At 59.1% G+C, this 56377-nt stretch carries 56 protein-coding genes (2 of these 56 running past the window's edge); 34 read left to right on the top strand and 22 right to left on the bottom strand.

Going from position 1 to position 56377, the window contains the following annotated elements:
- From cheY to flhE, 5 genes are all read left to right on the top strand, one after another.
- Positions 1-166, top strand: partial view of a chemotaxis response regulator CheY gene (gene cheY, locus Q9R34_RS12285; RefSeq protein ID WP_033749727.1) — the end only. Its footprint begins 224 nt before the window's first position; the window shows 166 of its 390 coding nt (coding positions 225-390); its start codon lies beyond the left edge, outside the window; its stop codon occupies positions 164-166.
- A gap of 9 nt (positions 167-175) precedes the next feature.
- Positions 176-817, top strand: coding sequence for a protein phosphatase CheZ (cheZ, locus tag Q9R34_RS12280; RefSeq protein ID WP_434123121.1), 642 nt, complete (start codon positions 176-178; stop codon positions 815-817).
- A 184-nt stretch (positions 818-1001) separates the two neighbouring features.
- A complete protein-coding gene (flhB, locus tag Q9R34_RS12275; RefSeq protein ID WP_434123122.1) occupies positions 1002-2153 on the top strand; it encodes a flagellar biosynthesis protein FlhB in 1152 nt (383 codons plus the stop codon).
- Positions 2146-4239 carry a flagellar biosynthesis protein FlhA gene (flhA, locus tag Q9R34_RS12270; protein WP_485893996.1) on the top strand — a complete coding sequence of 698 codons (2094 nt, stop codon included), beginning with the start codon at positions 2146-2148 and terminating at the stop codon, positions 4237-4239. The genes flhB and flhA overlap by 8 nt, the downstream gene beginning before the upstream one ends.
- Positions 4239-4643 carry a flagellar protein FlhE gene (gene flhE / locus Q9R34_RS12265; protein WP_485893994.1) on the top strand — a complete coding sequence of 135 codons (405 nt, stop codon included), beginning with the start codon at positions 4239-4241 and terminating at the stop codon, positions 4641-4643. The genes flhA and flhE overlap by 1 nt, the downstream gene beginning before the upstream one ends.
- A gap of 277 nt (positions 4644-4920) precedes the next feature.
- On the opposite strand, the gene argS is transcribed toward flhE, so the two are convergent.
- Together argS and Q9R34_RS12255 are read right to left on the bottom strand one after the other, a co-directional pair.
- Entirely contained in the window at positions 4921-6651 is a 1731-nt protein-coding gene (gene argS / locus Q9R34_RS12260) for an arginine--tRNA ligase (RefSeq protein WP_434123125.1), read from the bottom strand.
- Positions 6652-6850: 199 nt separating this feature from the next.
- On the bottom strand, positions 6851-6973 hold the full coding sequence (locus tag Q9R34_RS12255) for a hypothetical protein (RefSeq protein ID WP_009089698.1): 123 nt from the start codon (positions 6971-6973) through the stop codon (positions 6851-6853).
- Between the two features lie 308 nt (positions 6974-7281).
- On the opposite strand from Q9R34_RS12255, the gene Q9R34_RS12250 reads away from it, so the two are divergent.
- A complete protein-coding gene (locus Q9R34_RS12250; protein ID WP_485893991.1) occupies positions 7282-7848 on the top strand; it encodes a VOC family protein in 567 nt (188 codons plus the stop codon).
- On the opposite strand, the gene Q9R34_RS12245 is transcribed toward Q9R34_RS12250, so the two are convergent.
- Complete coding sequence (locus tag Q9R34_RS12245; protein WP_485893989.1) at positions 7845-8990, bottom strand: MalY/PatB family protein; 1146 nt, start codon at positions 8988-8990, stop codon at positions 7845-7847. The two genes, Q9R34_RS12250 and Q9R34_RS12245, sit on opposite strands and share 4 nt — an antisense overlap.
- A gap of 84 nt (positions 8991-9074) precedes the next feature.
- On the opposite strand from Q9R34_RS12245, the gene cutC reads away from it, so the two are divergent.
- On the top strand, positions 9075-9827 hold the full coding sequence (gene cutC / locus Q9R34_RS12240) for a copper homeostasis protein CutC (protein ID WP_434123129.1): 753 nt from the start codon (positions 9075-9077) through the stop codon (positions 9825-9827).
- Positions 9828-9924: 97 nt separating this feature from the next.
- Here the strand turns inward: cutC and Q9R34_RS12235 are convergent, their stop codons facing one another.
- Positions 9925-10317 carry a hypothetical protein gene (locus Q9R34_RS12235; RefSeq protein WP_485893986.1) on the bottom strand — a complete coding sequence of 131 codons (393 nt, stop codon included), beginning with the start codon at positions 10315-10317 and terminating at the stop codon, positions 9925-9927.
- 283 nt (positions 10318-10600) lie between these two features.
- On the opposite strand from Q9R34_RS12235, the gene Q9R34_RS12230 reads away from it, so the two are divergent.
- The gene (locus Q9R34_RS12230; protein ID WP_434123131.1) at positions 10601-11446 is read left to right on the top strand and encodes a hypothetical protein; all 846 of its coding nucleotides are present in this window, start codon (positions 10601-10603) and stop codon (positions 11444-11446) included.
- A 68-nt stretch (positions 11447-11514) separates the two neighbouring features.
- Entirely contained in the window at positions 11515-12141 is a 627-nt protein-coding gene (locus Q9R34_RS12225) for a LysE family translocator (RefSeq protein WP_485893984.1), read from the top strand.
- Between the two features lie 3 nt (positions 12142-12144).
- On the opposite strand, the gene cmoB is transcribed toward Q9R34_RS12225, so the two are convergent.
- The 4 genes from cmoB to Q9R34_RS12205 all read right to left on the bottom strand — a co-directional run bounded on the left by cmoB (position 12145) and on the right by Q9R34_RS12205 (position 15158).
- Positions 12145-13113 (bottom strand): tRNA 5-methoxyuridine(34)/uridine 5-oxyacetic acid(34) synthase CmoB, encoded by a 969-nt coding sequence (cmoB, locus tag Q9R34_RS12220; protein WP_434123133.1) that lies wholly within the window; start codon positions 13111-13113, stop codon positions 12145-12147.
- On the bottom strand, positions 13110-13838 hold the full coding sequence (gene cmoA / locus Q9R34_RS12215) for a carboxy-S-adenosyl-L-methionine synthase CmoA (protein ID WP_485893982.1): 729 nt from the start codon (positions 13836-13838) through the stop codon (positions 13110-13112). Before cmoA ends, cmoB begins: the two co-directional genes overlap by 4 nt.
- A gap of 80 nt (positions 13839-13918) precedes the next feature.
- Positions 13919-14314, bottom strand: coding sequence for an MAPEG family protein (locus tag Q9R34_RS12210; protein ID WP_434123135.1), 396 nt, complete (start codon positions 14312-14314; stop codon positions 13919-13921).
- A gap of 22 nt (positions 14315-14336) precedes the next feature.
- Complete coding sequence (locus Q9R34_RS12205) at positions 14337-15158, bottom strand: DUF72 domain-containing protein (RefSeq protein WP_434123136.1); 822 nt, start codon at positions 15156-15158, stop codon at positions 14337-14339.
- A 209-nt stretch (positions 15159-15367) separates the two neighbouring features.
- On the opposite strand from Q9R34_RS12205, the gene aspS reads away from it, so the two are divergent.
- The 6 genes from aspS (at position 15368) to ruvB (ending at position 20838) form a co-directional block, all read left to right on the top strand.
- On the top strand, positions 15368-17149 hold the full coding sequence (aspS, locus tag Q9R34_RS12200) for an aspartate--tRNA ligase (protein ID WP_485893979.1): 1782 nt from the start codon (positions 15368-15370) through the stop codon (positions 17147-17149).
- Entirely contained in the window at positions 17149-17577 is a 429-nt protein-coding gene (nudB, locus tag Q9R34_RS12195; protein WP_434123138.1) for a dihydroneopterin triphosphate diphosphatase, read from the top strand. Before aspS ends, nudB begins: the two co-directional genes overlap by 1 nt.
- Positions 17578-17807: 230 nt before the next feature.
- Complete coding sequence (locus Q9R34_RS12190; RefSeq protein ID WP_033746507.1) at positions 17808-18551, top strand: YebC/PmpR family DNA-binding transcriptional regulator; 744 nt, start codon at positions 17808-17810, stop codon at positions 18549-18551.
- A 37-nt stretch (positions 18552-18588) separates the two neighbouring features.
- Complete coding sequence (ruvC, locus tag Q9R34_RS12185) at positions 18589-19116, top strand: crossover junction endodeoxyribonuclease RuvC (protein WP_434123140.1); 528 nt, start codon at positions 18589-18591, stop codon at positions 19114-19116.
- Between the two features lie 94 nt (positions 19117-19210).
- Positions 19211-19825, top strand: a complete 615-nt coding sequence (gene ruvA, locus Q9R34_RS12180; protein WP_033746510.1) for a Holliday junction branch migration protein RuvA — start codon at positions 19211-19213, stop codon at positions 19823-19825.
- A gap of 8 nt (positions 19826-19833) precedes the next feature.
- Complete coding sequence (gene ruvB / locus Q9R34_RS12175) at positions 19834-20838, top strand: Holliday junction branch migration DNA helicase RuvB (RefSeq protein WP_434123141.1); 1005 nt, start codon at positions 19834-19836, stop codon at positions 20836-20838.
- Here ruvB and znuB read toward each other — a convergent pair whose 3' ends face one another.
- Both znuB and znuC read right to left on the bottom strand, forming a co-directional pair.
- Positions 20839-21624: a zinc ABC transporter permease subunit ZnuB gene (gene znuB, locus Q9R34_RS12170; protein WP_434123142.1), complete on the bottom strand. Its 786-nt coding sequence runs from the start codon at positions 21622-21624 to the stop codon at positions 20839-20841.
- Positions 21621-22376 carry a zinc ABC transporter ATP-binding protein ZnuC gene (gene znuC, locus Q9R34_RS12165; protein WP_434123144.1) on the bottom strand — a complete coding sequence of 252 codons (756 nt, stop codon included), beginning with the start codon at positions 22374-22376 and terminating at the stop codon, positions 21621-21623. The genes znuB and znuC overlap by 4 nt, the downstream gene beginning before the upstream one ends.
- Before the next feature lie 77 nt (positions 22377-22453).
- Here znuC and znuA point away from each other — a divergent pair, with 77 nt between their 5' ends.
- The 3 genes from znuA to lpxM all read left to right on the top strand — a co-directional run bounded on the left by znuA (position 22454) and on the right by lpxM (position 25852).
- A complete protein-coding gene (znuA, locus tag Q9R34_RS12160) occupies positions 22454-23413 on the top strand; it encodes a zinc ABC transporter substrate-binding protein ZnuA (protein ID WP_485893974.1) in 960 nt (319 codons plus the stop codon).
- A 13-nt stretch (positions 23414-23426) separates the two neighbouring features.
- Positions 23427-24758: a murein DD-endopeptidase MepM gene (gene mepM / locus Q9R34_RS12155; protein WP_485893972.1), complete on the top strand. Its 1332-nt coding sequence runs from the start codon at positions 23427-23429 to the stop codon at positions 24756-24758.
- 119 nt (positions 24759-24877) lie between these two features.
- Entirely contained in the window at positions 24878-25852 is a 975-nt protein-coding gene (gene lpxM, locus Q9R34_RS12150) for a lauroyl-Kdo(2)-lipid IV(A) myristoyltransferase (RefSeq protein ID WP_485893970.1), read from the top strand.
- Positions 25853-26036: 184 nt separating this feature from the next.
- Here lpxM and Q9R34_RS12145 read toward each other — a convergent pair whose 3' ends face one another.
- The 3 genes from Q9R34_RS12145 to hexR form a co-directional block, all read right to left on the bottom strand.
- On the bottom strand, positions 26037-27272 hold the full coding sequence (locus tag Q9R34_RS12145; protein ID WP_434123148.1) for an MFS transporter: 1236 nt from the start codon (positions 27270-27272) through the stop codon (positions 26037-26039).
- 79 nt (positions 27273-27351) lie between these two features.
- On the bottom strand, positions 27352-28794 hold the full coding sequence (gene pyk, locus Q9R34_RS12140; protein WP_033791280.1) for a pyruvate kinase: 1443 nt from the start codon (positions 28792-28794) through the stop codon (positions 27352-27354).
- A 106-nt stretch (positions 28795-28900) separates the two neighbouring features.
- The gene (gene hexR, locus Q9R34_RS12135) at positions 28901-29779 is read right to left on the bottom strand and encodes a transcriptional regulator HexR (RefSeq protein WP_485893967.1); all 879 of its coding nucleotides are present in this window, start codon (positions 29777-29779) and stop codon (positions 28901-28903) included.
- Between the two features lie 361 nt (positions 29780-30140).
- On the opposite strand from hexR, the gene zwf reads away from it, so the two are divergent.
- Together zwf and Q9R34_RS12125 are read left to right on the top strand one after the other, a co-directional pair.
- Entirely contained in the window at positions 30141-31616 is a 1476-nt protein-coding gene (gene zwf, locus Q9R34_RS12130) for a glucose-6-phosphate dehydrogenase (RefSeq protein WP_434123151.1), read from the top strand.
- A 176-nt stretch (positions 31617-31792) separates the two neighbouring features.
- On the top strand, positions 31793-32431 hold the full coding sequence (locus Q9R34_RS12125; RefSeq protein WP_434123330.1) for a bifunctional 4-hydroxy-2-oxoglutarate aldolase/2-dehydro-3-deoxy-phosphogluconate aldolase: 639 nt from the start codon (positions 31793-31795) through the stop codon (positions 32429-32431).
- A 53-nt stretch (positions 32432-32484) separates the two neighbouring features.
- Here Q9R34_RS12125 and purT read toward each other — a convergent pair whose 3' ends face one another.
- A complete protein-coding gene (gene purT, locus Q9R34_RS12120) occupies positions 32485-33663 on the bottom strand; it encodes a formate-dependent phosphoribosylglycinamide formyltransferase (protein WP_434123152.1) in 1179 nt (392 codons plus the stop codon).
- A gap of 152 nt (positions 33664-33815) precedes the next feature.
- Between purT and Q9R34_RS12115 the strand changes: the two genes are divergently transcribed.
- Together Q9R34_RS12115 and Q9R34_RS12110 are read left to right on the top strand one after the other, a co-directional pair.
- A complete protein-coding gene (locus Q9R34_RS12115) occupies positions 33816-34469 on the top strand; it encodes a tellurite resistance TerB family protein (protein WP_485893965.1) in 654 nt (217 codons plus the stop codon).
- Positions 34470-34582: 113 nt separating this feature from the next.
- Complete coding sequence (locus Q9R34_RS12110; RefSeq protein ID WP_485893963.1) at positions 34583-36646, top strand: prolyl oligopeptidase family serine peptidase; 2064 nt, start codon at positions 34583-34585, stop codon at positions 36644-36646.
- Here Q9R34_RS12110 and exoX read toward each other — a convergent pair.
- Positions 36640-37308, bottom strand: a complete 669-nt coding sequence (gene exoX, locus Q9R34_RS12105; RefSeq protein ID WP_434123155.1) for an exodeoxyribonuclease X — start codon at positions 37306-37308, stop codon at positions 36640-36642. The two genes, Q9R34_RS12110 and exoX, sit on opposite strands and share 7 nt — an antisense overlap.
- 3 nt (positions 37309-37311) lie before the next feature.
- On the bottom strand, positions 37312-37542 hold the full coding sequence (locus tag Q9R34_RS12100) for a DNA polymerase III subunit theta (RefSeq protein WP_033791267.1): 231 nt from the start codon (positions 37540-37542) through the stop codon (positions 37312-37314).
- A gap of 151 nt (positions 37543-37693) precedes the next feature.
- Between Q9R34_RS12100 and copC the strand changes: the two genes are divergently transcribed.
- From copC to Q9R34_RS12075, 5 genes are all read left to right on the top strand, one after another.
- The gene (gene copC / locus Q9R34_RS12095; protein WP_485893960.1) at positions 37694-38059 is read left to right on the top strand and encodes a copper homeostasis periplasmic binding protein CopC; all 366 of its coding nucleotides are present in this window, start codon (positions 37694-37696) and stop codon (positions 38057-38059) included.
- A 3-nt stretch (positions 38060-38062) separates the two neighbouring features.
- Positions 38063-38938 (top strand): copper homeostasis membrane protein CopD, encoded by an 876-nt coding sequence (copD, locus tag Q9R34_RS12090; RefSeq protein ID WP_485893958.1) that lies wholly within the window; start codon positions 38063-38065, stop codon positions 38936-38938.
- A 35-nt stretch (positions 38939-38973) separates the two neighbouring features.
- A complete protein-coding gene (locus tag Q9R34_RS12085; RefSeq protein ID WP_434123331.1) occupies positions 38974-39321 on the top strand; it encodes a YebY family protein in 348 nt (115 codons plus the stop codon).
- Between the two features lie 475 nt (positions 39322-39796).
- The gene (locus Q9R34_RS12080; protein WP_485893956.1) at positions 39797-40375 is read left to right on the top strand and encodes a serine O-acetyltransferase; all 579 of its coding nucleotides are present in this window, start codon (positions 39797-39799) and stop codon (positions 40373-40375) included.
- Positions 40376-40904: 529 nt separating this feature from the next.
- Positions 40905-41762, top strand: coding sequence for a manganese catalase family protein (locus Q9R34_RS12075; protein WP_485893954.1), 858 nt, complete (start codon positions 40905-40907; stop codon positions 41760-41762).
- 222 nt (positions 41763-41984) lie between these two features.
- Here the strand turns inward: Q9R34_RS12075 and Q9R34_RS12070 are convergent, their stop codons facing one another.
- The gene (locus Q9R34_RS12070; RefSeq protein ID WP_033746561.1) at positions 41985-42191 is read right to left on the bottom strand and encodes a hypothetical protein; all 207 of its coding nucleotides are present in this window, start codon (positions 42189-42191) and stop codon (positions 41985-41987) included.
- Between the two features lie 396 nt (positions 42192-42587).
- Between Q9R34_RS12070 and Q9R34_RS12065 the strand changes: the two genes are divergently transcribed.
- Positions 42588-43235, top strand: a complete 648-nt coding sequence (locus tag Q9R34_RS12065) for a metallophosphoesterase (protein ID WP_485893952.1) — start codon at positions 42588-42590, stop codon at positions 43233-43235.
- Positions 43236-43238: 3 nt separating this feature from the next.
- Here the strand turns inward: Q9R34_RS12065 and rsmF are convergent, their stop codons facing one another.
- The 3 genes from rsmF to yebS all read right to left on the bottom strand — a co-directional run bounded on the left by rsmF (position 43239) and on the right by yebS (position 48670).
- Positions 43239-44657 carry a 16S rRNA (cytosine(1407)-C(5))-methyltransferase RsmF gene (gene rsmF / locus Q9R34_RS12060; protein WP_485893950.1) on the bottom strand — a complete coding sequence of 473 codons (1419 nt, stop codon included), beginning with the start codon at positions 44655-44657 and terminating at the stop codon, positions 43239-43241.
- A 166-nt stretch (positions 44658-44823) separates the two neighbouring features.
- Positions 44824-47457: a PqiB family protein gene (locus Q9R34_RS12055; protein ID WP_485893948.1), complete on the bottom strand. Its 2634-nt coding sequence runs from the start codon at positions 47455-47457 to the stop codon at positions 44824-44826.
- Positions 47429-48670 (bottom strand): membrane integrity lipid transport subunit YebS, encoded by a 1242-nt coding sequence (yebS, locus tag Q9R34_RS12050; protein WP_485893946.1) that lies wholly within the window; start codon positions 48668-48670, stop codon positions 47429-47431. The genes Q9R34_RS12055 and yebS overlap by 29 nt, the downstream gene beginning before the upstream one ends.
- A 232-nt stretch (positions 48671-48902) precedes the next feature.
- Between yebS and Q9R34_RS12045 the strand changes: the two genes are divergently transcribed.
- The 4 genes from Q9R34_RS12045 (at position 48903) to htpX (ending at position 53351) form a co-directional block, all read left to right on the top strand.
- On the top strand, positions 48903-49403 hold the full coding sequence (locus Q9R34_RS12045) for a GAF domain-containing protein (protein WP_216493963.1): 501 nt from the start codon (positions 48903-48905) through the stop codon (positions 49401-49403).
- Between the two features lie 96 nt (positions 49404-49499).
- Positions 49500-50186 carry an RNA chaperone ProQ gene (proQ, locus tag Q9R34_RS12040; protein WP_434123167.1) on the top strand — a complete coding sequence of 229 codons (687 nt, stop codon included), beginning with the start codon at positions 49500-49502 and terminating at the stop codon, positions 50184-50186.
- Between the two features lie 19 nt (positions 50187-50205).
- The gene (prc, locus tag Q9R34_RS12035) at positions 50206-52251 is read left to right on the top strand and encodes a carboxy terminal-processing peptidase (protein ID WP_485893943.1); all 2046 of its coding nucleotides are present in this window, start codon (positions 50206-50208) and stop codon (positions 52249-52251) included.
- Positions 52252-52469: 218 nt separating this feature from the next.
- Entirely contained in the window at positions 52470-53351 is an 882-nt protein-coding gene (gene htpX / locus Q9R34_RS12030; RefSeq protein ID WP_485893941.1) for a protease HtpX, read from the top strand.
- Positions 53352-53402: 51 nt separating this feature from the next.
- Here htpX and Q9R34_RS12025 read toward each other — a convergent pair whose 3' ends face one another.
- A complete protein-coding gene (locus Q9R34_RS12025; protein ID WP_485894194.1) occupies positions 53403-54782 on the bottom strand; it encodes an MFS transporter in 1380 nt (459 codons plus the stop codon).
- A 178-nt stretch (positions 54783-54960) separates the two neighbouring features.
- Between Q9R34_RS12025 and kdgR the strand changes: the two genes are divergently transcribed.
- Positions 54961-55752, top strand: coding sequence for a DNA-binding transcriptional regulator KdgR (kdgR, locus tag Q9R34_RS12020; protein ID WP_434123170.1), 792 nt, complete (start codon positions 54961-54963; stop codon positions 55750-55752).
- A gap of 72 nt (positions 55753-55824) precedes the next feature.
- Here kdgR and Q9R34_RS12015 read toward each other — a convergent pair whose 3' ends face one another.
- Positions 55825-56061: a YobH family protein gene (locus tag Q9R34_RS12015; RefSeq protein WP_434123171.1), complete on the bottom strand. Its 237-nt coding sequence runs from the start codon at positions 56059-56061 to the stop codon at positions 55825-55827.
- A gap of 208 nt (positions 56062-56269) precedes the next feature.
- Between Q9R34_RS12015 and Q9R34_RS12010 the strand changes: the two genes are divergently transcribed.
- Positions 56270-56377, top strand: the start of a protein-coding gene (locus Q9R34_RS12010) for a YebO family protein (RefSeq protein WP_434123172.1). Its footprint extends 159 nt past the window's final position; only the first 108 of its 267 coding nucleotides appear in the window; the start codon lies at positions 56270-56272; the stop codon falls past the right edge of the window.

Raw genomic sequence — 56377 nt, 5'->3', positions numbered from 1 at the left:
CGCGGCGCTGGGCAAGCTGCCGGTGCTGATGGTGACCGCAGAAGCGAAGAAAGAGAACATTATCGCGGCCGCGCAGGCTGGCGCCAGCGGCTACGTGGTGAAGCCGTTCACCGCCGCCACGCTGGAAGAGAAGTTAGGCAAGATCTTCGAAAAACTGGGCATGTAAGGAGATGTGATGAGCGACCTTCCGAAACCAACTGAGGATGTCTCGGCACACGATATCATTGCTCGCATTGGCTCTCTGACGCGCATGCTGCGCGACAGCCTGCGCGAGCTGGGTCTGGACAAAGCCATCGCCGATGCGGCTGAAGCCATTCCCGATGCCCGCGACCGTCTGGATTACGTCGTGCAGATGACGGCGCAGGCCGCCGACCGCGCGCTGAACTGCGTCGAGGCGGCGCAGCCGCATCAGGATAAAATGGAAGCCGGGGCAACCCAGCTGAAAGGGCGCTGGGACCAGTGGTTTGAAAACCCGATTGAACTGGCCGACGCGCGGGAGTTGGTGACGGATACGCGCGCATTCCTCAGCGAAGTGCCAGATCATACCGCCTTTACCAACAAGCAGCTGCTTGAAATCATGATGGCGCAGGATTTCCAGGACCTGACCGGTCAGGTGATCAAGCGCATGATGGATGTGATCCAGGAGATTGAGCGCCAGCTGTTGATGGTGCTGCTGGAGAACATGCCGGAAGTCAGCGCCGAGAAGCGTCAGGAGGGCACCAGCCTGCTGAACGGTCCGCAGATCCACGCCGATGCGCCAGGCGTGGTGGCGAACCAGGATCAGGTCGATGACCTGCTGGATAGCTTAGGGTTTTAACCCTGTGTGACCAGCCCTCAGGCTGGCCACAACCTGCCATAAGCGGGACCGCTTTCCAGCGGTCCCGTTCCTCATTGCCAGACTCATCCGCCAAAGAACGCCTCTTTTCCCCGTTTTATCTTCGCTTTAACCAAAGCCAAATTTGGCATCCTGTGTTCAAGATCCCTACCCACAGAGGTTTGTCGTGGCTGAAGAGAGCGACGAGGACAAAACAGAATCGCCCACACCCCACCGACTTGAAAAAGCGCGTGAAGAGGGGCAGATTCCGCGTTCGCGCGAGCTGACGTCGGTGCTGATGCTGCTGGTGGGCCTGATGATCCTCTGGCTGGGCGGCACGCTGATGGCGCGCCAGCTGGCGGCGATGGTCGCCTCCGGGCTGCGCTTCGACCACAGCATGGTGAGCGACAGTAAGCTGATTATTGGCCATATCAGCAACCTGATTGGCCTGGCGGTGATGGCGCTTCTGCCACTCATGGGCGGGCTGGTGCTGGTGGCGATCGCTGCGCCGATGCTGCTGGGCGGCATCGTGCTCAGCGGCAAATCGATCAAGATGGATTTCAAAAAGCTCAACCCGCTGCCCGGCTTCGCCCGCATGTTTGCCGCTCAGGCCTGGACCGAACTCTTTAAGGGCATCCTCAAGGCGATTCTGGTGGGCAGCGTCGGCGGCTGGTACATCTGGTCGCACTGGCCGGAGATGCTGCGGCTGATCAGCCAGTCCCCTACCAATGCATTGATGCACGGGCTGGGGATGATCGCCGCCTGCTGCGCGCTGGTGATCCTTGGCCTTATCCCGATGGTGGGCTACGACGTTTTCTGGCAGCTCTACAGCTACTACAAAAAGCTGCGTATGTCGCGTCAGGAGATCCGCGACGAATTCAAACAGCAGGAGGGCGACCCGCACGTTAAAGGACGCATTCGCCAGGCGATGCGCGCCGCCGCGCGCCGCCGCATGATGTCCGATGTGCCTAAGGCGGACGTGATCGTGACCAACCCGACGCACTACTCGGTGGCGCTGCAGTACAACGAGAACAAGATGAGCGCGCCGAAAGTGGTGGCGAAAGGCGCGGGCGAGGTGGCGTTGAAGATCCGTGAAATCGCCGCGGAGCACCGCATTCCGCTGCTGGAGGCGCCGCCGCTGGCGCGCGCCCTCTACCGGCATACTGAAATCGGCCAGCAGATCCCCGGCGCGCTTTACGCGGCGGTGGCGGAAGTGCTGGCCTGGGTCTGGCAGCTGCGCCGCTGGAAGCGTGAAGGCGGCCTGATCCCAAACAAACCGAAAAACCTGCCGGTCCCGGCAGAGATGGACTTTGCAGGAGAGAAGCGAAACGATGGCTAACCTGGCCGCAAAACTGCGTTTACCGAGCAACCTGAAAGATACACAGTGGCAGGTGCTTGCCGGTCCCGTGTTGATCATGATGATCCTGTCGATGATGGTGCTGCCGCTGCCCGCCTTCATCCTCGATCTGCTGTTCACCTTTAACATCGCGCTCTCAATTATGGTGCTGCTGGTGGCCATGTTCACCCAGCGCACGCTGGAGTTCGCCGCCTTCCCAACCGTTCTGCTCTTCTCAACGCTGCTGCGTCTGGCGCTGAACGTCGCCTCGACGCGTATCATTCTGATGGAAGGCCACACCGGCGCGGGCGCTGCGGGGCGGGTCGTTGAGGCGTTCGGCCACTTCCTTGTCGGCGGCAACTTCGCCATCGGCATTGTGGTGTTCGTTATCCTGGTGGTGATTAACTTTATGGTTATCACCAAGGGTGCGGGGCGTATCGCGGAAGTCGGCGCGCGCTTCGTGCTTGATGGCATGCCGGGCAAACAGATGGCGATCGACGCTGACCTGAACGCCGGGCTGATCGGCGAACAGGAGGCGAAAACGCGCCGCAGCGAAGTGACGCAGGAAGCGGACTTCTACGGCTCCATGGACGGTGCCAGTAAGTTTGTACGCGGCGACGCCATCGCCGGCATTATCATTATGGTGATCAACGTCATCGGCGGACTGATGGTTGGCGTCGTGCAGCACGGTATGGACGTGGGCCACGCCGCCGAAACCTATACGCTGCTGACCATCGGCGACGGTCTGGTGGCGCAGATCCCGGCGCTGGTGATCTCAACCGCGGCGGGCGTCATTGTCACCCGCGTCGGCACCGATCAGGATGTCGGCGAGCAGATGGTGGGGCAGCTCTTCAATAACCCGCGCGTGATGCTGCTCAGCGCCGGCGTGCTCGGCCTGCTTGGCATGGTGCCCGGCATGCCCAACTTCGTGTTTCTGCTGTTTACCGGCGCGCTGCTCGGCCTGGCCTGGTGGATGCGCGGCCGCGAGATGGAGGCGAAGAAGAATCCGGAAGCCGCCAGCAGCGCGGTAATGAAAGCGTCCGATACGCCAGCCAATACCGAAGCCTCCTGGACCGACGTGCAGCTGGAGGATACGCTGGGCATGGAGGTCGGCTATCGGCTGATCCCGATGGTGGACAGCACCCAGAACGGCGAGCTGCTGGGCCGTATCCGCAGCATCCGTAAAAAGGTGGCGCAGGATGTCGGCTTTCTGCCGCCGGTGGTGCATATTCGCGACAATATGGAGCTGCCGCCTGCGCGCTACCGCATTCTGATGAAAGGGGTGGAGATCGGCAGCGGCGATGCCTATCCTGGCCGCTGGATGGCGATTAACCCAGGCACGGCGGCGGGCACGCTGCCGGGCGAGGCGACGGTCGATCCTGCGTTCGGCCTGGCGGCCATCTGGATCGACAGCGCGCTGAAAGAGCAGGCGCAGATCCAGGGCTTTACCGTGGTTGAGGCGAGCACCGTGGTGGCGACCCACCTTAACCACCTGATTGGCCAGTACGCCAGCGAGCTGTTTGGTCGTCAGGAGGCGCAGCAGCTGCTCGATCGCGTCAGTCAGGAGATGCCGAAGCTGACGGAAGATCTGGTGCCGGGCGTCATCACCCTGACGACGCTGCACAAGGTGCTGCAAAATCTGCTGGTCGAGCGCGTCTCGATTCGCGACATGCGCACCATTATCGAAACGCTGGCGGAGCATGCGCCGGTGCAGAACGATCCGCAGGAGTTGACCAGCGTGGTGCGTGTGGCGCTGGGCCGCGCCATTACCCAGCAGTGGTTCCCGGGCAATGATGAAGTGCAGGTGATCGGCCTCGATACTACGCTTGAACGTCTGCTGCTGCAGGCGCTGCAGGGCGGCGGCGGGCTGGAGCCGGGCCTGGCCGACCGACTGCTGGAGCAGGCGCAGGCCGCGCTGCAGCGTCAGGAGATGCTGGGCGCGCCGCCGGTGCTGCTGGTCAATCATCCGCTGCGCGCGCTGCTGGCGCGTTTCCTGCGCCGCAATCTGTCGCAGCTGGTGGTGCTCTCCAATATGGAGCTGACCGACAATCGCAATATCCGTATGACCGCCACCATCGGAGGCAAGTAATGCGTTATGGATTTTGGGGGCTGGCGCTGCTGTCGCTGACGGCGCTGCCGCTTTACGCCGCGTCGGGCGCGTGGCACGCCAGCGTGAGCGGTCCGCCGCTAAGCAATCGCGGCGCGTGGGTGAAATCGAAGCCGCTGCGTGCGCCGCCGGGCGTTTCCGGCACGGTCAATCTGATTAACTGGCGCTATCAGCTTACCGGCGCGGCCCCCTCGGGATTGCAGGTGAAGCTTTGCGGCGCGCAGCGCTGCGCCTCGCTGGAGGGCGGCAGCGGCGCGACGCGCGAGCTGGCCTCGCTGGATGCCAGCGAAACGCTCTATATGGTGTTCGGCGTGGCGGGCAGGGGCGCATTGCCGCCGGGGCTGCAGGTGCTGAGCAGCGAAGTGATGGTGAATTACCAGAATTAAAGGCGCGGGAAGGGCAACCTAAAGCGCGCACAGAAGTGAGCTGTACGGAGAGTCTGGACCGAAGAGCAAAGCGTCCCGCGGCAGGGACAAAAACGCCGGGAGCGTTTTTGAACGGCGCAGAGCGCTGGCCCGTTACGGGCGCACCTCAGGGATGAGGTGCGTATCCCCGCGGGCCGAGCGCGCATGGATGCCTCGAGCGACTTTGCGATCGGGCCAGACTATCCGTACCTGCACCACGCCTTAACAAAAAACCCCGCAAAGCGGGATTTTTTGTTTGTTACATACGCTCGACGGTCTTAATGCCGAGGGTGTCCAGACCCTGCTTCAGCGTCTTCGCCGTCAGCGCGGCCAGCTGCAGGCGGCTCTGGCGCGTCGCCTCATCCTCTGCGCTGAGGATCGGGCAGTGCTCGTAAAAGCCGGAGAACAGACCCGCCAGATCGTAGAGATAGGCGCACATCACGTGCGGCGTGCCGTCGCGCGCCACCTGGGTAATGGTCTCTTCGAACTGCAGCAGGCGCGTCGCCAGCTGCGCTTCGCGATCCTCGGTAATCGCCAGCGGTGCGTCGATGCTGTCGACGTCGACGCCCGCTTTACGGAACACGGAGAGCACGCGGGTGTAGGCGTACTGCATATAGGGCGCCGTGTTGCCCTCGAACGCCAGCATATTGTCCCAGTCGAAAATGTAATCGGTGGTGCGGCTCTTCGACAGATCGGCATACTTCACCGCGCCGATGCCGACCACTTCCGCCAGCTGCTGCAGCTCCGCTTCGCTCATCTCCGGGTTCTTCTCGCGCACCAGCGCCAGCGCGCGATCGTGCGCCTCGTCCAGCAGATCGGCGAGCTTGATGGTGCCGCCGCTGCGGGTTTTAAACGGACGGCCGTCTTTGCCCAGCATCATACCGAAGGCGTGATGCTCCAGCGGAACGGATGCCGGCACGTAGCCCGCTTTGCGCACGATAGTCCACGCCTGCTGCAGATGCTGATGCTGGCGCGAATCGATGTAGTAGAGCACACGATCGGCCTTAAGCGTCTCATAACGGTATTTGGCGCAGGCGATATCGGTGGTTGTGTAGAGGTAGCCGCCATCTTTCTTTTGAATGATGACCCCCATCGGTTCGCCTTCTTTATTTTTGAACTCGTCGAGAAACACCACGGTCGCGCCTTCGCTGGTGACCGCCAGCCCTTTGGCGCGCAGATCCTCGACGATGCCCGGCAGCATGTCGTTATAGAGGCTTTCGCCCATCACATCTTTACGCGTCAACGTCACGTTAAGACGGTCATAAATCAGCTGGTTCTGGCCCATGGTGATATCGACCAGCTTCTTCCACATGGTGCGGCAATATTCGTCGCCGCCCTGCAGCTTAACCACATAGGCGCGTGCGCGCTCGGCGAAGGCTTCGTCCTCGTCGTAGGTGCGCTTCGCTTCACGATAGAAGGCTTCGAGGTCGGCGAGCGCTATCGCTTCATGATGCTCGTTCTGTTGCTTTTCCAGATAGGCGATCAGCATGCCGAACTGCGTGCCCCAGTCGCCCACATGGTTAGCGCGGATCACGTTATGACCCAGAAAAGACAGGGTGCGCACGGCGGCGTCGCCGATGATGGTGGAGCGAACGTGGCCAACATGCATCTCTTTCGCCACGTTCGGCGCGGAGTAGTCCACGACGATGGTTTGCGGCTCAACGGCGGCGACGCCCAGGCGCGGCTGCGTCAGCGCCAGCTTCGCCTGCGCGGCCAGCCAGTCGCGGTCGAGAAAAATATTGATGAAGCCTGGCCCGGCGATCTCCACCTTGCTGGCGATGCCGTTGAGATCAAGATGCGCAATCACGCTTTCAGCCAGCTGTCGCGGCGCCTGACCCAGCTTTTTCGCAACGGCCATAATGCCATTTGCCTGATAATCCCCAAACTGAACCTTGGCGGACTGGCGAACCTGGGGTTCACAGTCGGCCGGCGCACCGGCTAAAATCATCGCCTGACTGACTTTTTCGGAAAGAAGAGCCTGAATATTCACCGCATTACCTTCATGTGCTAAAAGGCTCGTCTGCCGCGCAGAGAGCCGTTGTCCTCACTCTGCCGACGCGCCCAAAGGCCGCGCAGAATGGAAAAAAGAAGAGGGGAAGTATACGTGAAATGTCACCTTGCGTCAGCAGCCGCCGCGCAAGAGAGCATGCGGGGAAACGGCGTCAGGCCGGTTTCCCGAAACAGAGAGATTAGCGACGGCGAAGATGGCGACGAGGATTTTTGACGCTTTTGTCTTCACGCACCTTCCAGTGGCGGGAAATTGCAAATCCCATCAGTGCGATCAGGACTGCGACAACAATGAGCATAGACATAGAGCCATTCCTTGTAGTTGTGTTAGGTCAAATTTATAAGAAAGGGGGGTTGGCTGCAATTGTTTGCCGGGAAAATGGGATTTATCTTATTGTACAAATGAAAGCTATTTTTTTCATTGAGTTAGGTTAATTTCATCCAGCAATGGCTGGCCCTGAAGAGGGGATAAATCCGAATTAAAAGGGTAATTTACATGGTTTTACGGCAAAATTACGGCCAAATCGGATGATTCCTAACATTTAATCGCGCCTGAAGCAGTGCTGGCGCGACTTTCCATTTATTAGAAAACTTAAACTAGCTGAGACATTTTATGACTTTTGCCCCGGTGTTTCCCTGTGAATTACAGGACTTAGAGACAGATCTGGCGCGCTTCAGCGCCTCGCTGCAACAATTTGCCGATCGCCTCGGATTAAACTTAGCGGCGCTTGAGGCTGACCATATCGCAGTGCGCTGTCATCAGAACACCACGGCGGAGCGCTGGAAGCTGGGACTGATGAAAATGGGTACGCTGTTCTCGGAAGCGATCATCAACGGACGGCCCATCTGCCTGTTTAAACTGCATCAGCCTCTGCAGCTCAACGGCTGGGAGCTGGACGTTATCGAACTTCCCTGGCCAGGGGAAAAGCGCTATCGGCACGAAGGCTTTGAGCATGTGGAAATCGTGCTGCGCGGCGATCACCAGACGCTGGGCGTGCGCGCCATGGCGCTGCTCAGCGACGACGCGCTGACGCAGCCAGGCATTTCGTTCAAAACCAGCTCGCCGCAGGGCGAAAACGAGCGGCTGCCCAACCCGACGCTGGCAGTGACCGACGGGCAGACCACAATAAAATTCCATCCGTGGCGACTGGAGGAGATTGTCGCCAGCGAGGCGGGCTAAGCGCGCGCAACGACGGCGGCGCTTAGCCGGTCGAGCGCCTCTTCCAGCATGGCGTGGGTGCAGCCGAAATTAAAGCGCACAAAGCGATCGTCGCCAAAATCGCGTCCGGGCGAAAAGCCTAACCCCTGGTTTTCAAAATAGAGCGCCGGGCTGGCGACATCCAGCCCGCCGCACGCTATCCAGCCCAGGTAGGTCGCTTCCGGACTGGCCATCGACAGGCCCGGCAGCGCGTTAACCGCGGCGTGCAGACGATCGCGGCTGACGCGCAGATAGGCGAGCAGCCCCTCCAGCCACGCGTCGCCGCCGCGCCAGGCCGCTTCGGCGGCGACCAGCGCCAGGATATCAACCTCGGGCACGATGCCGTAGCGCGCCTGCTTAAAGCGCGCCCGCAGTTCCGCATTGGGAATAATCGCCAGCGACGCGCCGAGTCCGGCGATATTGAAAGTTTTAGAGGGCGAAATCAGCGTAACGCTGCGCTGAGCGGCATCTTCGCTCAGGCTGGCAAAGGGAATATGTCGGACGCCGGGCTCCAGCAGCAGATCGCAGTGGATCTCATCGGAACAGACGATCAAATCGTGCTGACGCGCAAAAGCCAGCTGCGCTTCCAGCTCGTCACGGCGATAGACGGTGCCGCCGGGATTCTGCGGGTTGCACAACATCAAAAGCTTCTCTTTGCCGTTAAGCAGGGCTGAAGCTTCGCTGAGATCGACGAGCCAGCGCCCCGACTGGAGTTTCAACGGCAGGGTGATCTGCTCGCGCGCCGCCAGCTTCGCCGCGCCGCTAAAAGGAGGATAGATGGGCGAAGGCGAGATTGAGCGCTCGTCGGGCGCGGTAAGCGCGCGCACCGTCAGATTGAGTCCGCTCACTACACCGGGGAGCACCACAATCCACTCCGGCTCTACTTTACACTGGTAGCGCTGTTCGAAGCGCGCAATGGCGGCGTCGATCAATCCGGTCGGGCGGTCGCCATAGCCAAAAACGCCATGTTCGGCGCGGGTTTTTATCGCGTCGATAATGCAATCAGGCGAGCGAAAATCGGTGTCCGCAACCCACAAAGGAAGGATGTCCCGGTCACGATATTTGTTCCATTTGAGGCTATTGGTGTGACGACGGTCTATCCGTTGGTCAAAATTGAATGCCATGTGTCGGTTTCCACGTAAACTCATTGGTAGTCAGACTAACTTATCGCCCTGTGTCGAACCAGACGTCATGTAAAGGAGGAGTAGATGACCCTACTGGAAATTTGCTGTTACGGCGTGGATTGCGCCATGACGGCGCAGCAGGCTGGCGCCGATCGCGTTGAGCTCTGTTCCGGACCGCGCGAAGGCGGCCTGACCCCATCGTCTGGTTCGCTGGAAGCGGCGCGCCGGGAACTATCCATTCCGGTTCATCCCATCGTTCGGCCGCGCGGCGGCGACTTCTGCTACACCGCGCGTGAATTTGAAATTATGAAGTCCGACGTGGCGAAAATTCGCGAAATGGGATTTCCCGGCCTGGTGATCGGCATGCTGGATGAGGAGGCACATATTGACCGATCGCGTATGCGGCAGATTATGGCGCTGTGCGACGGCATGCAGGTGACTTTTCATCGCGCCTTCGATCTTTGCCACAGCCCCAATCGCGCGCTGGAGGAGTTAACCGCGCTGGGGGTGGCGCGCATCCTGACATCCGGCCAGCAGCAGAGCGCGGAAAACGGAATTGCATTATTAAGGGAACTTAATGAACAGAGCGAAGGTCCAATCATTATGGCCGGTGCTGGCGTACGCCTGAGCAATCTGCAAAAGTTCCTGGACAGCGGACTGAGCGAGGTTCACAGCTCCGCCAGCCGCCTTGTCACCTCACCGATGCGCTATCGTAAAGCCGGTGTCTCCATGTGTTCCGAAGCCGAAATGGATGAGTTCAGCCGTTACTGCGTGGATAGCGATGTGGTGGAAGCCATGAAAAGCGTGATGCAGCTTAACAGCGTCAGGGTAGCCTGAATCACCCCAGATTTTGCCGCGCAGCACGCCATATGACGTGATGTTTGCAAGTACCAAACCCCAGTTATCTTGCTGGGGTTCTTTTTATCTGATACCTCTACCCGCCGTTTATGCCGCGAGGCTGCGGAAGGTCGGTCTGCCTGAGATCACTCTCTGCCTGAGGACACGCTTTGATGACCTCGCGCAAGGCCTCTTGCGGCGTGGTATGCTCAACCAGTTTTTTAAATTTCAGCTTCAACGCAATCCCTTCGGCAGAGCAATCCGGTCTGTTTGCCAGCTGCACCGCCGCACTGTAGGCCTGATAGCAACGCGCCTCATCCTTAACCCTGATTTTACATTCACTGAAGAGCGTAAAGACTTCACCCGGTCTCTCTGCCAGCCTCTCAACCTCGGGGTCATTTTTTATATGCCTGAGCACGCCAGGCAGGAAAAAAATATTCAGCAGAAGCGTCAATGCGGAAAGCGAGAGGATAAAAAATCGGTAGGGCATGCAAATGTCGTCCGGCTTGTGCGTAAAAGTCACCATTCAACATGGCGGTTATGCCACGTTGCGACAGGAAGCATAGCCCACTGCCTTTATACAGCGTGACAACGCGTTAAGATCACTACTGTCTGATAATCCCCAGTGCTGCTTTACGTTGTTTCGCACGGCTTTTTTGAGGTGAGGCCTGCTGCATCTCTACATCTTGCTGTTTCACCCTCAGTCACTCGACCGCGCCAGATGGTGCCAATAGCGTTACACTCAGTTTATTGAGATCTTCTGGAGTGACACCATGAAATGCTCTCAGACTGCGGCGCTTGCGCTGGGTTTGCTGTTCGCCTCTCCCACGCTATGGGCTGCCGCCTGCGCGCCGCACAGCAAGGCCGTTGCCAGCAGCAACAGCTGGATTATGCTGGGCGGCAGCGCGAAAGGCGCGGTGCGGCAGGTGATCGCCGGCGAGTTCGGCAAAGATGTCGATTCGCAAAAGCGGGTGCTGGGACAGTTTGACCCCTGTGGGATATTGCAGGTGGCTGACGTCACCTTCGATAAAAAAGAGCACAATGTGGTGCTGAGTATGGAGCAGCATATTGCGCGCGTGCAGGGCGGCTGGGTAGCGGAGTACGCCTACCTGGTGAAGGTGCTGAAAGAGGGCAAAGAGCAGGTGGTAGATAACCGCCAGGGCACCATCAGCTGGCTCATCGGCCAGCACGGCAATATCGTTACCGCTTCCGATAAATTCACCAGCATGGGTAAAAGCGGTTTTACCGACACCACCTATCGCTACGACGCGCAGCTACGGCTGACGAAAAGCGTTTCGCGCGGCACTGATGCCCTGACCAATGGCGAAAGCAGCTGGCGCTGGAACCCCCAGGGGCTGGTGGTCAGCGCGGTCACGGCGCGCAGCGAAGATCGCTATACCTACGATAAAGGTTTCCGTGAATGGCGGCTGCACGGCACCGCGACCACGCCCGTCAGCACGCTGCGTTCGATCGACGAGTGTCAGCTCTGGGATGAGGTTGGCAACTGCACCTTAAGCTATCTGCACGAAACGGAAGTCTTTGATAAGGGCACTATCGAGCGCCATCTCAGCGCGGCCTATAAATATCAGTACTGGGATCGGCCTGCTGAGTCGGAGTAGCGCGCAGCAATAGCGCTTTTGCGTTAAAAATTTGTTAAAGTGAGCAGCCTTATTTCAGGGAGAAAGAGATGACCGCTACGCTGCTGTTCTCGTTTTTATTCGCCATTACCATTTTGACGCTGACGCCCGGTTTCGATACCGCGCTGGTGTTGCGCACCGCCGCCGCACAGGGCTGGCGACGCGGCAGCGCGACGGCGCTCGGCATCAATCTTGGCTGTCTGGTGTGGGGTGTCGCGGTGGGATGTGGCCTGGGCGCGCTGCTGCTGGCGTCAGAAATGGCCTATAACCTGCTGAAGTGGGCCGGCGCGGCCTATTTGCTCTATCTTGGCGTCAGGCTGCTGCTCAGCCCGCGCACGCAGCCGCTGCATGAAGCGGCGACAGACATCGCGCCGCAAAGCTACCTGAGCTGCTTTAACCGCGGCCTGTTCGGCAATCTGCTTAATCCCAAAATTGGCGTGTTTTACGTCACCTTTCTGCCGCAGTTTATTCCGGCGGGGGCGTCGGTGCCGCTCTGGTGCAGCCTGCTGGCGCTGATGCATATTGCGATTGGGCTGCTGTGGAACGCCGTATTGATTGGCGGCAGCCACTATTTCGCCGCGCACCTGCGCCGTCCGGCGGTGCTCAAGGTGATGGACCGCCTGACGGGCATGGTATTTATCGGCTTTGCGGCGAAGCTGGCGCTCTCGCGCCGCTAAGCATCAGGGTTTGGTGGCGACCAGCACCGCGCGCAGCGGTGCCGGGTAGCCTTCCACTGTTTTGCTGGCGTCTTGCGGGTCGAGAAACTCAGCCAGCGATTCGCTGGTCATCCAGCTGGTGCGGCGCTGCTCGTCGGTGGAGGTCACCGCGTAATCGACAATCTTCACGTCGACGAAGCCGCACTTCTCCAGCCAGCTTTTCAGCGCCGGGGCCGAAGGAATAAAGTAGACGTTGCGCATCTGCGCGTAGCGCTCGCCCGGCACCAGCACATCCCGCTCATCCCCCTCAATCACCAGCGTTTCCAGCACCAGCTCGCCGCCGCTGACCAGCTGGTTTTTCAGCTGCAGCAGATGATCGAGCGGCGAACGGCGATGATAAAGCACGCCCATCGAGAAAACGGTGTCGAACGCCTGCAGCGTCGGCAGCTGTTCGATGCCGAGCGGCAGCAGATGGGCGCGTCGGTCATCGCCCAGCAGCTTGCGCACCGCTTCAAACTGGCAGAGAAAGAGCTGCATCGGATCGATGCCGACCACCAGCTGCGCACCGGCGCCGACCATGCGCCACATGTGATAGCCGCTGCCGCAGCCGACGTCCAGCACGGTGCGGCCCGCCAGCGAGGCGATATGCGGCGCGACGCGCTGCCACTTCCAGTCGGAACGCCATTCGGTGTCGATCTCGGTGCCGTAGAGCGAGTAGGGGCCTTTACGCCAGGGCATCAGGTTGCGCAGCAGTTTCTCGATGCCCTGACGCTGGCGATCGCTGAGATCGTCGCGCGCTGCGCTGACGCTGTGCAGCAGGTCGAGCTGCTGCGGCTGCAGCAGCGGCAGATGCTCTACCGACTTCTCCCAGTTGCGAAACAGGCCATGCAGATTCTCTTTCTGCCAGGCGGCGATCTGCGCTGGCAGCACCTCCAGCCAGCTGGCGAGCGGGCCGGTGGCGATTTGCTGATAAAAACGGCCAAACTCAATCATTTTAACGCCACCAGCGAACCAAAGTTAAAGCACTGGAACCAGAGTTCCGCGTGAGAAAAGCCCGCCTGTTTCAGGCGCGCCTTGTGCGTCTCAACGCTGTCGGTCAGCATTACATTCTCCAGCATGCTGCGCTTCTGGCTGATCTCCAGCTCGCTGTAGCCGTTAGCGCGTTTAAAATCGTGGTGCATATTGAACAGCAGTTCGCCGACCTCGGCGTCCTCGAAGCTGAACTTCTCCGACAGCACCAGCGCGCCGCCAGGCTTCAGCCCCTGCCAGATCTTCTCCAGCAGCTGCAGGCGCGCAGGCGGGTCGAGAAACTGCAGCGTGAAGTTCAGCACCACCATCGAGGCGTTTTCGATGGCGATATCGCGGATATCGGCTTCGATGACGTTTACCGGCGTTTCGGCGCGGAAGGCGTCGATATGGCGACGGCAGCGCTCGACCATCGCCGGCGAATTATCCACGGCGATAATGGTGCAGCCGGGCGCCTTGATATTACGACGTACCGAGAGCGTGGCGGCCCCCAGCGAGCAGCCCAGATCGTAAACCTGGCTGTCGGGCGTGACGAAACGCTCGGCCAGCATGCCGATCATAGAGATGATATTCGAGTAGCCGGGCACGGAGCGCTGAATCATATCGGGGAAGACTTCAGCCACGCGCTCGTCAAAGGTCCAGTCGCCCAGTTTCTCGATGGGCGCGGAAAATAGCGTATCGCGGTCAGACATAGTAAATCCGGAAAGACAACGGAAAGGGCGCTATTCTGGCAGAAAGTGCGGCGGGCTGCACCCTTTACCCCCGCGGCCGGTCAATGCAGCGTCAGCACCAGCTCCCAGGGCAGATAGATCAGGTTAAAAACCGCCATGCCGCACAGGGCGAACAGCGTCAGCAGCATGCCATATTTGCGCCCGGCGAGCGCGCTGCGGCGCAGCCCCTGCGCATGCAGCACCCGACCGGCAAAAAAGAGCAGCGCGGTCAGATGCATCATCCACATATCGGCGCCGTTCATCTCCATCATCACCAGCAGCAGCAGCGCCAGCGGAATAGTTTCGATCGCATTGCCGTGAATGCGCATCGCCACGCGCAGGTCGTGAAAGCCGCCATCGCCAAAGGCGACGCGGTAGTGGCGACGGTAGCGCACCACGTCCAGCGCGAACTTCATCACCATCAACACGCCCAGTACCACATATAACGCGCTTACCATGCTTATCCTCTTTTATCAGGTATCAGAACAGCGACGCCTGCTGCGGCCAGGCGGGGCCGCTGCCGATCCCGGCGTCGATCGCCTGCAGCTGCGGCCATAAACGCTGCACCAGCGGAAACACCTCGCCCATATCAGGCGTATGAATAAAAAACAGCGGGTCGCTTTCCGCCTGCCATTGTGCCAGTTTTTCGCGCCAGACCTGAAAAAATCGATCGCTCTCGTCCACGTCGTCGCTGCCGATAAAGCGCACCATGGGCCGCTCGCCGGTGCGCACCGCATGCGGCGGCACGCGCGGCTTTTGCTGGCGGGCGTGGAGGGCAGCGGGGCTTTGCGAGGTCGAGGCGTGCGTCGGACGGCTGTCTAAAATCACCCGGTTGACGCCGCGCGCCTGCAGGCCCTGATTCAGGGCACGCTCCGCCTCGCCCTTGGCGAAAAAGGCGGCGTGACGCACTTCAACGCCATAGCTGAAGCGGCGCGGCAGCCCGTCGAGAAAGCGCCAGAGATCGGCGAGCTGCGCGGGCGCAAACGTCGCGGGCAGCTGCAGCCAGTATTCTCCAATACGGTCGGCCAGCGGATCGAGCAGCCGCAGAAAGTCGCTGAGCAGATCGTCGGTGTGCTGTAGCTGCGCCTGATGGCTGATGGTCTGCGGAAACTTGAAGCAAAAGCGGAAGTCGTCATGCGTCATATCACGCCAGCGCTGAACGGTGTCGGGTGCGGGCAGCGCATAAAGCGTGGTGTTGCCCTCTACGCAGTGGAACAGCCGGGCATAATCAGCCAGACTCTCAATGCCCCAGCGTTTCCAGTGCGAATGCTGCCACTGCGGCAGCCCAATACGAAGCGTCACGGCTTCTCCTTTCCTGCAGGTTTTGCCTTATAGACTAGCCTGGTTGTCCGGATGAGGAAAAACCGGCGACGAAATGCGCGGTTTGGCGCGGCTCTACTTATCCTGCCTGCCTTTTTCCATTATAATGGCCGCCTTTTTTGCGGCAGCATCTCAAAAGGTTACGCGGCCTGATGCTGCAGGCAGCAGCGGCGAAGTTAAAAGGATACGTTATGCGTACAGAATATTGCGGACAGCTCAATCTGTCTCATGTAGGTCAGCAAGTCACTCTTTGCGGCTGGGTCAACCGCCGTCGCGATCTGGGAAGCCTGATTTTTATCGACATGCGCGATCGCGAAGGCATCGTGCAGGTTTTCTTCGATCCCGATCGTCAGGAGGCTTTCCAGCTGGCGTCTGAGCTGCGCAACGAATTCTGCATCCAGATCACCGGCACCGTTCGCGCACGCGACGAGAAGAACAAAAACGCTGAGATGGCCACGGGCGAAGTGGAAGTGTTCGCGCAGGCGCTGACCATTATCAACCGCGCCGAGCCGCTGCCGCTCGACTCCAATCAGGTCAACAGCGAGGAAGCGCGTCTGAAGTACCGCTATCTCGACCTGCGCCGTCCTGAAATGGCGCAGCGTCTGAAGACCCGCGCGAAAATCTCCAGCTTCGTGCGCCGCTTTATGGATAGCGAAGGCTTCCTCGATATCGAAACGCCGATGCTGACCAAGGCGACGCCAGAAGGCGCGCGCGACTATCTGGTGCCGAGCCGCGTGCACAAAGGCAAGTTCTATGCGCTGCCGCAGTCGCCGCAGCTGTTCAAACAGCTGCTGATGATGTCCGGCTTCGATCGCTACTATCAGATCGTGAAGTGCTTCCGCGATGAAGATCTGCGCGCTGACCGCCAGCCGGAATTTACCCAGATTGATATCGAAACCTCGTTCCTCACCGCGCCGCAGGTGCGCGAGATCAACGAGCGGATGATTCGTCAGCTGTGGCAGGAAGTGAAGGGCGTCGATCTCGGCGAGTTCCCGCAGATGACCTTTGCCGACGCGATGCGCCGCTATGGCTCCGACAAACCCGATCTGCGTAACCCGATGGAGCTGGTGGACGTCGCCGATCTGCTGAAAAATGTCGAGTTCCAGGTCTTTGCCGGTCCGGCCAACGACGCCAAAGGCCGCGTCGCCGCGCTGCGCGTGCCGGGCGGCGCACAGCTGAGCCGCAAGCAGATTGACGAATACGGCAAGTTCGTCGAGATTTATGGCGCGAAAGGTCTGGCGTGGATGAAGGTCAACGCGCGCGCCGAGGGCCTCAGCGGCGTGCAGAGTCCGGTAGCCAAATTCCTTAACGAAGAGATCGTGGAAGCGATCCTCAGCCGCACCAGCGCGGCCGATGGCGACCTGATCTTCTTCGGCGCCGATCGCGCCAAAGTGGTGGCGGACGCGCTGGGCGCCCTGCGCCTGAAAGTGGGCCGCGACCTGCAGATCACCAACGAAAGCGCCTGGGCGCCGCTGTGGGTGATCGACTTCCCGATGTTCGAAGAGGACGACGAAGGCGGTCTGGCGGCGATGCACCATCCGTTTACCGCGCCGAAAGAGATGTCGGCGGAAGAGCTGGCGGCCGACCCGCTGAGCGCGGTGGCGAACGCCTACGATATGGTGATTAACGGCTATGAGGTGGGCGGCGGTTCCGTCCGTATCCACAACGGCAACATGCAGCAGGCGGTCTTCACTATTCTGGGCATTAACGAGCAGGAGCAGCGCGAGAAATTTGGCTTCCTGCTCGACGCGCTGAAGTACGGCACGCCGCCGCACGCGGGCCTGGCGTTCGGTCTGGATCGTCTCACCATGCTGCTGACCGGCACCGAGAATATCCGCGACGTTATCGCCTTCCCGAAAACTACCGCGGCGGCCTGTCTGATGACCGAAGCGCCAAGCGAAGCCAACCCGGCGGCGCTGGCGGATCTCGGTATTCAGATCGCGCCGAAGAAAGAAAAGTCAGAGAATAAGTAATGTATAAGCATCCGGTATCGGTTCTGGTGGTGATTTTCGCGCAGGATACCGGCCGGGTGTTGATGCTGCAGCGACGCGACGACAGCGATTTCTGGCAGTCGGTTACCGGCAGTCTGGAAGCGGGTGAAACCCCGCTTGAGGCGGCGCGGCGCGAAGTGCTGGAGGAGCTGGCCATCGACGTCGCGGGCGAGGCGCTGGCGCTGGAGGATTGCGGCAAAGAGATTGAATTCGAAATCTTTCCGCACTATCGCCATCGCTACGCGCCAGACGTCACGCACAACCGCGAACACTGGTTCCGGCTGGCGCTGCCCGCCGAGCGGCAGCCGACGCTCAGCGAGCATCTCGCCGCGCGCTGGCTCGATCCTGCCGCCGCCGCAGCACTCACCAAGTCCTGGAGCAATCGCCAGGCGATTGAAGAATTTATTTAGCTGCTCGCCGTTGTTTTGGTGGCAGCCAGGATTAAAGAAAATTGGTGCGTTCCCGCAGAACTGCACCTCAAAACCTAAAGCGTCGGGCGTTATCGGCGCAGCGAGGTCGGCTACCGCCAGCGCGCAGCAACCGGAGCGTATTTCCGTACGTGAGGAGTGCGAGCACTGCCGGAAGGCGAGATCGCCAGCAAGATAGCCCGGGCGATGTCAAAGATCGGAGAATAACCAAGATGGCTGGTCATAGTAAGTGGGCGAATACCAAGCACCGCAAGGCGGCGCAGGACGCCAAGCGCGGTAAAATCTTTACCAAAATTATTCGTGAACTGGTTACCGCCGCTAAGCTGGGCGGCGGCGACGCCGCGTCCAACCCGCGTCTGCGCGCTGCCATGGACAAAGCGCTGTCCAACAACATGACGCGCGACACCATGAACCGCGCTATCGCGCGCGGCGTGGGCGGCGAAGATGACTCCAATATGGAAACCATCATCTATGAAGGTTACGGCCCCGGCGGCTCTGCCGTGATGGTGGAGTGCCTGAGCGACAACCGCAACCGCACCGTAGGCGAAGTGCGTCACGCCTTCACCAAAACCGGCGGCAACCTCGGCACCGACGGCTCCGTTTCTTACCTGTTCAGCAAGAAGGGCGTAATATCTTTCGCGCCGGGCCAGGATGAAGACAGCGTGATGGAAGCGGCGCTGGAAGCGGGCGCGGAAGATGTGGTGAGCTACGACGACGGCGCGATCGACGTCTTTACCGCCTGGGAAGAGCTGGGCGCAGTGCGCGACGCGCTGGAAGCCACCGGCCTGAAAGCGGACACCGCCGAAGTCTCAATGATCCCGTCGACCAAAGCGGAACTCGATGCGGAAACGGCGCCGAAGCTGCTGCGCCTGATCGACATGCTGGAAGATTGCGACGACGTGCAGGAAGTCTACCATAACGGTGAGATCTCTGATGAGGTTGCGGAAACGCTGTAATGGCGTTCCTCTTTAGCCCGCACACCGGAGAGTCGGCATGGCGATAATTCTGGGCATCGATCCCGGTTCGCGCATAACCGGCTACGGTGTGATCCGTCAGACCGGCCGCCAGCTCAGCTATCTGGGCAGCGGCTGCATCCGCACCAATACCACCGAACTGCCGGCGCGCCTGAAGCTGATCTATGCGGGCGTGACTGAAATCATCACCCAGTTTGCCCCGGACTACTTCGCCATTGAGCAGGTCTTTATGGCGAAAAACGCCGATTCGGCGCTGAAGCTGGGGCAGGCGCGCGGCGCAGCGATCGTCGCGGCGGTCAACCTTGACCTGCCGGTCTTTGAGTACGCTGCCCGTCAGGTGAAGCAGACCGTCACCGGCACCGGCGGTGCGGAGAAGAGCCAGGTGCAGCATATGGTGCGCACGCTGCTTAAGCTGCCCGCCAACCCGCAGGCGGACGCCGCTGACGCGCTGGCGATCGCCATTACGCACTGCCATGTCAGTCAGAACGCGGCGCGCGTCAGCGACAGCAAACTGCTGCTGACGCGCGGACGGTTGCGCTCAGGCTAGTGGCCCGCACCGCGTTCTGTTTCAGGCTGGATATTCATCCAGCCTTTTTTATGTTATAAATCCCGCCACATTCGTTTATTAAGGAAGCGTTCAGGTGATAGGTCGTTTACGGGGCAATATTCTGGAAAAGCAGCCGCCGCTGGTGCTGATTGAAGCGCACGGCGTGGGTTATGAAGTGCATATGCCGATGACCTGTTTTTATGAGCTGCCTGAACTGAACCACGAAGCGGTAATCTTTACCCACTTTGTGGTGCGCGAAGATGCGCAGCTGCTGTTCGGCTTCAACAACAAACAAGAGCGCGCGCTGTTTCGCGAGCTGATTAAAACCAACGGCGTCGGCCCTAAGCTGGCGCTGGCCATTCTGTCCGGCATGTCGGCGCAGCAGTTTGTGACGGCGGTGGAGAAAGAGGAGATCGCCGCGCTGATCAAGCTTCCGGGCGTCGGTAAGAAAACGGCCGAGCGTCTGGTGGTTGAGATGAAAGATCGCTTTAAAGGCCTGCATGGCGACCTCTTCTCCGGCGAATCCGCCTTTACGCTCACCGCACCGCACGCCGAGCCGGAAAGCAACGACGCCGAGGCCGAAGCGGTTGCGGCGCTGGTGTCGCTGGGTTATAAACCGCAGGAAGCCAGCCGTATGATAAGCAAGGTTGGCAAGCCTGACGCAGACTGCGAAACCCTAATCCGAGAAGCTCTGCGCGCCGCCATTTGAGGTAAGTCATGATCGAAGCCGACCGTCTGGTCTCCTCCGCCAGCTATAACGAAGAAGAGAATCTCGACCGCGCTATCCGCCCTAAGCTGCTCTCGGAGTACGTGGGCCAGCCGCAGGTGCGCGAGCAGATGGAAATTTTTATCCGGGCGGCGAAGCTGCGCGGCGATGCGCTCGATCACCTGCTGATTTTCGGCCCGCCAGGGCTGGGAAAAACCACGCTGGCCAATATCGTTGCCAATGAGATGGGCGTCAATCTGCGCACCACCTCTGGCCCGGTGCTGGAAAAGGCGGGGGATCTGGCGGCGATGCTGACCAACCTCGAACCGCACGACGTGCTGTTTATCGATGAGATCCACCGTCTCTCGCCAGTGGTGGAAGAGGTGCTCTATCCGGCAATGGAGGATTACCAGCTGGATATTATGATCGGCGAAGGCCCGGCTGCGCGCTCCATTAAGCTCGACCTGCCGCCGTTTACGCTGATCGGCGCGACCACGCGCGCTGGCTCGCTCACGTCGCCGCTGCGCGACCGTTTCGGCATCGTGCAGCGCCTGGAGTTTTACAGCGTGCCGGATCTGCAGCACATCGTCAGCCGCAGCGCCGCCTGTCTGGGGCTGCCGCTGAGCGATGAGGGCGCCCGGGAAGTGGCGCAGCGCGCGCGCGGCACGCCGCGTATCGCCAACCGCCTGCTGCGCCGCGTGCGCGACTTCGCGGAAGTGCGCGCCAATGGTGAAATGAGCGGCAACGTCGCGGCCAGCGCGCTGGATATGCTTAACGTCGACAGCGAAGGCTTTGACTATATGGATCGCAAGCTGCTGCTGGCGATTATCGACAAGTTCACCGGCGGGCCGGTCGGGCTGGATAACCTCGCGGCGGCGATTGGCGAAGAGCGGGAAACCATTGAGGATGTCATTGAGCCCTTCCTTATCCAGCAGGGCTTTATTCAGCGCACGCCGCGCGGCCGGATGGCCACGCAGCATGCTTATCGCCACTTCGGCATGGCGCGCGACGAGTAATCAGACGGCGGGCTTGCGTACCATGCTGAAAATAAACAGCAGCGCGGCGCACAGCACCACCGACGGGCCGGCCGGGGTATCGTAGAAGGCGGAGAAGGTCAGGCCGCCCGAGACGGCGATAATGCCCACTACCACCGCCAGGCCCGCCATCTGCTCCGGCGAGCGCGAAAAGCGGCGCGCCGTGGCGGCGGGGATGATGAGCAGCGAGGTGATGATCAGGGCGCCTACGAACTTCATCGCCACGCCGATGGTCAGCGCCGTCACCAGCATCAGGATCAGGCGGGTACGCTGGATATTCACGCCGTCCACCTGCGCCAGCTCCGGACTGATGGTCATCGACAGCAGCGCCCGCCACTGCCACGCCATCACCGCCAGCACCACCGCCACGCCCGCGCCCATCACCCATAAATCCTCCGGCGTCACCGCCAGCAGATCGCCAAACAGATAGGCCATCAGGTCGACGCGCACGCCCGACATCAGGCTCACCACCACCAGACCGAGCGACAGGGCGCTGTGCGCCATAATGCCCAGCAGGGTATCGATCGCCAGATGCGGGCGGCGTTCCAGAAACACCAGCCCCAGCGCCAGGCAGACGGTGACGAGGATAACGGCGTAGTAAGGGTTAACGTTCAGCAGCAGGCCGAAGGCGACGCCCAGCAGCGAGGCGTGCGCCAGGGTATCGCCGAAGTAGGACATTTTGCGCCAGACCACGAACGAACCCAGCGGACCGGCCGCCAGCGCCAGCATCACGCCGCCCAGCCAGCCCGGTAGTAACAACTCAATCATGATGGACCCTGTCCTCTGCGTAAAACGATACGTCCCTGAAGGTCGTGACGATGATTATGGTTATGGCGGTAGATCGCCAGCTGCTGCGCGCCGCGCGGGCCAAACATGGCGATAAATTCGGGATGCTGCGACACCGCTTCCGGCGTGCCGGAGCAGCAGATATGGTGATTCAGGCAGAGCACCTCGTCGGTTTTCGCCATCACCAGGTGCAGATCGTGTGAAACCATCAGCACGCCGCAGTTAAGCTCGTGGCGCAGCTGGTCGATCAGATCGTAGAGCGCCACCTGGCCATTCACGTCGACGCCCTGCGTCGGTTCATCCAGCACCAGCAGCTGCGGCTGGTTGAGCAGGGCGCGCGCCAGCAGCACGCGCTGCGTTTCACCGCCCGAGAGCTTCTGCAGCGGCGCGTTGAGCAGATGGCCAGCCTGCACGCGCTTCAGCGCCGGCATTACGTCGGTGCGCTTTGCGCCGCGCGTCAACAGCATAAAACGTTCGACGGTAACCGGCAGCGTCGGGTCGATATGCAGTTTTTGCGGCACGTAACCGATGCGCAAGCCTGGCACGCGTTGTATCTGACCGGAGGCTGGCGCCAGCAGCCCCAGCACCACCCGCACTAGCGTGGATTTGCCCGCGCCGTTGGGGCCGAGCAGCGTCAGTATGCGCCCAGGCATCAGCTTCAGGCTAATACCAGAGAGCACGTTGCGTCGTGCAAATTGCACGGAAATATTTTCAAGCGTGACGAGTGAAGTCATATTATTTACAGGTTGCACAGAATTTCGAATGTTATAATATCACATCCCATCCCCAGGTCACGATGGAATGATGCATTATGTTACACATTAAAAAGAGTACAATTTTCACCCTTTCTGCAATGGCATTCGCCGCCTCGCTATCGCTTCCCGCGCAGGCCAATGTCGTCGCTTCGGTCAAGCCTCTCGGCTTTATTGCTGCCGCCATCGCCGACGGCGTTACGCCTGTCGATGTTCTGCTGCCGGATGGCGCATCGGAGCATGATTACGCGCTGCGTCCGTCTGACGTAAAACGTATAAAAAACGCGGACTTAGTGGTGTGGGTCGGCCCCGAGATGGAGGCTTTTATGACAAAGCCCGCGGCGGAATTACCCGCGGCTAAAAACCTTCAGATTGCTGATATGAAGGCGGTCAAGCCGCTACTGCTGAAGGGGGAAGATGATGACGATCGTCATAGCGAAGAGGCTGTTCACCCGGGAGATAGCGGCGATGAGGGCGCGGAACATCACCACCACCACGGCGAATTTAATATGCATCTGTGGTTGTCACCGCAAATATCCAGGCTAGCGGCGGTTGCAATCCATGGAAAATTATTGGAACTTATGCCCGGAAGCAAAGCCAAACTTGACGCGAATCTCCAGCAGTTCGAAAGCGAACTGGCGGTGACCGACAAGCACATTAGCGCGCAGCTCGCGCCGGTCAGCAATAAAGGGTATTTCGTTTTTCATGACGCTTACACCTATTTTGAAAAACACTACGGCCTCTCGCCCAGCGGGCATTTTACCGTAAACCCTGAAATTCAGCCGGGCGCACAGCGTCTACATCAAATACGAACACAGTTGGTTGAGCAGAAGGCCGTTTGCGTCTTTGCTGAGCCGCAATTCAGGCCAGCCGTCATCGATGCGGTTGCCCGGGGAACCAACGTGCGAAAAGGCACGCTGGATCCGCTGGGAACAAATATCAGCCTTAGTCAGGACAGCTACGTGAAGTTTCTTTCCCAGCTGTCAGGCCAGTATGCGAGCTGCCTGAATGGAGCATGAGGAATAGGTAAAAGTGCAGCAGATAGCCCGCTCTGTCGCCCTCGCATTTAATAATTTGCCGCGCCCCCACCGCGTTATGCTGGGGTCTTTAACCGTCGTGACGCTGGCCGTCGCCGTCTGGCGGCCTTACGTTTACCATCCCACCGATGATGCGATGCCGATAGTCAAAAGCATTGAACTCGATAAAAATCAGCTGCGTACGCTGCTGCCTGAGGCCAGCGAACCCATCGATCAAACCACTTCCGAACCGGAAGAAGAACTGCCTGCCGATGACATCGACAGCGATGTGCCGGACGCGGCGGGAACGCATGAATACACCATCTCGTCCGGCGATACGCTGAGCAGCGCCCTGAATCAGTACGGCATTGAGCTAGGCGATATTAATGCGCTGGTTAACAGCGATAAAGCGCTGCGCAATCTTCAGGTCGGCCAGCAGCTGAGCTGGACGCTGACCGACGACGGCAGCCTGCAGTCTCTCACCTGGGAGATAAACCGTCGTGAAACGCGCACCTACCAGCGCGGCAATAACGGCGCGTTCACCATGCACGCTGAGATGCAAAAAGGCGAATGGCAGAACCGCGTGCTGAAAGGTGACGTGCGCGGCAGTTTCGCCGCCAGCGCGCAGCGCGCCGGCCTGACCAGCAGCGAAGCGAGCGCGGTGATCAAAGCGATGCAGTGGCAGATGGATTTCCGCAAGCTGCGCGCCGGTGACCAGTTCAGCGTGCTGATGTCACGTGAAATGCTCGATGGCAAAAGCGCACAGAGCCAGCTGCTTGGCGTACGCCTGCGCTCCGGCGGCAAAGATTACTACGCGTTCCGCGCCGAAGACGGCAAGTTCTACGATCGCAACGGGTCGGGCCTCGCGCGCGGCTTTATGCGCTTTCCGACCGTGAAGCAGTATCGCGTCTCCTCCAATTTCAATCCGCGTCGTCTGAACCCGGTAACGGGCCGTATCGCACCGCATAAAGGCGTCGATTTTGCGCTGCCGGTTGGCACGCCCGTGCTGGCGGTTGGCGACGGTGAAGTGGTGATAGCGAAAAACGGCGGCGCGGCGGGCAACTATGTGGCTATTCGTCACGGCCGCCAGTACATGACGCGCTATATGCATTTGAAGAAAGTGCTGGTGAAGCCGGGCGAGAAAGTGAAGCGCGGCGACCGCATCGCGCTGTCGGGCAATACCGGCCGCTCCACCGGTCCGCATCTGCACTTTGAAATCTGGATTAACAACCAGGCGGTCAACCCCCTGACCGCGAAGCTGCCGCGCATGGAAGGATTGACCGGCAAAGATCGCAGCGACTATCTGGCGCAGGTGAAAACCAACCTGCCGCTGCTGCGCTTCGAGTAGTTCGCGCACCACGCCACGAAACCGACGCTTACCGCGTCGGTTTTTTTTCACCCTGCGCCAGGGATTGCAAAATTACCTGTCGCCACTATCATTAGCGCGTCATTGATTGAGGCGAGTGCATGGAAACCCCAAGAAAAAAGAATATTGAATTTATTCCCGTTTTTGAACGTTCGTTCCTGAAACCGAAATACTGGGGCAGATGGCTGGCGATCGGCGCGCTGGCGGGCATGGCGCTGCTGCCAGCGAAAGTGCGCGATCCGCTGCTCGGCGGGCTGGGAAGAATGGCGGGAAAGCTGGCTAAAGGCGCTCGCCGCCGTGCGCTAATCAATCTTTACTACTGCCTGCCGGAGCTGAGCGAAGCGCAGCGCGGCGAAATCGTCGATGAGATGTTCGCCACTGCGCCGCAGGCGATGGCGATGATGGCGGAACTGGGCATGCGCGATCCGGCACGCGTACGCCAGCGCGTCGACTGGCACGGTCGCGAGATTATCGATCGGCTGCAGGCGGAGAAGCAGAACGTTATTTTTCTTGTGCCCCATGGCTGGGCGGTAGATATCCCCGCGATGCTGCTCGCCTCGGAAGGGCAAATGATGGCGGCGATGTTTCATAACCAGAGCGATCCGCTGCTCGACTACGTCTGGAACAGCGTGCGTCGTCGCTTCGGCGGCCGTATGCACGCTCGCAACGACGGCATCAAACCCTTTATCAGCTCCGTGCGCCAGGGCTACTGGGGCTACTATCTGCCCGATCAGGATCACGGTGCTGAGCACAGCGAGTTTGTCGATTTCTTCGCCACCTACAAGGCAACGCTGCCGGCGCTTGGCCGCCTGATGAAGGTGTGCCGCGCGCGCGTGGTGCCGCTGTTTCCGGTCTACAACAGCGAGACGCACCGGCTGGAGATTTACGTTCGCCCGCCAATGGACGATCTGCTGGACGCCGACGACAACCGGCTGGCACGGCGCATGAACGAAGAGGTAGAGGTGTTCGTGCGTCCCCATCCCGAGCAGTACACCTGGATTTTGAAGCTGCTGAAAACGCGCAAAGAGGGCGATATTGAGCCCTATAAGCGCAAGGAGCTTTATCCGCGTAAATAGCAAAAGGGCCGCAACTGCGGCCCTTTTTACCGATCCTGTGCTGGCGCTGGGACGGTATGGCCCGCGCAAATACGCACCTCATCCCCGAGGCGTTTTTGTCCCTGTCGCGGGACGCTTTGCTCTTCGTGCCATAACGCCCCCGCATTCCAGCTTCCGCAGCAGCTTGTGAGTAACATCTTAAGGCTCAGGATAACGCCGTCACCTGCGCACGCCGCTTGCGCTCGCGCAGGAACAGCGTCACCAGCACAAACCAGAGCACGCCGCTGACGAAATTGATCAGGCTAAACCAGGGGGTGCCGCCGCTAAAATAACCGCTTTTCGCCAGCTCGATGCCGATCGCCAGCGTCAGGATGCTGATCATCCCCAGCATCGCCGCGACGCTGCCTTTGCCTGCGTCGCTGGCGTAAAGCGTCAGGCGATAGAGCCCGGCGTTGACCATGCCCGCGCCGAAAGCGTAAAGGCTTAGCCCGGCGGTCAAAAAGAGATAGCTGTGGCTGTCCAGCAGATTCGCCAGCAGCGCAATGCCTAACCCCAAAAGAATCGGCCAGGCGGCGAACTTCACCGGCTGCTCGATAGGCACGCGTCCGGCCAGCTTGCCCAGCGTAATATTCCCGGCAATCATCGCCAGAAACACCGGCAGCTGCAGCAGCGCATAGTGCATGCGCGACAGCTGCTCCTCATGCATCAGAATCACCGGCGAGAGCGCCACCCAGGTCAGGATGGGAATAAATACCAGACCGATAGCGAAAGAGCCCAGCATCACCATCCGGTCGCGCACCAGCTTGCAGTAGGTGCGCGCCAGCTGCGGCAGCGCGATGGAGTGACTGCGGTCGCCGGCGGTCTCGGGCATCACGCGCCACAAAATCACAAAGGCGAGGGCGCTGAGCAGGGCGAAGAGCCAGAACATACTGCGCCAGCTCGCCACCGTCAGCCAGGCGGCACCCGCCAGCGGACCTGCCAGCGGCGCCAGCAGCGCGACGTTGGCCATCAGCGCCATCACGCGCACCGCTAACGCCTCGTCAAAGGCTTCCTGTATCGCGGCATAGCTGACCGCGCCGATAAAGCAGAGGCTGATGCCCTGAATAAAGCGCAGCGCGACAAATTCTTCGATTGAACCAACCCAGGTGGTCAGCACGCAGGCCAGAATAAAAAAGAGAATGCCGCCCAGCATCACCGGACGGCGGCCAAATTTATCGGAGAGCGGGCCGAGCAGCCATTGCAGCACCACGCCGCCCAGCAGATAGGCAGTCAGCGACGTCGAGACCCACTCCGGGCCGACGCTGAACTCCTGCGTCACCAGCAGCATGCCGGGCTGGATCATATCGTGTGCGATATAGGTGGCAAATTCAAACAGCACCAGCGCCAGCGGAAACAGCAGCAGGCCTGCTGTCAGTTTGCTGACGGGTTGATAGCGGGGCATCCAGACTCCTTTTAAGAAAAATAAAACGCGACCGCCAGGCAGTCGCGTTTTTTGCAGCGTTACTACAGCGGGTGCGCAATCAATCGACGCGCAGCACCCGGCTGGTATTGGTGGTGCCGGTCGCGCCCATCACGTCGCCCTGAGTAACGATAACCAGATCGCCCGAAACCAGGAAGCCTTTGTCGCGCAGCAAATTGATCGCATCGTGCGCCGCGACCACGCCGTCGTTGTCGCTGTTGAAAAAGACCGGCGTTACGCCGCGATAGAGCGCGGTCAGGTTCAGGGTGCGCTCATGACGGGACATAGCGAAAATCGGCAGGCCGGAGGTAATCCGCGACGTCATCAGCGGCGTACGGCCAGACTCGGTCATGGTAATAATCGCGGTGACGCCCTGCAGATGGTTAGCCGCATACATCGCCGACATGGCAATCGCCTCTTCGATATTGTCGAAGGTGACTTCCAGACGGTGTTTGGAGACGTTGACGCTCGGGATCTTCTCCGCGCCCAGGCAGACCTTCGCCATGGCGGAAACGGTTTCAGCCGGATACTGGCCGGCGGCCGTTTCCGCCGACAGCATCACGGCGTCGGTGCCGTCGAGTACGGCGTTGGCGACGTCCATCACCTCAGCGCGCGTCGGCATCGGATTGGTGATCATCGACTCCATCATCTGCGTGGCGGTAATGATGGTGCGGTTCAGCTGACGCGCGCGACGGATAAGCGCTTTCTGAATGCCAACCAGCTCAGGATCGCCAATTTCAACGCCCAGGTCGCCGCGCGCCACCATCACCACGTCAGAGGCGAGAATGATATCGTCCATCGCTTCCTGCGTGGCAACTGCTTCGGCGCGTTCGACTTTCGCCACCAGCTGCGCTTCGCAGCCCGCTTCGCGCGCCAGACGACGTGCGTAATTCATATCTTCGCCGCTGCGCGGGAAAGAAACCGCCAGATAATCGACGCCGATTTTCGCAGCGGTAATAATGTCCGCTTTGTCTTTCTCAGTCAGCGCTTCCGCCGACAGGCCGCCGCCGAGCTTGTTGATGCCTTTGTTATTGGAGAGCGGTCCGCCGACGGTAACCTCGGTGAACACCTTCATGCCCTGAACTTCCAGCACCTTTAGCTGCACGCGCCCATCATCAAGCAGCAGAATATCACCCGGCACCACATCTTCCGGCAGGCCTTTATAGTCGATGCCGACTTTCTCTTTATCGCCTTCGCCTTTGCTCAGGCTGGCGTCGAGCAGGAAGCGATCGCCGACGTTGAGGAATACTTTGCCCTCTTTAAAGGTCGACACGCGAATTTTCGGTCCCTGCAGGTCACCCAGAATCGCGACGTGACGACCCAGCTTCGCGGCGATTTCACGCACTTTGTTCGCGCGCAGCTGATGATCTTCCGGGGTGCCGTGAGAGAAGTTGAGTCGCACAACGTTTGCGCCTGCGGCGATGATCTTTTCCAGGTTGTTATCGCGGTCTGTTGCCGGGCCGAGGGTTGTAACGATCTTGGTTCTTCTGAGACGTCTTGACATGAAGGACTCCGTTGACAAATTTGCGTATCCCCTAAAGTGGACAGGGCGTGATCATTATTCTAACTGAAGCAGAGGCTGTGATACGACTCACATTGTGAATGTGATGTTAATTTTTTTGTTGGGCTGCGTTTTCCATGGCGAAAGGCTTGTCGAAACGCGACGCTTTCAAAACCTCTTTCACTCGCTTCAGGTTTTCACCAAACGCGGTGCCGCGCTCAAGAATAAAGCCGGTCGCCAGCACGTCGATAACGGTGAGTTGCGTCAGGCGGGAAACCATTGGCAGATAAACATCGGTATCTTCCGGGACATCAAGCGTGAGCGCCAGCGTGGCGACCTCTGCCAGTGGCGAAGCGGGCGAGGTGATCGCGATCACTGTGGAACCGTTTACACCGGCGAGGCGAGCCAGTTCTACCATATTTTTCGTGCGGCCTGTATGTGAAATTAAAACAAACACGTCGTCCGCCCGACTATTTATACAACTCATGCGCTGGATCACAATATCCTCTGACCAGACGACAGGCAGATCGAAGCGCAAAAATTTATTAAAGGCGTCGTGGGCCACGACCGCCGAGGCGCCCAGGCCGAAGAACGCCACCTTCTGCGCGCGTAACAGCGCCGTTACCGCCTGCTGCACAACGGCGAGGTCGAGCCGGTCGCGCACGCGCTGCAGCCCGGCCAGCGCCGAGTCGAAAATTTTATGGCTATAGCCACGGGTGTCGTCACCCTCATTGACGTTGTAACTGGCCCAGCTTTGCCCCTGCGCCAGGCTCTGCGCCAGCTGTAGCTTGAAGTCAGGGAAGCCGCGCATGCCGAGCCGATGGCAAAAGCGGTTAACGGTGGGTTCACTGACCTCAGCAGCGCGCGCCAGCCGGGCGATGCTGTAATGGATCGCCTCCTGCGGGGCGGCGAGGATGCGCGCGGCGACCTTGCGTTCCGATTTGCTGAGCGTCGCCAGCTGAGCCTCAATTTTTTCCAGGGTATTCATGGCCGTTATCGCTTTTATCGATGCCAGCAAGGGCTGGCTGAAAGGGCATAAGAGCGTGAATATACTCCGTTCACTATGACTGCGCGCAAGTACGGATAAGATGGCGCGGAAAATTTTTGTCATAATTTGACCCGGATTCGATTTTGCCGCCTGTCGGCCCTCACGCTAGAGTGGGCTAAAGCGCACGCACTATCACATCGGCACACCTTATTCCGTTCAGAGTAAAGGCTGCGAACCCGCACGGAGTCGGTTTACCTGACCCCCTGAAATAAGTACATTGTGCTGAAAGAAAATTACAACATGGACCCGATGGATGAGGATGCAAACGCCCACGGGATCATCCTGCAACGAGGAGAGGAAAATGGCGGTAACACAAACAGCCCAGGCATGCGATCTGGTGATATTCGGTGCCAAAGGCGATCTTGCGCGCCGGAAACTGTTGCCTTCACTGTATCAGCTGGAAAAAGCGGGACAGATCCACGAGGAAACCCGCATCATCGGCGTGGGACGCGCCGACTGGGATAAAGCAGCCTATACCAAAGTCGTGCGTGAAGCGCTGGAAACCTTTATGAAGGAGAAGATTGACGAAGCGCTGTGGGATAAACTCAGCAACCGCCTCGACTTCTGCAATCTCGACGTTAACGACACCTCTCACTTCCCTAAACTCGGGAAAATGCTCGATCAGGCAAAACGCACCACCATCAACTATTTCGCGATGCCGCCCAGCACCTTCGGCGCCATCTGCAAAGGGCTGGGCGCGGCGAAGCTGAATGCGAAACCGGCGCGCGTGGTCATGGAGAAGCCGCTCGGCACCTCGCTGGAAACCTCAAAAGAGATCAATGACGCGGTAGGCGAATTCTTTGACGAGAGCCAGGTCTTCCGCATCGACCACTATCTCGGTAAAGAGACGGTCCTCAACCTGCTGGCGCTGCGCTTCGCCAACTCAATTTTCGTCAACAACTGGGACAACCGTACCATCGATCACGTGCAGATCACCGTGGCGGAAGAGGTGGGGATCGAAGGACGCTGGGGCTACTTCGACCAGGCTGGCCAGATGCGCGATATGATCCAGAACCATCTGCTGCAGATCCTGACCATGATCGCCATGTCGCCGCCGTCCGACCTGAGCGCCGATGCTATTCGCGACGAGAAAGTCAAAGTGCTGCGCTCGCTGCGCCGTATCGATCAGACCAACGTGCGTGAAAAAACGGTGCGCGGCCAGTACACGGCAGGCTTCGTGCAGGGTAAAAAAGTGCCGGGCTATCTCGAAGAAGAGGGCGCAAACAAGTCGAGCTCGACGGAAACCTTCGTGGCCATCCGCGTCGATATCGACAACTGGCGCTGGGCGGGCGTGCCGTTCTACCTGCGCACCGGCAAGCGTCTGCCGACCAAATGCTCTGAGGTGGTGGTCTACTTCAAAAATCCGGAGATGAACCTGTTCAAGGATTCCTACTCGGAACTGCCGCAGAACAAGCTCACTATTCGCCTGCAGCCGGACGAAGGCGTCGATATCGAGATTTTGAACAAAGTGCCGGGCCTCGATCACAAACACAAGCTGCAAACCACCAAGCTGGATCTGAGCTACTCCGAGACCTTTAACCAGTCGCATCTGGCTGACGCCTATGAGCGTCTGCTGCTGGAGACGATGCGCGGCATTCAGGCGCTGTTCGTGCGCCGCGACGAAGTGGAAGCGGCATGGACCTATGTCGACTCCATTATCGACGCCTGGGCCGCCGACGGCGACTCCTCCAAGCCTTACCAGGCGGGCACCTGGGGGCCGGTAGCCTCCGTGGCAATGATCACGCGAGACGGTCGTTCCTGGAACGAGTTCGAATAATCCTGAAAGTAGCCCGCCACGTGCGGGCTTTTTTGTGCCTGGTTTCAGGAAACTGAACCGCAGTTTCAAAAATAGCGCCGGGCGGATAGACGATGCGGAAGACGATCCTGTATGGTAGTGGCGCATTGATGGCGCGCCGCGCGGCTGACGCCGGTATGGATAAGCAAGGGGAACTGATGAAGAACTGGAAGACAAGTGCGGAAAAGATTCTGACCACTGGACCTGTGGTGCCGGTGATTGTGGTGAACAAGCTGGAGCATGCGGTGCCGATGGCGAAAGCGCTGGTGGCTGGCGGCGTTCGGGTGCTGGAAGTCACGCTGCGCACGCCGGTGGCGATGGAGGCGCTGCGCCTGATGATTAAAGAGGTGCCGGACGCTATTGTTGGCGCAGGTACGGTCATTAACACCCAGCAGTTGCAGGAAGTCACCGAAGCGGGCGCGCAGTTCGTTATCAGCCCTGGCATTACCGAGCCGCTGTTGAAGGCTGCGGTAGAAGGTCCGGTGCCGCTGATCCCCGGCATCAGCACCGTTTCCGAACTGATGACCGGTATGGATTACGGCCTGCGCGAATTTAAATTTTTCCCGGCGGAAGCCAACGGCGGCGTTAAGGCGCTGCAGGCGATTGGCGGTCCCTTCCCGCAGGTGCGCTTCTGTCCCACTGGCGGCATCTCGCCCGCCAACTATCGCGACTATCTGGCGTTGAAAAGCGTGCTCTGCATTGGCGGTTCCTGGCTGGTGCCGAACGACGCGCTGGAGACAGGCGACTGGGATCGCATTACGCGTCTGGCGCGCGAAGCGGTAGAGGGCGCGCAATAAGCATGATGCGGTGAGCAGGGCGCTCACCGCATCATGATCTACCTGCGGTTTTATTACTCTTCGACTTGTACCGCCGCGGCGCTGGCGATCGCCCGCGCAACGGCGTCATCGACGCTCTCGCCGCTGGCCAGCGCGACGCCAAGACGGCGCGAACCGGCGATTTCCGGCTTGCCAAACAGGCGCAGCTGCAGACCCGCGCCCAGTGCCGCTTCCACGTTGACAAACCGTACGTTCTGGCTGTGCAGCTGCGGCAGGATCACCGCTGACGCTGACGGGCCATACTGGCGCACGCCGCCGATCGGCAGGCCAAGGAAGGCGCGCACGTGTAGAGCAAATTCCGAGAGATCCTGCGAAATCAGCGTCACCATGCCGGTGTCGTGCGGGCGCGGCGACACTTCGCTGAAGATAACGTCGTCGCCGCAGACAAACAGCTCAACGCCGAACAGGCCGTAGCCGCCCAGCGCTTTCACCACGTCGCCAGCAATCGCCTGCGCGCGCTGCAGCGCGACATCGCTCATCTGCTGTGGCTGCCAGGATTCGCGGTAGTCGCCATCCTCCTGTCGGTGGCCGATTGGCGCGCAGAAGTGAAGGCCGTCCACCGCGCTTACGGTCAACAGCGTAATTTCAAAATCGAATTTCACCACGCCTTCGACAATGACGCGGCCTGCGCCGGCGCGTCCGCCCTGCTGCGCGTACGCCCAGGCGCTGCTGAGCTGGCTGGCGTCGCGAATAAAGCTCTGGCCTTTGCCTGACGAACTCATTACCGGCTTGACGATGCAGGGAAAGCCGATCTCCGCCGCTGCTGCCTCAAAGCTCGCCTGGCTGTCGGCGAAGCGGTAGCGGGAGGTGGGCAGCGACAGCTCTTCCGCCGCGAGGCGGCGAATGCCTTCGCGGTTCATGGTCAGGCGCGCGGCGCGCGCGGTCGGCACCACGCGCTGACCCTGCTGTTCAAGCTCAAGCAGCTTATCCGTGGCGATCGCTTCGATTTCAGGCACTACATAATCGGGCTTTTCCTGCGCAATCAGCGCGGCCAGCGCCTCGCCGTCAAGCATGTTTACCACGTGGCTACGATGCGCCACATGCATCGCGGGCGCGTCGGCATAGCGGTCTACGGCAATCACTTCCACACCCAGTCGCTGGCACTCCAGTGCCACTTCTTTACCCAGCTCACCCGAGCCTAACAGCATGACACGCGTCGCAGCCGGACGCAGCGCAGTTCCAAGAGTCGTCATAATTTCACCTGTGAGTCAAAACGCGCGCGCAGTATAAACGAAAACGTTTGCGTTCTCATCCTCTGCGGCTTTGCCTCTCTTTTCGCACCTTGACGTTAACTGACGCCCGGTCGGGCAGAGTAGAGCCCTTATCGCTGAAAAAGGAGTGAATGATGAACAACCTGTTGCAACAGCTTCAGTCGCTGCTAGCGAAGAAAGGGCACAGCGGCGGCAACGGAGGTTTAAACGATATGCTGGCGCCTGGCGCGCTGGGCGGCCTGGCAGGCTTGCTCATCGCCAGCAAAAAGTCGCGCAAGCTGTTAACCGAGTATGGCGGCAAAGCGCTGATTATCGGCGGTGGCGCGGCGGCTGGCGCGGTGCTGTGGAACAAATATAAACAGCGCGTGCGCGAGACGCACCAGGCCGAACCTGGCTTCGGCGAGCTGCAGACGCCCGCCGATCAGCGTGCCGAGCGTCTGGTAACGGCGCTGGTGTTTGCCGCTAAAAGCGACGGGCATATCGACGATCGCGAGCGCGCCGCCATCGAGCGCAGCATCCATGAGGCGGGCTATGGTCAGGAGGCGGAAGCGCTGATCCAGAAAGCGATCAATCGGCCGCTGGATCCCGCCTGGCTGGCCGCCGACGTGAAAAACGAGGATGAAGCGCTGGAACTCTACTTCCTCAGCTGCGCCGCTATCGATGTGGATCATTTTATGGAACGCAGCTATCTCACGGCGCTCGGCGACGCGCTGAAGATCCCGCAGGATGTGCGCGACGGCATTGAAAACGACCTGCGTGAACAAAAAGCGCGCATTCCGGTAGAATAAACCCGCCGCGACCGCGCTGTGCGGTCGCAATAACAACGCGTTAGCGACAAAAATTTGGCTTCCCCGCCACCTGATGCCACCCTTAGAGGATATGAATAACAGGGAGAGAGAGCATGCAGGCCCCCATCGCAAAAAAAATTCCGCATGAAATGACCCTCCACGGCGAAACGCGCGTGGATGATTACTACTGGCTGCGCGACGACAGGCGCGAGAATGAAGAGGTGCTGGATTATCTGCGCGCCGAAAACAACTACGGCAAGCAGATCATGGCGACACAGCAGCCGCTGCAGAACCATATTTTAAAAGAGATTGTCGATCGCCTGCCGCCGCAGGATCATTCCGTTCCCTATGTGCACAATGGCTACCGCTATCAGAGCCGCTATGAGAGCGGTAACGAATATGCCGCCTACTACCGCCAGCCTGCCGAGTGCGCCGTGACCGATGAGTGGACACTGCTACTGGACGCCAATCAGCGCGCCTCGCACAGCGAGTTTTACACCATGGGATCGCTCAACATCAGCCCTGATAACAAGGTGATGGCGCTGGCGGAAGATTTTCTCTCCCGGCGCCAGTACGGCATTCGCTTTCGCTGCCTGGAGAAGGGGAGCTGGTATCCGGAGGTACTGAACAACGCCTCCTCCAGCTTCGCCTGGGCGAATGATTCACGCACGCTCTATTACGTGCGCAAGCATGAGCAAACGCTGCTGCCCTATCAGGTCTGGCGCCATGAGCTCGGCACGCCGCAGAGCGACGATCGGCTGGTGTATGAAGAGCAGGATGACACCTATCATCTCAGCGTGCATAAAACCACCTCCGAACACTTTATCTTGATCGCGCTATTCAGCACCAACAGCAGCGAGATCCAGCTCATCGACGCCGGCTTTCCCGACGCCGCGCCGCAGATCTTCCTGCCGCGCCGCAAGGATCATGAATACAGCCTGGATCACTATGAGCATCAGTTTTATATCCGCTCTAACCGCGAGGGGAAAAACTTCGGCCTCTACCGCACGCGCTGGCTGGACGAGTCGCGCTGGGAAACGCTGATCAAGCCGCGCGACCATGTGGTCATGGAGGACTTCCAGCTGTTTCGTGACTGGCTGGTGGTGGAGGAGCGGCAGCGCGGCCTGACCAGCCTGCGTCAGATCCACTGGGAGACCGGCGAGGTAACCGGCATCGCCTTCGACGATCCGACCTATGTGACCTGGCTGGCGTTCAACCCGTCGCCGGAAACCAGCAAACTGCGCTACGGCTACGGCTCGATGACCACGCCGACCACGCTGTTTGAACTCGATATGGATACCGGCGAGCGGCGCATTCTCAAGCAGAGCGCGGTGGGCAACTTTGACCCCGACAACTACAAAAGCGAGCACCACTGGCTCACGGCCCGCGACGGTACCGAAGTACCGGTGTCGCTGGTCTATCACCGCAAACACTATCAGCCGGGCAAAAATCCGCTACTGGTTTACGGCTATGGCGCCTACGGCAGCAATATGGAGGCGGACTTCAGCGTCAGCCGGCTTAGCCTGCTCGATCGCGGTTTCGTCTATGCGCTGATCAACGTGCGCGGCGGCGGTGAACTGGGGCAGAGCTGGTATGACGGCGGCCGCCTGTTTAACAAAATGAACAGCTTCACCGATTTTATCGACGTTACCCAGGCGCTGGTAAAAAAGGGATTCGGCCAGCCTGGACAGCTCTATGCCATGGGCGGCAGCGCAGGCGGTCTGTTAATGGGCGCGGTGATTAATATGGCGCCGACGTTGTTCAACGGCGTGGTGGCGCAGGTGCCCTTTGTCGACGTGGTTACCACGATGCTGGATGAGTCAATTCCGCTTACTACCGGCGAATATGACGAATGGGGCAACCCAAACGACGCCGACTACTATGGCTATATTCGTCAGTACAGCCCCTACGACAATGTCGAGGCCAGGGAGTACCCGCATATGCTGGTGACGACCGGGCTGCATGACTCGCAGGTGCAGTACTGGGAACCGGCGAAGTGGGTGGCGAAACTGCGCGCGCTGAAGACCGACAACCATTTGCTGATGCTCTGTACGGATATGGATGCCGGTCACGGCGGTAAGTCGGGGCGCTATAAATCCTATGAGGGCATCGCGCTGGAGCTGACGTTCCTGATTGCGCTGGCGCAGGGCAGCCTGCCGCCGCAGCGCGATTACTGATCGTCGCTCAGATATTTGCGCAGCGCCTGCCGCAGCGGCGGGCGCAGATCGCGCACGTTCTCCAGCACCCAGCGCAGATAGCGCGGATCTTTACGCGCAATGGCGGCGACGCTCTGGCCGCGATATTTGCCGAAGGGCAGCACGTCGCCCGTCACGCTGGCGGGCTGGCAGTGTTGCGCCATCTGCCCGGCATCCCAGCCGGAAATCTCCATTATGCGGATCAGCAGTGCGGCGGTGACATAGCAGTCGTACAGCGCGCGGTGCGCGTGCAGATCGGCGGGCGGTGTCACCTCCAGCTTAAGGCTGTGGCGCAGCGCCTGGTTGCCGTACTTAATGCCTGGCCATAGCTTGCGCGCCAGCGTCATGGTGCAGATCCAGTCGCCATGCATCTCTGGCAGCATGCGGCGATCGAAGCTGGCATTATGGGCGACATAGAAAGGGCTGCCGTGATAGCGGCCAATCGCCTCTTCAATCGTGGGTTTGCCCACCACCATGGCTTCGGTAATGCGGTGTACGGCCATCGCCTGACGGCTAATAGGGCGGTCCGGCAGGATCAGGTCGCTCATCGGATTGACGATCTCTCCGTTGATGACGTCGACCGACGCCACCTCGACCACGCCGCCCTGGAGCCCGCAGGTTTCGGTATCAATTACGCGTAGCATGATTTATTTCAGTTTGGGTTCGTAGGGCAGGCGCGAGAAGTTCAGCGACGCCTGGCGATAGTGCATCAGGCGCTGACGAAACCAGTCGCGCAGCGCAGGGGGCTGCTCATATTCAACCATTTCGGCCACGACCGGCATGTTGTAGCGCTCTTTGAACGCCACGCCCGCTGCGGCCAGTTCAACGTTGACTTTATCTTTCTCTTCCTGAGAAAGCAGGGCGAGGTTTTGACTCATGGGGATCTCCTGAAGACAGGGGGCAAAAATAATGCTTATCCCGGCCTGAATCAAGGGCAAAGGATAGCATTGCTGGCCCTCGACACCTGAAAAGCCTCAGCGTATCCTTGCCCACATTTGCCGCTAGTACGATGGCTAAAAGGATGATCCCATGCAAAAAAGAACAATCTTGTCAGGCGTTGCCGCCTCGCTGTTGTTAGTGAGCCAGGCGGTGCTGGCGCATGCCCACCTCAAAGCGTCTCAACCGGCCGCCAATGCCGCGCTCAATGCCTCGCCGCAGGCGCTGACGCTGAGCTTCACCGAGGACATTGAGCCCGCATTTAGCGGGGTAGTGCTGCTTGACGCCAGTCAAAAGCCCGTGGCCAGCGAGAAAGCGCAGCGGGATGCGCAGCAGCACAGCCGTCTGATCCTGCCGCTGAAGAAACCGCTGACGGCGGGCGACTATCAGGTTAACTGGCATGTGCTGTCGGTGGACGGACATAAGACCCAGGGCAGCTACCGCTTTAGCGTAAAATAAATCGTGACCTCGTTGTGGATCCTGCTGCGCGCGCTCCATTTTGCCGCCGTGATGCTGCTCGCGGGCAGTGCGTTTTATACCGTGCTGTTAGCGCCCGCGCGCTATCGCCATGCGCTCGGGCAGCGTCTTGGCGCCTTGATGCGCGGTAGCGTCTGGCTGGCGCTGGTCAGCGCACTGCTGATGCTGGCGACCCAGCTGGCGCTGATGAGTGGTGACTGGCGCAATCTGACCGACAGTGAGATCTGGCGTGCGGTGCTGAGCACGCGCTTCGGCACGGTGTGGCAGTGGGAAACAGGGCTGGCTGGCCTCACGCTGCTGGCGAGTCTGTTGAAAGACAGCGCGCGACAGCGGGCGTGGCTGATCGGCGCCTTGCTGCAGCTGGGTTGTATGGCGCTGATCGGCCATGCGGCGATGCGGGAAGGGATGACGGGCGCGCTGCAGCAGATAAACCATGCGCTGCACCTTGTTGGCGCGGCCTTCTGGGCGGGCGGTTTAGTGCCGCTGCTGATCCTGATGCGTGAGGCGCGGCAGATCGATCGCCGCAGCGATGCGATTCGCGCCATGATGCGCTTTTCACGCTACGGCCATCTGGCCGTTGCGGTAACATTATGCACCGGCGTAGTGAATGGGCTGCTGATCGCTGGCTGGCCTCGGCAGTGGCACGGCAGCCTGTATAGCGAACTGCTGGTGGCTAAGGCGGCGCTGGTGGCGTTTATGGTCGCTATAGCGCTGTGCAATCGTTACGTGCTGGTGCCGCGCTTTCGCCTGGCAGGCTCGGGCGCGCAACAAAAATTTATTGGCATGACGCAGCTTGAGCTGCTGCTGGCATGCGCAGTGGTTGGTCTGGTCAGCGTCTTTGCTACGCTGTCGCCAGCCTGAGTGTGACCCGTTTTGACTGAGTAAAAAGGTAGGCTATTTTGCTGAAAAAAGTGATCCCCGCAATGCTGTTGTTATCTCTCGGTGGCCAGGCGCTGGCGTCTGAAATTATCACCGTCAGCCGCTTCGAGGTAGGTAAGGCGGCGTGGCCCTTTAGCCGTGAAGAGGTGATGCTGAGCTGCGAGAAAGATGGTTCGCTGTTCGCCATCAACCCCAGCACGCTGATGCAGTATCCGCTTAACGATAAAGCGGAAGCGCGCGTAAAGGCCGGGCAGGTAAAAGCGCAGCCCATCTCCGTTATCCAGGCGGAAGATAAAGCGCACCCTGGCCAGATGATGAGCCTGCAGCCGATCATTGAGCGTACTCAGGCGCTGTGTGATAAATAATCCTGCCGAGGCGCGAACGTTTTTCGCGCCTGATTTCGCTGATTCTGCCGTCAGGATCACAATCTGATCCTGCGGATCGCCTCTGTCCGGCCGTTCGCTGGCATTTCCACAGACGTGGGCTAACCTTAAGTTGCAAGGCGTCATCGCCTGCATTAATGCCAACTTTTAGCGCACGGCTCTTAAAGAGCCATTTCCCTGGACCGAATACAGGAATCGTGTTCGGTCTTTTTTTGTTTGCTTTTTGGCACGCAGATTAGGCTGCCCTGTTGTTATTTTATTTAACCTTTCATTTTGCGCTTCTGTTAAAGCTTATTTTTCACTCCTCGGCAAAAATTAAAAAGCCGATACATTATGTCCTGGATTAGTTAATCTGCTGATCGAATGATTCAATCAGTACACAGCCTACAGGTATTGTCTGTAAAGAGCAGAACGGTTAAGGTAAGCACGTTGATAATATTCTTTAAAGCGCTTATTTATGGCTAAAAAATCAGTAGAAAAAGAAAGCTTACAGCAACTGCTGCGCTATTGGCATGTTGAAGTGATAGGCATTAACAAGTCTTTTAGCGTCTGGCGTCTTTACACACGACTGAAGAATAAGCCTGGTTTAAAATATGTGTTCTGGTGGCGACTGGCTAACCATCTTTACGTTAATGGGCATAAAAGAATGGCCTATCGCATTCATAATCGTATTAAAAAGAATTTTGGCTGCGATATTATGCCAGGCGCGACCATTGGTGAAGGACTGACGATTGCGCATCATGTCGGCGTGGTCGTCACAAAGCGTGTAGTGGCGGGGAAAAATATGAAGCTGACACAAAACTGCGTAATAGGCAGCGTGGGTAAGAATGAACAAGGAAAAATTATAATCGGCGATAACTTTTTTCTGGGTTCGAATAGCTGCGTAATTGGCGACGCGTTACGTATCGGTAATAACGTCACGGTTGGCGCGATGAGTTTTGTTAATAAGAATGTTGGTGATAACCATACTGTTTATACTGAAAAAAGTACTCGTCTGATAGAAAAAGCGCATTCAGATTCTGACAGGCTTTCCTGATATCTGCTGGGTGACGGCTTCGAGAGAGATGAGGTCGAAAGAGAGGAAGGCGGTGCCCAGGTCATGCAGCCTCTGCTTCTCAGCACTGACTAAAGAAGCAGAGGATCTGCACATCTTTTTCCTCTTTTCCCAGGGGGCGAACCTGCCACCTGCGAGCGCAAGCGGCAACACAGGTCAGAGCGCAGGCTGTAATGCATTTATCTCCGCTTCCAGCTCTTTTCTTATAAAGCTGAGGAGCAGCTACCGATGCGCAATATGAAGTTCCCAACGCGCTTCGCTTAAAGATAAGGGCCTTTAAACCTGATGGGGAAATAAACCCGATAAATGTTACGTGTATAGGGGTACGGCTGCAATTTTATCCGGAAAAATAAAATTTAAATGAGATGTAGCTAAGCGATTAATATAAATGGCTTGATGCCGCTTCCGGCCTTCTGTATTTCCTGTCAAACCTTACGGGCACGCTTTCATTTTCCGCCAGTCTCTTCCAGGCTTTTCTGGCTTATTCTTTTCAACAAGCCAGGAGATAATTATGTTTCACCATTCTTCAAAGCTTCAATACCCCGTACGCGTCGATAAGCCGGATCCGCAATTCGCCATGCTTTTGCAGCAGGCGATCGGCGGCGTGGAAGGGGAGATCCGTGTGGCGATGCAGTACTTCTTCCAGGCGATGGGCGCGCGCGGCGATGCGCGCATCCGCGATTTGCTGATCTCTACCGCAACCGAAGAGCTGGCGCATATCGAAATGCTGGCGCATGCCGTGGCGCTCAATCTGGAAGGCGCGCCGCTCTCCTACCAGGAAGCGTCGGCGAAAGATCCGGTGGTCAATGCGGTACTGGGCGGGATGAACCCGCGCCACATCCTTTCATCAGGTTTGGCGGCGCTGCCGGTCAACGCTAACGGCGTGCCTTTCGACATGAGCCATATCTACGCGTCTGGCAACGTAGCGGCGGATATGCTGGCCAACGTTACGGCGGAAGCGACAGGACGCGTACTGGCGACCCGCCTCTATAATCTCACTGAAGATACCGGCATGAAGGATTTTCTCTCCTTCCTGATTGCCCGCGACACCCTGCATCAACAGCAGTGGCTGGCGGTAATTGAAGAGATGGGCGGGCTTAACGCTTCGCTGCCAATACCGAACAGCTTTCCGCAAAGCGAAGAGGCCAGCGAGCATGCTTACTATGTGCTTAATACCTCGCTGGATAAACCGCTGCCAAAAGGCCGCTGGTGCGAAGGCCCATCATTTGACGGCAAAGCCCAGTTCACCGCGAAAGAGAAACCTGAGCTGCTGGGCGATGAGCCGCTGCTGGGCCATGCCCGTCCGGGCTCGGGCGCGCAAAGCGAGCAGGAGCTCTCGGGCACCGTTCCGCCCGCGTTAAAACCTTAATCGCACGCTGTCCAGGGAAGGACACAGGCACTCTGCAGATTGGGCGCGTCTAACGCTTGCTAAAAAATGAACTGTTGCTTCAGCGGCGCCAGTGACTTTCGTGCCACTCTAAATCAGAGCGGCGAAAAATATTTTTTTCGACGCCACTCAAAAAGCGGTTCTTTACCTGCCGCGGCGCCAGAAATGAAAAACCCCAGCCTGCGCCGGGGTTAACTGAATCACTTATTTGGTATCGAGAACCTGCTGCAGCCAGACCAGTTCGTCATCAAAACCGGACTCGCGTAACAGCTGGAAATAGGATTGCTGAATATCTGTTGAAACCGACGCCAACAGCATGCCCAGCATTCCTTTGGTTTTACAGATTTCTAATGCTGCGTTTTCGAGAGAATCAAGGTTAAAACTTACATTATCAAGCGTTTCAGCGACCATTCTTATTCTCCTGACCAGAGGTAATCAGCCATCCCTCCTTTGCTGTGTGTATCTGCTCCACATTGTGGACGGGCTGAGATGTCACACTAACGCAGTTTCGTCTGTCGGAAACATCCTGATATCTGAACAGTAATAGCCAATCGCTGGCGCTTTTACCGGCAAAGCGTACGGAAAATCTGAGTAGAGGAGAGAAAGCATTGCGTTCGGCCTGTCAGCCGACAAACAGCAGATGCACGAGGCGAGCCAGTGATTCCAGCAGCAGCAGGCTGCCAAGGAAGATAAGCACTAACACGCTGATAAATTGTTTACGGCTATTCATCACGCCTCCCTGAAGATGTGACCGGCTATACTTTAACCCGCAATAAGTAAACCTGTTATTAACAAGCGGAATCAAAAATGCACTACCAGTACCTTAACGGTGAAAACTGGCAAAACATCTGGATTGTCGGCGACCTGCACGGCTGCCGGCGCCAGCTGGACGCGCTGCTGCTGGAAAACGCTTTTGATAAAGAAAGCGATTTACTGATTTCCGTCGGCGATTTAATCGATCGTGGGCCTGATAGTCCTGGCTGTTTAGCGCTGCTTGATGCGCCATGGTTCCGCTGTGTACGAGGAAATCACGAAGAGATGGCGCTGCATGCGTTACAGTGTCACGATTCGCTTAACTGGATAATGAACGGCGGCGACTGGTTCTATAAGCTGACGGGCGACAGGCTGATTGCGGCGCGCCATGCGCTAAGAAAAATAGAGAGCCTGCCGCTGATCCTGCACCTGCAGCTGGCGGATCGCATCGTGGTCGTGGCGCACGCAGACTATCCGGCGGAGCGCTATGCGTGGGAGCAGCCGCTGGACTGGGAGAAAGTGGTGTGGGATCGCGAGCGCATCACTCGACTGCAAACGGGCGATGCGGAAAAAATTGCGGGGGCGGATGCTTTTTACTTCGGCCATACGCCGCTGCAGCATCCGATGGAATCGGGCAACCTGCACTATATCGATACCGGCGCGGTGTTCGGCAACCGGCTGACGCTGATACAGCTGCAGTAAGGCTTAACGGAACAGACGGCCGTCGCGTACCAGCTCGCGCGGGTAGCTGTTCTTAATGCGGCTGCCGACGCGTTTCGCCAGGCCAATCGGCTGCTGCTGGTAGGTGACAATCACCTCATCACGCTGCGGCGGCGTATCAGGGAAGATATCCCGGCCGCGATACCACTCCAGCGCCTCGTCGGTGCTCAGCTCAAACGCCCGCGCCGCGTCCGGCTGTGCCAGGGCGACAACCGCCTCATGCTGCCAGCGATAGCCTTTAGCAAAGGTTTCGGCCAGTCTGATGCCGATGCGTGAGAAGCGCACGCTGCCAAGCAGCGGCGTAATCGCCTCGGGAAACAGCCAAATCTCTTTGTCGCGCTGCCACAGCGTCAGGTCGTCGCCCCACTGCAGGCACACCGACGCTGCGGCCTGAGTCACCTCCGCCGCCGCCTTTTTATTCAGCGGCGTAAAAGGCAGCTTGCCCAGCTTATAGCCAGGCTCGGGCAGCGGCGGCACCGAGTCGGTTTTACGCAGGCGCGCCACGAAAAAGCCTTCGCTGTCGAAAAGCTGCGGGAAAACGTGCAGATACCCTTCCGGCGTCAACGCCTCTCCTGCGCCCGCGAAGAGCGCATCGAGCGAAACGACCTCTACCGCCTGCGGATAGCGCGCCAGCAGCCAGGCAATGACCTGCTGATTTTCAATCTGGTTAAGGGTGCAGGTGGAATAGACCAGCATGCCGCCAGGCTTCAGAGCATGAAACGCGCTCTCCAGCAGGTCGCGCTGCGTAGCGGCGATAGCCTCGGTGCTGCTCAGCGACCAGTTTTTCAGCGCGTCGGCATCTTTGCGTATCACCCCTTCACCCGAGCAGGGGGCGTCCAGCAGCACGGCGTCGAAACGCTCCGGCAGCGCCGGGCCAAAAACGCGCGCGTCAAAATGGGTCAGCGCCACGTTGCTGACGCCGCAGCGGCTGACGTTAGCGTGCAGCACCTTGACGCGGCTGGAGGAGAACTCGTTAGCGAGAATGGCGCCGCGGTTCTGCATATGCGCCGCTATTTGCGTGGTTTTCGAACCCGGCGCCGCCGCCATATCCATCACCGTTTGCGCCTGGGGTACGCCATCAAACAGCGCGCTGACCGGCAGCATTGAGCTCGCTTCCTGAATGTAAAACAGGCCGCTGAGATGTTCCGCTACGCTGCCGAGCGGCAGGCTCTCGTCATCCCGCTCAATCCAGAAACCTTCCGCGCACCAGGGCACCGGCGTCAGCCGCCAGCCATAGCTCGCCGTCTGAGCAAGGAAATCGGCGACGCTGATTTTTAGCGTATTGACGCGGATAGAGCGGCGCAGCGGCTGCTGGCTAATGGCGATAAAGCGCTGCAGTTCAGCATCGTCGGGCAGGGCGTCGCGCATCAGTTGAAGGAAGTCAGAAGGAAAAAGGTCGGCCACGGCAGGTTCCAGGTAAGGCGTTGAGGTCAAAAACAAGGACGGCAGTGTAGCACAGAAAAGGTAGCGGGCAGATAAGGCGCTGGCGCGTGACGTTTCGCTCTTTGGCTGGTCGCACCCGCGCCGTTGATGCGTCAGCCGTCTGAAAGGGGTCAGACGGCTGACGAGATTACTGCCGCGGCTCAGGGATCGCTGTTCCCCAGTTGCGCCAGTTTTTCGGCGCCTCATCCTGCAGCAGGAAATGCTTGCCTGCGCCCGCCTGCGGCGCCAGCGGAACTGTCGCCGGGGTGGCGAACTGAATGCCGCCGCGAATAAACTGCTGGAAGGTGCCGGTTTTCACCACGCCGCCGATCAGGCCGAAGTCGAGGTTATAGCCTGACGCCAGCCAGAACACCGAGTTGTTGCGCACCAGATGCTGATACTTCTTGCTGATGCGCAGCGCAATCTGCACGCGGTCCGCCATATTGCCTAGCGCGGTTCCGGTAACGGTGCCCACCTCGACGCCGCGGAACAGCACCGGTGTGCCGACAGAGAGCGAGCCCGCTTCGGCGGCATCAACATAGATCGTTAACCCGTTCAGGTAGCGTGAATCGGTAATGGTGCTCTCCTGCAGCTCAAAAATTCGCGCCGGACGCCCTTTACCAGGATCGACGTTGACGTAAGGCTGCAGCAGCGTCTCCAGATGGTTGACGCCAGCCGGAGAGATTTCAGGCGACACAACCGAGAAGTGGCTGTCGCTGCGCGCAAAGTCCTGTACATACTCTGGATAGAGCACCGCCTTCGCCACCACCTGATTGTTATCCTGGCTGAGCGACAGCGACTCGACCTGGCCGATATTGATGCCCAGATAGCGAATTGGCATGCCTTGCGACAGTTTGCTGGCGTCATAGGTATGCAGCGTAATCTGGCTGCCCACCGCCCGCGCCGCCGTCTCAGAAGGATAAAGCGTGCGTTTGCTGCCTTTGGCGGTCGCCGCGCCGCTCATATTGTCAAAGCTGATTGCGCCGCGCAGCGCCCGGTTCAGCGGCGATGCCTGGACGGTCAGGCCGCTGCCGTTAAGCTGCACGCGCGCGCCGCCTTCCGCCCAGAACACGCTCTCGCTGGTCAGCAGCTTGCGATACTCCGGCTTGATATGCACGGCGATATCGAAGGCGCTGGCGCGCGGCGTGACGTCGACGATTTCGCCCACTTCATATTTGCGGTAAAGCACCACCGAACCGGCCTGCACGTCCGGCAGACTATTGGCGGTCAGCGTCAGCGTTGTCGAAGGGCGGTCGCCAGTAATGCCTTCCTCCGCCTTTTCGGCGTCGGCAAACAGCGGATAGGCGGATTTCACCGCACCCTGGCTGCCCGGCTCCAGGCGGATGCCGCCGTCGACCCATTCGCGCGCGCTGGCGCCCAGCACCTTCATGCCGTCGAGGCCGAATTTTACGTCGAGTCGGCTATTAACGATAAACTTGCTGTCGCCGTGCACCAGGTTGCGATAGGCCGGCTCAATCGCCGCCGCGAACTGAATACCTTTCTCATTCAGCTCGCGCGAAATCACCTGACCGATCTTCATGCCGTGCAGCATCACCGGCTGACCGGCATCGATGCCGTAACTCTCCGGGGCGCTAAGCTTCACCGTCAGCACGTCGGGCTTCTGCAGCAGCGACTCGTTGGCGGGCAGCACGGTAAAGTGGCTTTGCGGCTCGCCGTCGCCCGGCACCAGCTCAAGCGTATTGCCGGTCAGCAGGCTGCTGAGGTTGGTATCGGTCAGGCTCACTTTCGGGCTGCGCATCTCAATGCGCGTACCGCTGCGCATCAGGCTGACTACCGACGGGTCGAGGGTGAGCTCGCCCGTGACTTTGCCGCCGCTCAGCAGGTTGAGTTTAGTCAGGCTGCCGACCTCCAGCCCCTGATAGATCAGCGGCGTGCGGCCCGCTTTCAGGTTATTGCCGTCGGGCAGATCGAGCGTGACCACCACGCCGCGCTGGCTACGCGCCAAATCGGGATAGAGTGTGTAGTTCTGGTCGGTTTTTGCCTGCGGCGAATCTTCCGGCGAGTCGAAGGCGATAGCGCCGTTGACCAGCGCCGCCAGGCTCTCCAGCTCTACCTTCGCGCCGCTCAGGCTGACGTCGGCATTCAGCCCCGATACGTTCCAGAAGCGGCTGTTGGTTTTGACCAGATTATTGAAGCGGCGCTCGATCAGCACGTCGATGGTAACGCCGTCCGTCTTGCTGTTGATGCTGTAGTCATAGACGCGGCCCACCGGGATCTTGCGATAGTAAACCAGCGAGCCGGAGTTGAGCGCGCCGAGGTCGGGCGCGTGCAGGTGGATCAGCAGCTCGCCGGTATTGACGCGATACTTCGGCTGGGTATCCTGCGCGACAAAGTTTTCGCGCGGCTTGCCGCTGCCCGGCATCATGCCGATATAGTTGCCGCCCACCAGCGCGTCGAGACCCGAAACGCCCGCCAGCGACGCCTTCGGCGTCACCAGCCAGAACTGGGTGTTTTCGCGCAGCGCCTCTTTCATGTCGCTCTTGATGCTCGCCTTAATCTGAATGGTGCGGTAGTCGTCGCTCAGATTGATGCCCTGCACGGTGCCGACCTCCACGCCCTGATAGCGGATGGGCGTGCGGCCCGGCACGATGCCGTCTGCCGACTGAAAGTTAATGGTGATCACCGTGCCGCGCTCTTCATAGTTGGTCCAGAGCAACCAGCCGGCGATCAGCATGGCGATGATCGGCAGAAGCCAGAATGGAGAAATTTTACGCTTGCTGCGCAGCGTGGCGTTAGTCGGTGTAGTCGGCGTTTTGTGCATGTGCATCCCAAAGCAGGCGGCTGTCGAGCCACTCAACGGCCATAATGGTCAGGATGACCGCCGCACCAAAGTAAAACGCGGCGGGTCCCATAGTAAAAGCCAGCAGCTGATCGCGATTGACCAGCGACATGGTTAATGAAATGACAAAGAGGTCCAGCATGGACCAGCGCCCCACCCAGGTCACCACCCGCAGCAGGCGAATGCGGGTCTTCAGCCCCTGTTCGCAGCGGAAGTGAATGCTGAGCAGCAGCGTCAGCATCACCAGCACTTTGGTGAAGGGCACCAGAATACTGGCGATAAACACCACCGCCGCCACCGGAAGATTGCCGGAGGCCAGGCCGAGGATGCCGGAAAAGATGGTGTCCTCGCGCCGCGAACCGTTCACGTAGACCACGGAAATCGGCAACAGGTTGGCGGGGATCAGCAGCACAATCGAGGCGATCAGCGCCGCCCAGGATTTTTGCAGGCTATGGCGACGCCGAAAGTCGAGCGGCGTATGGCAGCGTGGACAGCGGCCGCGCGCGTCTGGCTCGCCGGTATTATGGCAGTTGAGGCAGACCTGCAGCCTGTCGTGCGCGCGCATATTCTGCTTCTGCGGATAGAAATGTTCCCAGAGTTGCTCGACGTTGAGGTGGATCAGGGTCAGCAGGCTTAGCAGCGTGAGCGTCAGGTAGGCGGCTAGCCCGTAACCCACCTCCAGCGAGGCGTAGTCCTGCACTTTTATTGAGGCCACTGCGATACCTATCAGGTAGATGTCGAGCATCACCCACTCTTTAACTTTCTCCAGCATCAGCAGCACCGGACGCAGGTTCATTCCCAGCCGATGGCCGAGGGTCAGATAGCCGATGCCCGCCACCAGCGCGAGCGGCGCGCCGATAGTGCAGAAGGCCACCATTGAGGCGGTCAGCACGTTGCCCTGTTCCGCCATCTGGATGACGCCGCCCAGCAGGCTGGCGTTAATGCGCATGCCGAGCAGGCGAATATCCACCAGCGGCAGGGTAAAGGCGAAAGGCATCAGCACCAATATCATCGCGGCCATGACCGTCAGTCGCGTCATCGACCAGTCGCGCCCGCTGATAATTTGTGCATGGCAGCGTGGACAATAGGCAGACTGATGCGATTTCACATCCGGTAAGGAAAAAAGGGTATCGCATTGCGGACAACGCTGATAACGTGCGTGGGGCAATGGCTGGCTGATAGCGTGAATTTTCATAGGGTGATGCAGGTTTCGCCCAGATATTTGTCGCTGTGACCGGATGCGGTCGTGGGGCAAAAAAACGTTTTACGTTTCCGGCATCCCCGCGAGGGGCCCACGTTTCGATCCACAAAAATCTAAGGTTATAGCAACTAACGCTATGATTCACCTTGTGGCGGTGGATATTTAGTGCTTATTTTAACGGGCGGTTAATTAAAGCCGCTCTGTTGTTAATGTTAATGGTTAAACAATGAACAAAACTGCCTTTTACGATGATTTGAATCGCGACATGCGCGCGCTGCTGGCGGGTGAGAGATCGTTTCTTGCCGCGCTAGGCAATTTCAGCGCGCTGCTGTATGAACGCCTTGAGGGCGTCAACTGGGCGGGCTTCTACCTGCTGACGGAAGCCGACACGCTGGTGCTGGGGCCTTTTCAGGGCAAAATCGCCTGCGTGCGCATTCCGGTAGGCAAAGGCGTTTGCGGCACGGCGATCGCGCAGGATAAAGTACAGCGCGTCGACGACGTGCACGCCTTTCCCGGCCATATCGCCTGCGACGCCGCCAGCAACGCTGAGATCGTGATTCCTCTGAAAGTAAACGGCGCGCTGGTAGGCGTTCTGGATATCGACAGCACGGTGTTCAATCGCTTCGACAGCGAGGATGAGACAGGGCTGGTTGCACTGACTGATGGGCTTTGCGACGTGTTGGCGGACAGCGATATCGAAAAATTTTTGCAGCTGACGCGTAGCTAATCGACTGGATCGCATGGTATTTGGCAATGTTGTCATTATAATGTCGCCTGTTCATGCCTGCTCTGGTCGGCAAATCCGTTGTAATCAGGAAATTTCATGGAAAATCAACCTAAGTTGAATAGCAGTAAAGAAGTGATCGCCTTTCTGGCGGAACGTTTTCCAAACTGCTTTAGCGCCGAAGGTGAGGCGCGTCCGCTCAAAATCGGCATCTTTCAGGATCTGGTCGAGCGTGTTCAGGGCGAAATGGGTCTGAGCAAGACTCAGCTGCGTTCAGCGCTGCGTCTTTATACCTCCAGCTGGCGCTATCTCTACGGCATCAAAGCCGGCGCGACGCGCGTCGATCTCGACGGCAACGCCTGTGGCGTGCTTGACGAGCAGCACGTGCAGCATGCGCGTCAGCAGCTGGAAGAGGCGAAAGCGCGCGTTCAGGCGCAGCGCGAGCAGCAGAAAGCCGCGAAGCGCGAAGCAGGCGAAGAGGGTGCAGAACCGCGTCGTCCGCGTCGTCCGGCCGCACGCAAGCCAGCCGAAGGCGAAGCGCCGCGTAAAGCGCGTCCTCAGTCGCCGCGTCCGGCCGCTCAGGATCGCAAACCAGCTCCGCGCCCGGTCGCTGAGGCGAAACCCATCACCGATACCTCAACGTTGCAACCTGGCCAGAATATCAAAGTCAAAGCAGGCAAAAGTGCGATGGACGCTACCGTTCTTGAAGTGTCAAAAGACGGCGTTCGGGTACAGCTCGCTTCCGGCATGGCAATGATTGTGCGCGCAGAACACTTGCAGTTCTGAAACGGAGGCTGACCCCGGCATGAACACCCTGTTAAAAATCGGTATGATTGCGGGCCTGCTACTGGCAGGCCCTTCATTTGGCGCTGAGAATATTACCCGCGTCGATCAAATTCCCCAGCTGCACGAAGATCCGCAGGATCCTACCGTCAGTGAACGGGTGACCTCTCGCTTTACCCGCTCTCACTATCGCCAGTTCGATCTCGATCAGGCCTTTTCGGCGAAAATTTTCGACCGTTACCTGAACATGCTCGACTACAACCACAACGTGCTGCTGGCATCGGACGTGGCGCAATTCGCCGACAAGAAAAGCACGCTCGGCGACGAGCTGCGCAGCGGCAAGCTCGATGTTTTCTACGATCTCTATAACCTGGCGCAGAAACGCCGATTCGAGCGCTATCAGTACGCGCTCGACGTGCTGAAGCGCCCGATGAACTTTACCGGCAACGACACCATCGATATCGATCGCGCTAAAGCGCCCTGGCCAAAAGATCAGGCGGAGCTGAATGCGTTATGGGACACCAAGGTAAAGTATGACCAGCTCAGCCTGAAGCTGACGGGCAAAGATGAAAAAGAGATCCGCGATGTGCTGACCAAACGCTACAACTTCGCGATTCGCCGCCTGGCGCAGAGCAACAGCGAAGATGTGTTCCAGCTGGCGATGAACGCCTTCGCGCACGAAATCGATCCGCATACCAACTACCTGTCGCCGCGCAATACCGAACAGTTCAACACCGAAATGAGCCTGTCGCTGGAAGGCATTGGCGCGGTGCTGCAGATGGATGACGACTATACGGTAATCAACTCTATGGTCGCGGGCGGTCCTGCGGCGAAAAGTAAAGCGATTGGCGTCGGCGATCGCATTGTTGGCGTCGGTCAGCCGGGCAAGCCGATGGAAGATGTGATTGGCTGGCGTCTTGACGATGTGGTAGCCAAAATCAAGGGGCCGAAAGGCAGCAAGGTGCGTCTTGAAGTGCTGCCTGCAGGCAAAGGCACTAAAACCCGCACCGTGACCCTGACGCGCGAGAAGATTCGCCTTGAAGACCGCGCGGTGAAGATGAGCGTGCACAACGTCGGCAAACAGAAAGTCGGCGTGCTGGATATTCCGGGCTTCTATGTCGGTCTGACCGATGACGTGAAGGTGCAACTGCAAAAACTGCAGAAGCAGAACGTCGACAGCATAGTGATCGATCTGCGCACCAACGGCGGCGGCGCGCTGACCGAAGCGGTTTCGCTCTCCGGCCTCTTTATTCCCAGCGGTCCAGTGGTGCAGGTGCGCGACAACAACGGTCGCGTGCGTGAAGACAGCGATAACGACGGCGTCGTCTACTACAAAGGCCCGCTGGTGGTGCTGGTGGACCGTTTCAGCGCCTCGGCGTCGGAAATTTTCGCGGCGGCTATGCAGGATTATGGTCGCGCGCTGATTGTCGGCGAACCGACCTTCGGCAAGGGCACCGTGCAGCAGTACCGCTCCCTGAACCGCATCTACGATCAGATGCTGCGTCCAGAGTGGCCTGCGCTCGGTTCTGTGCAGTACACCATCCAGAAGTTTTACCGCATCAACGGCGGCAGCACCCAGCGTAAAGGCGTCACGCCGGATCTGCTGATGCCGACCGGGGTGGAAGCGGCGGAAACCGGCGAGAAATTTGAAGATAACGCGCTGCCGTGGGACAGCATCAACGCGGCGACCTACACCAAAACCGGCGACATTAAGCCGCTGGTGGCGCAGTTAACCAAACAGCACGAGGCGCGTATCGCCCAGGATCGCGAGTTCCAGTACATCATGAAGGATATCGCCCGCTTCAATGCGATGAAGGACAAGCGCAATATCGTGTCGCTTAATCTCGCCCAGCGCGAGAAAGAGAATCACGAAGAGGATGCGCTGCGTCTGGAGCGAATTAACGCGCGCTATCAGGCGGAAGGTAAAAAGCCGCTGAAGAGCCTGGACGATCTGCCGAAAGATTACAAAGAGCCCGATCCTTATCTCGACGAGACGGTGAAAATCGCCAACGATCTGGCGCAGCTGGATAAGTCCCAGCCCGCGTCAACGACCCCCGCCGCGCAGTAAGCGCAGGGGAGTGAAAAGCACCGCGCTGCGGTGCTTTTTTTTGCCTGAAGGCAGCAGATGGCCCGCTCAAACCTGGCGGTGCGACGAAAGCGTGACTAAATGTAAAGTTATGTCTTTTTAGACACTTAAAGGTTAAGGTCGCTTGAAATGCGCCGCGATGACCTTAGGATAAGGATTCGCGCAGCTAGCGCATGAACAACTGAGGAAGATTAACTTTTATGATGCGTATTGCTCTTTTCCTGGTGACCAACTTAGCTGTGATGTTGGTCTTTGGGCTGATCCTCAGCCTGACAGGGATCCAGTCAAGCAGTGTTCAGGGCCTGATGATTATGGCAGGCCTGTTTGGCTTTGGCGGTGCGTTTGTTTCACTGCTGATGTCGAAGTGGATGGCGTTGCGTTCAGTCGGCGGTGAGGTCATTGAACAACCCCGGAATGAAACGGAACGCTGGCTGATGCAGACCGTTGGGCGTCAGGCGCAGCAGGCGGGCATCGCGATGCCGCAGGTCGCTATCTACCATGCGCCCGACATCAACGCCTTCGCCACCGGCGCGCGCCGCGACGCCTCGCTGGTCGCCGTCTCAACCGGCCTGTTGCAGAACATGAGCCGCGACGAAGCGGAAGCGGTGCTGGCGCATGAGATCGCGCATATTGCCAATGGCGATATGGTCACCATGACGCTGATCCAGGGCATCGTGAACACCTTCGTGATCTTTATCTCGCGCATTATCGCGCAGGTCGCATCGGGCTTCCTCTCCGGCAACCGCGACGGCGAGGAGAGCAGCAACGGCAATCCGCTGGTCTACTTTGCCGTGGCGACGGTGCTGGAGTTGGTGTTTGGCATTCTGGCCAGCATCATCACCATGTGGTTCTCGCGCCACCGTGAATTCCACGCCGATGCCGGTTCTGCGAAGCTGGTGGGTCGCGAGAAGATGATCGCCGCGCTGCAACGCCTGAAAACCAGCTACGAACCGCAGGAGCCGAGCAGCATGATGGCGTTCTGCATCAACGGCAAAAACAAGTCGCTGAGCGAACTCTTTATGTCACACCCGCCGCTGGATGAGCGTATCGAAGCGCTGCGCAGCGGTCAGTATCTGAAGTAACCGCTCAGACGATAAAAAGGCGACTCCCTGGAGTCGCCTTTTTTATGGCCATCACTGCGTCGCGGCGCTTTTCTGCGACAGGCGCGACAGGCTGAACAGCGCGGCGACGCTGGAGAAGAGCCCGGCAAGGATCAGCGAAGCGTGCGTGCCGCCCTGATCGAACCAGGTGAACATCAGCGCGACCAGCGCTGCGCCGCTGCTCTGACCCAGCAGACGTGCCGTGCCCAGCATCCCGCTGGCGCCGCCGCTGCGGTTGCGCGGAGCGGAAGAGATAATGGTATGGTTGTTAGGCGACTGGAACAGGCCGAAACCAGCGCCGCACAGCGCCATGCGCCAGATAATCTCCCCGTCCTGGGGCTGCCCGGGCAGCAGCGCCAGCAGAAACAATCCGGCTGCGAACAGCACCAGACCGATGCCGCCCAGCAGCCCGGCGTGAATATGTTCAATCAGGCGTCCGGCAATCGGCGCCAGCACCATCGTCGCCAGCGGCCAGGGCGTCAGCAGCAGGCCGGTCGCCACCTCGTCGCGTCCCAGCACGTTCTGCAGGAAAAAGGGCAGTGACACCATCGCCAGCATCTGCGCGCAGAAAGAGCAAATGGAGGTGCAGATTGAGAGGCTGAACAGCGGAATACGCAGCAGATCCACCGGCAGCAGCGGGACCGCCAGCCGCTGCTGCCGACGCACGAAAAACACGCCGAGCAGCGCCAGCACAGCCATTTCCCCCAGCGCCAGTGCCCAGCTGCCGCCCTGGGCAAACCCCGTCAGCGCATAAATGAGCAGGCCAAAAAACAGCGCGTTCATCAGCGCGCTCGGCACGTCAAACTTCTGCGCCTTCGCTTTCTGGCTGTTCTCCGGCAGGAAGCGCAGCGCCAGCCACAGCGCAATCACGCCGAGCGGCACGTTAATCAGGAACAGCCACTTCCAGCTGGCGAACGACAGAATTGCTGCCGCCACCGTCGGCCCGGCCGCGCTGGAGACCGCCACCACCAGCGAGTTGATCGCCATGCCGCGCCCCAGGTGACGCTGCGGATAGATAATGCGGATCAGCGCGGTGTTAACGCTCATCAGCGCCGCGCCGCCAAAGCCCTGCAGCACGCGCGCCAGCGTCAACATCGACAGCGACGAGGAGAGGGCGCAGAAGGCTGAAGTGAGGATAAACAGACCGAGCCCGACCTGGTAGACCCGGCGATAGCCGAGCATATCGCCGAGAAAAGAGAGCGACAGCAGCGAGGCGACGATAGCAATTTGGTAGGCGTTGACGATCCAGACCGACTGCGCCGGACTGGCGTGCAGATCGCGCGCGATGGTCGGCAGCGCCACGTTGGCGATAGCGCCATCCAGCACCGCCATCATAATACCCAGCGCAATGGTAATAATAGCGCCGTACCGCTGCGGAGCGGGCAGGCCATCCTGAAAAGGTGTTGGGGACATAGCGAGAAAAATAAAGTGGGTGAGTATCACCATGCTAATGAATCTGCTGCTGAAACGCACCGTCTTTAGCGCAATAAGCAGGGTTAAAGTATGTCGTGCGGTGACAGATGAGGGTCTGGCGCGCTATATTGGCCATCTGTTCCGATTTTATTAAAACAATTTTAAAAAAGGGTGCGTGATGGCCGCCAGTGAAAACGATAAACAACCCGACGCCGTTTCCTCCGTGATGAAGGTGTTCGGCATATTGCAGGCGCTGGGCGAAGAGCGCGATCACGGCATCACCGAACTGGCGCAGCGCGTGATGATGTCGAAGAGCACCGTTTACCGCTTCCTGCAAACCATGAAAACGCTGGGTTATGTGACGCAGGAAGGAGAGAGCGAAAAGTACTCTCTGACCCTGAAGCTGTTCGAGCTGGGCGCGAAGGCGTTGCAGAACGTCGATCTTATCCGCAGCGCAGACGTGCAGATGCGCGAGCTTTCCCGACTCACCAAGGAGACGATTCACCTCGGCGCGCTGGAAGAGGACAGCATCGTCTACATCCATAAAATCGACTCGCTCTACAATCTGCGTATGTATTCGCGCATTGGACGGCGCAATCCGCTGCACACCACGGCGATCGGCAAAGTGCTGCTTGCATGGCGCGACCGCGCCGAGGTGAATGAGATCCTCAAAGAGGTGGAGTTCAAGCGCAGCACCGCCAATACCATCGTTACGCGCGAAGCGCTGATCGAGGTGCTCGATCAGGTGAAGATGCAGGGCTTTGGGGAAGATAATGAGGAGCAGGAAGAGGGGCTGCGCTGCATCGCCGTGCCGGTTTTTGACCGCTTCGGCGTGGTGATCGCCGGTCTGAGCATCTCTTTCCCGACGATTCGCTTCTCGGAAGAGGCGAAAAGCGACTACGTTGCCATGCTGCACCGCGCGGCGCGCGCTCTCTCCGCCGAAATGGGCTATCACCACTACGATTTTTAATAAAAAAGGCGGGCCCAGGCCCGCTTGACCTTTCGAAGCAGAGTCAGTGCGGCGCTGTTGGCCGCGTGCCCCTTAATTGTCTATCACCTCGCCGCTCTTCTTCAGCAGCGGGCAGTCGCTCACGCCAATAACGCCGCTGTCGGTATGCAGATATTGAGCGGTAATCAGACCGCGCGCGGTAAGGTAGTTACATTTCAGGCCCAGACCCGCTGCGTTTTTAGCGCTGCCGGTCAGCACGCCATAGCCGGTAAACAGCATGGCGACCCAGATAACGGCGAGCAGAACGATCGCCCGAATAAAGAGTTTCATTTTTTCTCCTTGTGATACATAACGCAGCTCTCCACCTTGAGCTGTCGCCCGTAATATTAACAGCTTGCCTCGCTTTGTCTGCTGAAGCGATCGGAGATTGCTGAAAGCGAGGCGTCAGGGAATTCTGCATTCAGGCGCATAGCCTGGTCAGCTGTGCGTGCAGCAGGTAGAATCGGCGTCATCAATATTTTTACGTTTTGAGGCAGTGATGAACGAAGTAGCCGCAACCACCGATCCCCTGTTCAGCTATGGCGTACTGGCGGTCACTATTATTGTGGCGTTTATCGCCTGGTTTTTCGTTAACCGGGCCAGCGTG

This window comes from Enterobacter sp. BRE11 (assembly GCF_031844285.1).
Taxonomy (GTDB): domain Bacteria; phylum Pseudomonadota; class Gammaproteobacteria; order Enterobacterales; family Enterobacteriaceae; genus Pantoea.
The sequence above is the reverse complement of the archived record's forward strand: the minus strand, read 5'-3'. Positions and strand labels throughout refer to the sequence as shown.

Bases quoted from the DNA above. Each gene is read 5' to 3' on its own strand.
- exoX (WP_434123155.1), bottom strand. From the start codon at position 37,308: ATGCTACGCGTAATTGATACCGAAACCTGCGGGCTCCAGGGCGGCGTG.
- Q9R34_RS12075 (WP_485893954.1), top strand. From the start codon at position 40,905: ATGTTTCACCATTCTTCAAAGCTTCAATACCCCGTACGCGTCGATAAG.
- Q9R34_RS12230 (WP_434123131.1), top strand. From the start codon at position 10,601: ATGAAATGCTCTCAGACTGCGGCGCTTGCGCTGGGTTTGCTGTTCGCC.
- Q9R34_RS12110 (WP_485893963.1), top strand. From the start codon at position 34,583: ATGCAGGCCCCCATCGCAAAAAAAATTCCGCATGAAATGACCCTCCAC.
- zwf (WP_434123151.1), top strand. From the start codon at position 30,141: ATGGCGGTAACACAAACAGCCCAGGCATGCGATCTGGTGATATTCGGT.
- htpX (WP_485893941.1), top strand. From the start codon at position 52,470: ATGATGCGTATTGCTCTTTTCCTGGTGACCAACTTAGCTGTGATGTTG.
- Q9R34_RS12070 (WP_033746561.1), bottom strand. From the start codon at position 42,191: ATGGTCGCTGAAACGCTTGATAATGTAAGTTTTAACCTTGATTCTCTC.
- kdgR (WP_434123170.1), top strand. From the start codon at position 54,961: ATGGCCGCCAGTGAAAACGATAAACAACCCGACGCCGTTTCCTCCGTG.
- yebS (WP_485893946.1), bottom strand. From the start codon at position 48,670: ATGAAAATTCACGCTATCAGCCAGCCATTGCCCCACGCACGTTATCAG.
- Q9R34_RS12045 (WP_216493963.1), top strand. From the start codon at position 48,903: ATGAACAAAACTGCCTTTTACGATGATTTGAATCGCGACATGCGCGCG.
- purT (WP_434123152.1), bottom strand. From the start codon at position 33,663: ATGACGACTCTTGGAACTGCGCTGCGTCCGGCTGCGACGCGTGTCATG.
- Q9R34_RS12015 (WP_434123171.1), bottom strand. From the start codon at position 56,061: ATGAAACTCTTTATTCGGGCGATCGTTCTGCTCGCCGTTATCTGGGTC.
- Q9R34_RS12125 (WP_434123330.1), top strand. From the start codon at position 31,793: ATGAAGAACTGGAAGACAAGTGCGGAAAAGATTCTGACCACTGGACCT.
- Q9R34_RS12235 (WP_485893986.1), bottom strand. From the start codon at position 10,317: ATGCCCTACCGATTTTTTATCCTCTCGCTTTCCGCATTGACGCTTCTG.
- hexR (WP_485893967.1), bottom strand. From the start codon at position 29,779: ATGAATACCCTGGAAAAAATTGAGGCTCAGCTGGCGACGCTCAGCAAA.
- Q9R34_RS12245 (WP_485893989.1), bottom strand. From the start codon at position 8,990: ATGGCATTCAATTTTGACCAACGGATAGACCGTCGTCACACCAATAGC.
- prc (WP_485893943.1), top strand. From the start codon at position 50,206: ATGAACACCCTGTTAAAAATCGGTATGATTGCGGGCCTGCTACTGGCA.
- pyk (WP_033791280.1), bottom strand. From the start codon at position 28,794: ATGTCAAGACGTCTCAGAAGAACCAAGATCGTTACAACCCTCGGCCCG.
- cheZ (WP_434123121.1), top strand. From the start codon at position 176: ATGAGCGACCTTCCGAAACCAACTGAGGATGTCTCGGCACACGATATC.
- Q9R34_RS12100 (WP_033791267.1), bottom strand. From the start codon at position 37,542: ATGAGTCAAAACCTCGCCCTGCTTTCTCAGGAAGAGAAAGATAAAGTC.
- Q9R34_RS12145 (WP_434123148.1), bottom strand. From the start codon at position 27,272: ATGCCCCGCTATCAACCCGTCAGCAAACTGACAGCAGGCCTGCTGCTG.
- znuC (WP_434123144.1), bottom strand. From the start codon at position 22,376: ATGACTTCACTCGTCACGCTTGAAAATATTTCCGTGCAATTTGCACGA.
- Q9R34_RS12250 (WP_485893991.1), top strand. From the start codon at position 7,282: ATGACTTTTGCCCCGGTGTTTCCCTGTGAATTACAGGACTTAGAGACA.
- ruvC (WP_434123140.1), top strand. From the start codon at position 18,589: ATGGCGATAATTCTGGGCATCGATCCCGGTTCGCGCATAACCGGCTAC.
- Q9R34_RS12210 (WP_434123135.1), bottom strand. From the start codon at position 14,314: ATGGTAAGCGCGTTATATGTGGTACTGGGCGTGTTGATGGTGATGAAG.
- znuB (WP_434123142.1), bottom strand. From the start codon at position 21,624: ATGATTGAGTTGTTACTACCGGGCTGGCTGGGCGGCGTGATGCTGGCG.
- Q9R34_RS12225 (WP_485893984.1), top strand. From the start codon at position 11,515: ATGACCGCTACGCTGCTGTTCTCGTTTTTATTCGCCATTACCATTTTG.
- lpxM (WP_485893970.1), top strand. From the start codon at position 24,878: ATGGAAACCCCAAGAAAAAAGAATATTGAATTTATTCCCGTTTTTGAA.
- proQ (WP_434123167.1), top strand. From the start codon at position 49,500: ATGGAAAATCAACCTAAGTTGAATAGCAGTAAAGAAGTGATCGCCTTT.
- copC (WP_485893960.1), top strand. From the start codon at position 37,694: ATGCAAAAAAGAACAATCTTGTCAGGCGTTGCCGCCTCGCTGTTGTTA.
- ruvB (WP_434123141.1), top strand. From the start codon at position 19,834: ATGATCGAAGCCGACCGTCTGGTCTCCTCCGCCAGCTATAACGAAGAA.
- cmoB (WP_434123133.1), bottom strand. From the start codon at position 13,113: ATGATTGAGTTTGGCCGTTTTTATCAGCAAATCGCCACCGGCCCGCTC.
- Q9R34_RS12190 (WP_033746507.1), top strand. From the start codon at position 17,808: ATGGCTGGTCATAGTAAGTGGGCGAATACCAAGCACCGCAAGGCGGCG.
- cutC (WP_434123129.1), top strand. From the start codon at position 9,075: ATGACCCTACTGGAAATTTGCTGTTACGGCGTGGATTGCGCCATGACG.
- Q9R34_RS12055 (WP_485893948.1), bottom strand. From the start codon at position 47,457: ATGCACAAAACGCCGACTACACCGACTAACGCCACGCTGCGCAGCAAG.
- flhA (WP_485893996.1), top strand. From the start codon at position 2,146: ATGGCTAACCTGGCCGCAAAACTGCGTTTACCGAGCAACCTGAAAGAT.
- Q9R34_RS12255 (WP_009089698.1), bottom strand. From the start codon at position 6,973: ATGTCTATGCTCATTGTTGTCGCAGTCCTGATCGCACTGATGGGATTT.
- aspS (WP_485893979.1), top strand. From the start codon at position 15,368: ATGCGTACAGAATATTGCGGACAGCTCAATCTGTCTCATGTAGGTCAG.
- Q9R34_RS12080 (WP_485893956.1), top strand. From the start codon at position 39,797: ATGGCTAAAAAATCAGTAGAAAAAGAAAGCTTACAGCAACTGCTGCGC.
- Q9R34_RS12115 (WP_485893965.1), top strand. From the start codon at position 33,816: ATGAACAACCTGTTGCAACAGCTTCAGTCGCTGCTAGCGAAGAAAGGG.
- cmoA (WP_485893982.1), bottom strand. From the start codon at position 13,838: ATGTCTGACCGCGATACGCTATTTTCCGCGCCCATCGAGAAACTGGGC.
- znuA (WP_485893974.1), top strand. From the start codon at position 22,454: ATGTTACACATTAAAAAGAGTACAATTTTCACCCTTTCTGCAATGGCA.
- nudB (WP_434123138.1), top strand. From the start codon at position 17,149: ATGTATAAGCATCCGGTATCGGTTCTGGTGGTGATTTTCGCGCAGGAT.
- Q9R34_RS12065 (WP_485893952.1), top strand. From the start codon at position 42,588: ATGCACTACCAGTACCTTAACGGTGAAAACTGGCAAAACATCTGGATT.
- flhE (WP_485893994.1), top strand. From the start codon at position 4,239: ATGCGTTATGGATTTTGGGGGCTGGCGCTGCTGTCGCTGACGGCGCTG.
- Q9R34_RS12025 (WP_485894194.1), bottom strand. From the start codon at position 54,782: ATGTCCCCAACACCTTTTCAGGATGGCCTGCCCGCTCCGCAGCGGTAC.